The following is a 48,268-nucleotide window of genomic DNA, read 5'->3' as shown; positions in this document are numbered from 1 at the left end:
CACAATCCAGTTTGAAGAGCGGATGACGCCGAACTAAACGAAATTCCGTTTACACAAAATCCAGCACACCCTCGCTGTAATAAGCTGTAAATAGGCATAGAGAATTGGTTTGGCGGGACTATATTGAATTCGTCTCCTCCAACTCTCCCTAAGTTTTGGATTCAGCCCGCCGCCGCAAGGTTCGCGGGCTTTTTATTTCCACTATCTATCGGTCGGTCATTTTTCTACACGAATGAATGACTTAGGATACTAGCGCGGCATAGAAAATAATCTTCCCTCATCTCCAAATATCCAGGTGCATTTAGTCGCTTTCAATATGCCGGTAGCGCGTCCTTTGAAGGAGAACCTGTCAGTCAAGCGTGTCAGGCGGGTGCCGTCAAATGACAGCACATCGCCACCTTGCATGGCAATCAGCCACTGTGTGCCGTCCCATGTTGCGGCTAACGGGGTGCTGCTCAACAGTCCGTTTGGAATGTCTTCGGCCCCCCCGGATGCGATCAGCCTGCCCATGCCAAATGGCGTGATATTGGTCACTGCCGTCACGTTGGCGACCGGGGACGGCATGGTCGTTACGGTTGCGGCTGCCGCTAATGCTGCAAATCCTGAAGTCTGGGCGATGGCGGGAACTGCGATAGTTGTAGCAGACCCTACTACAGCAGTCTCCGTGGTTTGATATAGATTTTTTCCATCGCTTGCCACGGTTCCTGCCGATATTGTGGTGGCGCCGCTCGTCGTAAATTGCAATGTGCCGGTTGTGTACTGCTGTGTGGTATCCCATTCGGCGATGTATAGCGTCGCGCCATAACCGGCCAGCAGCAGTTTGCGCGATGCAGGATCGAATCCTATGCCGAAAATTGCTGGCGAAGCTCCGCTGCCACCTAACTGCGCGGGCGTTCCCGGCAAGTACGCACCTAATCTGATGCCTTGGAAGGTATCGAGATTGAAGGAGTGGAATTTTAATCCGGTGCCTGAGCCACCGACTGCATAAAGATGGCGGTCCGTGTACACGCCGTCATGGACAGTGTCCGCTCCTGCGGAAAAGGATGCATTCGATGTGTAGGACGCGAGTGCCGCAGATGAGCCAGATTCACTGAGAAAGCCAATGAAACCTGCACTCCCCATTACCCAGGCATTAGCCGATCCGCTGGCTTTAACCATCTTGTTAATGTTGGAAGGAGGGGTGCCGGAGATACTGCCAAAATTATTTGAAGTTCTGTCCCATCTGACGATGATTCCGGTCGATGTGCCGAAAAATATAATTTCGTGTCCATTGACGTTCAAACCGACATTGCATATGGCGGTAATATTGTCGGCGAGGGCGAGTCCCGGGCAGGTCAAGGTAGTCGTAAATATTTGCCCGTCCCATTCGGAAATCAATCCGCCATTGCCAGCAATGATGAGATGTCCGTCCAATGTTTCGGCGGCTACGTAGATGCAGTTGCCCAGCCATGACGGCGGTCCTTCTGCGGTACCGCCGCTCCAATCGACAATTTCGGAACCGACGCGTTGCGCTTTTGGGACAGCACCAAGAAGCCGCCAATCCTGGACGCTTAAGATACCTGTCGATATGACTTCAAATGTAGCAAGCTTCACTTCATCAGCTGCGTAGGTATTGTCGCTCGCATATACGATGGTTCCGGAATTGCCGATCTTAAGGTGATTGCGGAACTGTTTTTCAGTCAGGGTGATCGTCACTCCGGGAGCGCTTAAGGTTCCATTGATTGGCGTAATGCTTGTGATCGACGCAAGGTATTTATTGGAAGCGCTAACGGACGAATTGCCGTTGGCGACGGATGCGACAGTCACCACATCCGACAATGCAAAACCCCGCTCGTCCAAGCCATTGACGGTGAGACTGCCGCTGACAGTGCCGCCGCTGGCATTTGACACTGTGACGCTAAATTTGGATAGCATTTGCGCCGCTTGGACGATCGTCACGACACCTGCGTTCATTGTCGCAAGCGTATGCGATGGCGTTGCCGGGGTAAAGGTTTGTTGTGCGATATTGAACACGCTACCCTTTAAAACCGCCACTTGCGCCGGGACTGTTAAGGTGCCGCCAGAATACGTTGTTTGCCCGTTGCTTGAAGCTAAAAAGCCTTGCGGGGAGACGCCGGAAGGATCGTAATTGCCAGCGCTGAGTTCAGCGAAATCGCGAATTGGAGGTGCCTTGGTCATTGCGACACCTGCACAGAAATAGCGAGTGTCGTGGAGCTTGCATGCATCAACGGTTGCATGCGTGTACTGCGGAGATAAGCGAAGGGATGATTTTTTTCGCCATGTCGAAGAATGGTAAACATCGTGCTCTCCAAGAGTAGGTGGATGAATCCAGCATGTTGACTTCGGATACAAACTCTATTGACTTATGTCGGCGTTGTCCAGAAGTCAAAGCATAACTGTGCGGCGAATTTCGCAACGCAAATCTGACCGGCGATGCCGCAATGCCAGAGAAATTCAAGCGAATTCGCCGCTCCTCTCCAAACGATTAACCTGTCAAAGTTAGCAGTGGCGAAGATGGTCCTGTCACAATTGGCAGTAGAGAAATTCCGTGGCAGCGGTAGACTCGCTAGCAGCTGAATTCTCGCCATTCCCACAAAATTCCACGGTTACCGCTGCACAGCAGATTTGAAAACGGTGTCGAAAAAGTCTTTCCTGATTTTGATTTGTTCAACAGCCCTACTGATTCAACGACTCGACTTGTATTCGTGCAGCGACCTATCAGGAGCTATGACATGATTGAGAAGAGAAACACTTCGCTGTTGCTTGCTATCGCTTTGGCATTGGCCGCGTGCGGCGGGGGCGACGGCGGATCGGCCGCGCCAGCACCGAGAGCGGCTACAACCGCGGCAGGGAAGGCGGTGGATGGTTATTTGAGCGCGGCATCGGTTCTGTGCGACGCGAATAACAATGGTGTAGCCGATGGTAGCGAAAGTGTCGCAGTGACGGACGGCCAGGGAAATTTTGCATTTTCGCCCGCATGTTCGAGTTCAATCGTCGTAAGCGGCGGCACCAATATCGACACCAGCTTGCCGTTTGCCGGCCTTCTCAGCGCACCGGCCGGCACTGCTGTCGTGACGCCGCTAACCAGTTTGATGACTGCGGCTGACGCCTCTAGCGCCGCCAAAATCGCTTTTGCCTTGGGGCTGCCTGCTGGCACCGACGTGACTCAAGTGGATCCGGCTGCGAGAAATGCCAACGGTGCATTGATCAATGCGGATCTTTTGAGAAAAACCGTGGCTGTGCATCAAATCGTTCAGCAAGTCGCCGATACACTGGGGAGCTTGGCGCAGGACACCGGTCCTGAGTCCACGCAGGCAATTTACGGCGAGGTAGCCAACGCGGTAACCGCAACTCTGGCAGCTAACTCGACGACTGCACTGGTCGACAGCAGCGGCAGCGTCAATCTTTCGCTAGTTTCCGGCATCGTCCAGAAATCGATGGGAAATATCACCGTAACCGGGAACACTGCGCTGGACACGATCAAGGCCAGCTTGGGCGCATATAGTGCGGCCAGTGTGTCGGCATTGGTTTCCCAAGCCATCGCGGTCCAGGCAGAAACCTTGATCACATCTGCCGACGCGGCGTTAACTCAACAAACCACGTCGCTGCAGTCGAATCCCGTCATCGCGAACGCAGCGTCTCAACTCGCGGCTTTGCTAACGATTGGCAATGCAAGTAAAGTTGATTTGACGGCGACGGGCACGTACCTGGGGCAGTTGGCTGATGCCAGTGAGAATAATGACACCGCGGCAAACACGGCGCTGACGTCCGAAGTGGTGCGGCAATCTGCCAAAGCCGGCATCCCGCCTCCCTCCATCGATGTCGCTGACCTGCGCAAGCCCAACAACTATTTTGCAATCCGGGATGACAGTGTCAACCTGAACGGGCATACCTATACACTGGATCAGTTCATGAACGGCGTCACCCTTGCTCAAAAGCCGTCATCTATCAATACGGTCGGTTTTGGATTGGTTGTGACGGGAAATCCCATCCCCAAAAATAGTCAAGGCGTCAGGACGACTAAGGTGGCCCTGGGTATCGAGGCGAGCGATACCGGCGCTAGTGGACGGGTGGTGCAATTCCTCTTGGATCGGGCCGACTTGACGCTTGGCAGCAATAAACAATTGCTCATATCTGTGCCGCCAGATTCCAATTTGTATGTCTACAGCAAGACCAGCAGCGGCATCGCCGTCAATAAGACGCTGACGAATCTCAATGATCATCAATTTGTTGCTGTCGATAATAATACGCTTACGCTCAATGCCGACAAGGTATTGAATCAAATCGGATTGACCAGTCTGCCAATTATCACGGGTAAATTCAATCTGAAAATGGTCGTGTCGAACGTAAAGATCCGGAGTCAGATAGACCATGCGGTGACAGGTATGTCTATCACGGTCACGGGATCAAGCCCGCACAGGGTTAACGGTCTTGGCGTTGAGGGGGTTGTCGCGGTCCAATAAACGTTTGACCGTTCGCAATGCTGAATGGGGTTCAGCAATTGGTCCACTACTTCATGAGGCGCCAGCCTGGCTTGCGTTCGCCGGCAGACCTCAGCGGCTTTTCCACCAGTCTCCAAACCAGGAGACAAGATAACAAAGCACACCGGCAGCCAGCAGGTAATCCGACGCCGGTCTCATATCCATCGCGGCGGCGCCGATGCCGATGACGATGCTGCAGCTGCCGATTGGCCGGATGCTGCGATCAAGCAGAGTTGGGAAGTCAATTTTCCGCTTGCGGAGTATCGCGCCGAGTTTAAAGACACTATTTTGTAATTTCGTTTTCATTTTCTTCGCACTCTAGCCATATCTTTATCGATCGATAGCGGAGGATGTTTTGTGTTTCAACGACATTATCATTTTTGAAATGAAAAAAATGATAGCACGTCGCGTGTTTTTTTCGAAACATGATTTCGCGTGATCCAGAGCACTCCTGTCAAAGTTATCAGTAGCGAAATTCGACGACGCCGTTAGACTCAATAACAATCGAATATTTCGGGTATCTGGCAATCGATTGGCTTACTTCCGGAATGTCGCGCTGCAAAAGCACCTGAGCTGATTCATCCACCGCTCGCTGATTCGAGTCCAAGCCGGAAGGGGGTAACACCAGAAGGGGATATGAAAGCCTAACCGGCTTTCCTGATTCAGTTGCAGGAAGCGGTCCATAGTGCGGCGCTTGCACCAATTCCTTGGCTTCTCAGCATAGACGTATCTAGGAATTTTCGATGAAAAAACAATTTTTTTTATTCGGTCTCTTCGTATGCTGTGCAAACATGTTTTCCCCCGTGAACGCTGCGCCCCTGGATGCGTTTCTTTCCGCCAATCAGAATAATACACCGGGGAGCGGCCAGATCGAAGCTAGCTACGATCTGCTCAACAGCACGGTTGACCTGTTCAAGGTACGCGATAGAGATCCGAATTTTGCCGGCACCAATATAGGGAATTATCACGGAGCGCATGTGCGTGCAGGCGTGGCAATCACGCCGCTGCTCTGGTTGGATGGCGCTCTGTGGGAAAGACGAATTGATTATCGCAGCGACAGCGCCAAGATTAATACCTGGCAGGTGGCAGCGCAGTACAAAATGCTCGAGGGCTCAGGATACCTGCCAAGCCTGGCGCTGAGGTTGGGAGCGTGGGGCAATTATGCGAATGAGTTGAACAAAACATCTCCTACCACGGTTGGCGGCGTCACCTTGAATTCAGTGAGGGTTGCTGATCCTAAAGATATTCAGTATCAGCTCGATCTGATCGGCAGCTGGAAAATTTTGGAGAACACGGAGTTATCAATGTTTGCCGGTGGCGGCGTTAGCCGGGTCAGGGTCGGTTCATTGAATGGCGCCATTACCCTGAACGGCTGCAACTACAACCTGGCGTTCGGCTCAACCGAGGTCGTCGGAACCCCCGCGCAACCTTGCAATGCGGGCACAGCGATCGATCGTTTTTCGGTACCGAACAGCGTCTTCGGCATCGATGTGAAAAAAGAAACCGAGTATAACGCGAGCTATTTCCAGGCCGGCATGATGGCGAAGTGGAGCAAGGATGATTGGCAGCTGCGAGCCGGATATCAATACCAAGCGTTGAACCGGAGCGGCGTGGACGACATCATTCAAAGAAGGGGTGGCGTCGTCAATAAGCGCAATCACATCCTGATGGGTGAAGTCATGTACAAAATCGTCCATAACGCCGCGATCTTTGTCAGAGGTCAGTATATGAGCAATCAATTTACCGGTGAGATTCCGTTCGCTTACAACAGTTTGACATCGCAGCGATTTAATCAGCGTTACGGCATATTGAGTACGGGATTGATCATCACCTTCTAGCTGCGGTCATCGCCGGCGCACATGCTGGAAGGATGGCGATGGCATCGCGAGTGGCGTGGGGATCAGGTCGCTGGCGTCTTTGAATTTCAAATATTATTTCTAACGGCAAATACGACTATTCCGCTTAATAGGTTTTCCCCCTTCAGGTTGGATGACAATATGCGATGCTTATCGAAGACCCGTCTCAAGAAGTGGCTGGCAGCCGCCTTGCTCCCTTGGCTTTTAGCGTGCACGGCGTTGACCCCAGGCATGCACGTGGACCCGGAAGACGCGGCTGGGTTGACCGCCTCAGGAGCAATGCCGTCGATTAAGTCCATCACGCCGCAACTATTGCAATCTGAGAGGGAACAACGCGAGCAGCAGGCGAGCCAAGACATAAGTCGCCTGCAGGTTGACAGCCTGACGCCATATCGCATCGACTGCGGGGACGTGCTGTCCATCGTGGTCTGGGATCATCCCGAGCTGGCCAACGCAGCGAGGTTGAATATGCAACCATCGCTCGGGGCCGCCGACATCGACGCTACCGGCGTGGCAGCGCCTCCTGCCGGCTTCGTCGTCGATCATGACGGAATGGTGCAATTTCCTTACGCCGGCACCGTGAAGCTTTCCGGTCTGACGGAGATGCAGGCACGCAGTGCGCTCACGCAAAAATTGGCCCGTTACATCAAAAAACCTGACGTCACTTTGCGCGTGCAGGCATACCGAAGCCAACGCATTTATATCGGCGGAGAAGTCAAAGCGCCTGGCACCCAGGTCATCAACGATATCCCGATGACGCTGACAGAGGCGCTGAACCGCGCCGGCGGCGTATTGCCCAGCGGCGACCAAAGCCGGATTAGCGTCAGCAGAGCTGGCGTAAACCACTGGATTAATATTCCGCAACTTGTCCAAAAAGGCGTCGATCCAAGCGGCATTCTGCTTGTACATGGCGATGTGGTTCACGTACTGTCACGTGATGAAAGCAAGGTTTTTGTGATGGGCGACGTAACACGTCCAATGCCGTTGACGATGCACGACGGCCGTCTGACGCTGAATGAGGCGCTAGGCGAAGCGGGAGGGATTAACCAACTCAGCGCGGACGGCCGGCAAGTCTATGTCGTGCGCAATGAGGCCGGCAAGGAGCCGAGCATCTACAACCTCGATGCGCGTTCGCCGGTAGCCCTGGCCATGGCAGAGAGTTTCGAGCTCAAGCCCAAGGACGTGGTCTTTGTGAATGCATCCCAGCTAGCCATGTGGAACCGTGTGATCAGCCTCATCCTGCCGAGCACGCAATCGCTGACCAATACGGCGCAGATCGCAAAATGATTCACACAATTTTGGTGATCTGCATCGGCAATGTCTGCCGTAGCCCGATGGCTGAAGGTTTGCTCAAGCGCGCGTTACCGGAAAAAACGGTGCGCTCCGCTGGCATCAGTGCATTGATCGCTAGCCCGGCCGACCCGTTTGCGGTGCAGATAATGCAAGAACATGGCATCGATATCGGTGAGCATCGCGCGCAGAACCTCGCAGGCTGGATGGTCGCTGAAGCAGATCTGATCCTGACCATGGATCTGGACCAAAAGCGCTATGTTGAACTGAAATATTCCGCATCCAAGGGGAAGGTGTTTCGTCTTGGGGAATTCAGCAGCTATGACATCCCGGACCCATATCAGCGAAGCCTGGACGTATTCCGTCAGTCATTCGAACTGATCGCCCAGGGTGTCAATGACTTGACCGAACGCATCCTTCACATCCACTAAAGAATCCATCGAAATAACTATACGATGAACCATCCCGTTCAGCAGCCGGTCCCCGTTAACGTGCAAGACGATGGGGATGATGCAATTAATTTGACGAGCTATCTTGACCTTTTGTTTGACAATCGCGGGTTGATTGTCAGCATTACGCTGGCGATTGCGTTGCTGGGCCTGGTTTATGCGTTTATCGCCAGGCCGATTTATGAGGCCAATATCCTGATCCAGGTGGAAGACAATCCCAATTCCTCCACTAATATATTGGGGGGACTGTCGTCGATGTTTGACACAAAAACGGCCGCCGCATCCGAAATGGAGCTGTTGCGATCACGCATGATGGTATCGAGTGCCGTCGACAGCCTTCGACTGACCATCAGCGCGCGTCCAAAATACATTCCAGTTATCGGCGCATGGCTAGCTGGGCGCAGTCAACAACTGTCCGAGCCAGGCTTAGCCGGTTACGGCGGTTATGTCTGGGGTGCGGAGAAAATCGATGTTCCCCGTTTCAATGTGTCGGGAGCGTTGCTGAATCTGGATTTCATTCTCACTGCTGAATCCCAGGGCCAGTTCCGCCTTAGCCAAAAAAGCAAAGACATTGAATTGAAGGGCAGGGTTGGGAGCACGCTCAACGCAGCGACCGAGCATGGGACGATAGAACTGCGGGTGAATAGCCTTGCTGCCAGACCCGGTGCGCAATTCCTGCTCAAGGGTACGTCTCGGCTGGCCACGATCGAAAATTTGCAGAATGCATTGGTCATTTCGGAAAGAGGCAAGCAATCCGGTATCATCGGCGTTACGCTGGAAGGCAGCGACCCGGTGCTGACAAGTAATATCCTCAACCAGATTGGCCGCGAATATGTCCGTCAGAATGTCGAGCGAAAATCGGCAGAAGCGGAAAAGTCCCTCGTCTTTCTAGACAAGCAACTGCCCGAACTGAAGCGGCAGCTGGAGCAGTCCGAAGAAAATTACAATCGCTTCCGTAACAGCCACGGCACCATCGATCTGGGCGAAGAAGCGAAAGCGCTTTTGCTGCAATCCGTCAACGCTCAAAGCAAATTGATTGAACTGCAGCAGAAGAGGGAAGAGCTGCTGATTCGTTTCACGAGCGATCATCCGGCTGTAGTCGGGGTCGACAATCAGATGAAGGAACTTAATCGAGCCAGCAGGAGTATTGCAGCGCAAATAAAAATACTACCGGGCCTGGAACAGGACGTGCTGCGCCTGGCCCGCGACGTGAAGGTCAATACCGATTTGTACACAGAATTATTGAACAGCACGCAACAATTGCGGCTGGTTAAAGCTAGCAAGGTGGGCAATGCGCGGCTGATCGATGCTGCGCAGATTCCGGAGCAGCCGATACGACCCAGGCGCCCCTTGGTGATCGCAATTGCGATGTTAATCGGGCTGCTACTTGGAGTGGCGTGCGCTTTTATCAAAAAAACGCTGTACGGGAGAATAGACGATCCCCACGAGATCGAGCAAATGCTGGGGCTGACTGTCTATGCGACCATTCCCCATAGTAAAAAACAGGAAGAGCTGTACGCGCTGGTGCATGCCAAGTCGAAGGGAGTTGTATCGGTGCTGGCACAAAGTGACCCGGCAGATATCACTGTTGAAAGCTTGCGCAGCTTACGCACCGCCTTGCACTTTTCGATGCTTGGCTCCAAAAACAATATTGTGATGATAGCCGGACCTACGCCAGGCTTAGGAAAATCGTTTGTATCGGTCAATTTTGGCGCAGTGCTGGCAGCGACTGGCAAGCGCGTCCTGCTGGTCGATGCGGATTTGCGCAAGGGGTATCTGCATCAATACTTTGGCGTTGGCCGCCAAGACGGCCTGTCGGATCTGATTGCCGGAGCAATGAGCGTGGAACAGGTAATTCATCGCAGCGTAATCCCGAGCGTCGATTTCATCTCGACCGGAAACTTACCGCCGAATCCATCTGAAATGCTGCTGCATGCGAATTTCGGAGAGCTGCTGACATCGATTGCGGCCAGTTATGACTACGTGCTGATTGATACGCCGCCGGTGCTGACGGTTTCCGACACCTTGATCATGGGCTCGCAAGCAGGGGCGATTTTTTTGGTGACGCGTGCCGGCGCCAGTACGATAGGCGAGATCAAAGAGTCGATCAAGCGTTTGAGCCACGCAGGCATATCAACCAAGGGCGTCATCTTCAATGATTTGAGGTTGCGCCCTGGCCGTTACGGATACGCCTATAAGTATGGAAAATATCGACATGCACACTACAAATATTGAATGCAATCCCTGATTGGCGGCATAGTCCGCAGTTCAAATATAGCTGCATTGAAATTCGTGATGGAAAATTCAAGCAGCAAGGAGACTGTGATCTGAAGCGCCAAAATGGATGCGCAATTTCCCGCCACAACGACTTTTCAGCGCACTACTGTCAAAGTTGGCAGTAGTGGAATTTCATGATGCCGGTAGACTCGGTGGTAACTGGATATGCCAGGTAGCTGGCAATCCATTCATTTTTTTGGAGCCCAGCGCCTGCGAAAAAAGCATGCGCTTATTCACCTATAGTCCATCGGAACTCGATGCAGGGAGAACAATCACTTTGGAGTGATTTTGACTCTCTCCGCGGTGTTGAAGTTGAAATTGTCCTTACTGCCCTGACAGCGCGCAGTTTGCGCGGTTTGACGGGATCGTCGATAGCGGAGCGTAATCATGATGGCAGTTGAAATGCTGAAGATGGCGACATTTGCGGCGATTGTCAGTTTCATGGTTTGCGTGTTGATCGTCTGTTCACAGAGATGGCACGGAAAACACACATTTGATCATGATCTGGATGGCGTTCAAAAATATCACACCACGGCGGTACCCCGAGTAGGCGGCCTTGCCGTATTTACAGGAATCGTCCTTGCACTTTCGTTTCTTCTCATTATTCATCCCAGCCAAATCATGACATTGCACGCCAGCAGTGCAATGAAGTTGCTTATCGCCAGCATGCCTGTCTTCATTGCAGGAATTACCGAAGATTTGATGAAAAAAATGTCGATAAAAGTGCGGCTGGCGGCGGCCATTTTCAGTGCGCTGATCGCAAGCGAACTCTTGGGAGCAACGATTGACCACCTCGATATATGGGGAGTCGACGCCTTGCTGGTTTTCGCGCCGATTGCCCTCGTTGTGACCGCAATCGTCGTGGCCGGGGGCACCAATGCTATCAATATCATCGATGGCTTCAATGGCCTGTCGGGCAGTGTCATCGTGATCATTTCCGCAGCGCTGGGATTTCTTGCATGGCAGGCAGGAGATGCTCTTGTTGCGATGCTGGCCGTCCTGAGTCTTGGTGTTTCCACAGGATTTTTGCTAGCGAACTATCCGACAGGAAAACTGTTTCTCGGCGATGGCGGGGCCTATTTTCTGGGCTTCTGGGTTTCCGAAATTGCGGTTTTACTGCTAGTCCGCAATCCGTCCATCAATGCTTGGCAGGTATTGTCGATTTGCGCTTATCCGGTGATCGAAGTCATGTATAGCATTTATCGGAGGAGATTCATCCAGCATGCCAATCCTTACTATCCAGACGGCTTGCATTTGCATACGCTTGTTTTTCGCTGCGTGGCTACAAAGCTGATCCCTTATAACGCCGCCAAGGCTTGGATTCGCAACGCCGCCGTTGCATTCATCATGGTTCCCTGGATCGCGATCATTGCCTTTATCAGCGTGATCGCTGGCAGCACGATCATTGGCGGGCTGATTCTGGTGCTCGCGCAGGTCTTGTTATATGTCGCCATCTACACGCTGCTCGCGCGCGGGCAATTGCAACGCATTCAGAACTCCAGCGTTGTAGCCGATATCGATGCCAACGGAGAACTGTCATGACAGAATCAGCGTCGTCGACCTCTGCCACTTGGCATCTCGTTCAGACAAAGCCAAGGCAGGAATTCCGCGCATTGGCGCAGTTGGAGAATCAGCAGTACACCTGTTTTTTGCCGATTTTAAAAGTTGAGAAAATGCGGCGAGGCCGGCCGGAAATCATTAATGAGCCGCTATTCTCACGTTATCTGTTCATTCGACTTGATGCTATGTCGGCTAACTGGTCACGACTACGCAGCACGCGAGGGGTTAGCAAGTTGGTCGCAATCGGCGGCAGCTTCGCCACGATATCCGACTCGCTCGTTGGCGGATTAAGGCATGCGGGGACGCTCGATCCTGCACCGCTGTTTGAGGCGGGAGAGAAGGTCGCCATCAAATCTGGACCGCTTTCCGGTCTCGAAGGGGTGTTCCAGATAGCGGATGGTGCGGCACGAGCGCTAGTCTTGATTGAATTGGTCAGTCAGCCGCAAAGACTGGTGTTCGAACTGGCCATGTTGCGCAAGACAACGTAGCTGGAAGAGTAAGTTCATGCGCGGCCCTCGCAAGACATGGGGGCAGACGAGATTCGGAATGAAGAGGCGGCGGCTTTTGGAATTTAACCGGTATTCCAAGGGCGGTAGCGTGCCTGAATGAAAAAGCGGCTGCCGAAAACCTTATGCAAGAGCTCATCTTGAATCAAATGATGGCGCCCATTGAATGCTAATTCCTACGCTGCCAGGCGCATGCCATTAAGTTGGCAGTGTTGCTCTCGACGTTTCACATCCTTGGCGCTTACAACGTCACTCTTGAATCATCCGACCATAACTTGTGCATCCGTGGACCGACTATGAAAATATCGACAGACACTCGCATCGCAATCATTGGACTTGGCTACGTTGGTTTGCCCTTGGCAGTGGAATTTGGAAAAAAATATCCCACAATTGGTTATGACATCAACCTGCATCGTGTGGAGCAATTGCGGGATTGCATCGATACCACACTGGAAGTTGATACCCATGAACTGAAAGAGGCCAGATATCTCAGCTATTCGACAAAACTGGAAGACTTGCGCCAGGCAGCCGTCTATATCGTTACCGTGCCGACACCGATTGATAAATACAAGCAGCCCGATTTGACCCCGTTGCGAATGGCATCCGAAACGTTAGGCAAAGTCATCAAGAAAGGCGACATTGTCGTGTACGAATCAACCGTCTACCCAGGCGCTACCGAAGAGTATTGCGTGCCGGTGATCGAAAGTGCTTCTGGCCTGAAGTTCAATGAAGATTTTTTCGTTGGCTACAGTCCGGAGCGAATTAATCCGGGCGACAAGGTACATAGATTAACCACCATTACCAAGATCACATCGGGGTCCACACCGGAGGCCGCAGACTTTATCGACGCACTCTACGGCAGCATCATTCTGGCCGGTACCTACAAGGCGTCGTCGATCAAGGTGGCAGAAGCAGCGAAAGTCATTGAGAATACGCAGCGCGATCTTAACATCGCGCTGATGAATGAACTCGCCATCATCTTCAAGAAATTGGGGATAGACACAGAGGATGTCTTGAAAGCTGCCGGCACAAAATGGAACTTCCTTCCTTTTCGTCCGGGCTTGGTAGGCGGCCATTGCATTGGCGTAGATCCTTTCTACTTGACACACAAGGCGGAGGCAATTGGCTATCACCCCCATGTGATTCTCGCCGGCCGTCGTATCAATGACAATATGGGGAGCTATGCGGTAAGCCTTCTCGTCAAACAGATGCTCAAGCGTTGCATTCAGGTTGAAGACGCTAACGTTCTCGTCATGGGCTTGACGTTTAAGGAAAATTGTCCGGACATACGTAATACCAAGGTCATTGACATCATCGACGAATTAAAGAGCTACAACGTCAACGTCGACGTGCACGATCCTTGGATTAGCGCGGAGAGTGCGCAACATGAGTACCAGATCGCTCTCACCACCAGATTGGAACCCGGGAAATACGACGCGATAATCATCGCGGTGGCGCATCGCGAATTTAAGGGAATCGGCGTAGACGGCTTGCGACGCCTGGGGAAAAAAGAACATGTCCTGTTCGACTTGAAATATGTGTTGCCAAAATCCGATTCGGATATCCGCTTGTAATCATCGTGTCTGCGAGTGAATAAATATGAGAACCAGGGCATGAATCATTTCGGACATATCCAGCAAGAATTGCGTGAACAACCGAAAAAATGGCTCATTTCGGGATGCGCGGGTTTCATTGGTTCCAATTTACTGGAGACTCTATTGAAACTCGACCAGACGGTTGTTGGCCTGGATAATTTTTCTACGGGATACCAACAGAATCTGAACGAAGTGGAAGAATTGGTGGGCTCTAAGCGATGGGGACGTTTTAGTTTGATAAAAGGGGACATTCGCGACCTTGGCGCCTGCCGGGAAGCTGTGCAAGGTACTGAGTATGTACTGCACCAGGCCGCTCTTGGATCAGTCCCACGTTCGCTTAAAGACCCGATCACCACCAACGATGTCAATATCAACGGCTTTTTGAACATGTTGATGGCCGCGAGGGATGCCGCAGTTACGTCATTCGTCTATGCAGCGTCAAGCTCCACTTACGGTGATCATCCTGGCTTGCCCAAGGTGGAAGACCGCATTGGCAAGCCATTGTCACCTTATGCTGTCACTAAATATGTCAATGAAATGTACGCGGAGGTATTTGCGCGTTGCTATGAATTCAGAGCCATTGGGCTGCGATATTTTAATGTGTTCGGAAAACGGCAAGATCCAAACGGCGCCTACGCGGCCGTGATCCCGAAATGGATCGCGGCAATGATCCGAAATGAAGAGATATTCATCAACGGCGATGGAAAAACCAGCCGCGACTTTTGCTTTGTGGAGAATGCCGTGCAGGCGAATTTGCTGGCGGCGACGACTTCTGCTGACAACAGGAATGAGGTTTATAACGTTGCTGTCAGCGACATCACTAGCCTCAATGCACTTGTCGACATCCTCAAATCGACGCTAAGAAAACAAGGAATTTTCTATGAAAAGAACATCGTCTATCGCGACTTCCGAGATGGCGATGTGCGTCATTCTCAAGCCGATATAAGTAAATCTTCCCAAAGACTTGGATATGCGCCTGAATACCGTATCAGCGAGGGTATTGGGAAGGCAATGCAATGGTATATGGAACAAAGTCAAAAATGAGATTTGAGAAAAATAGCGGCTTTCGCCAGCGAGCATATTCTCAATCCAGGAAAATTTCATGGAGCGACGATGGGGAAATTCCTCCCGCATTGCATCTGTCGGTCGAAGGTGATGCGTGAATATTCTTGGGGCCATTGACGCTCGAATTAAAGCCGCTCATCCAGATCATCGCGCCATCTTCAAGGGTATGGCATGGATCAGTTTTTTTGTCGTCATCGGCAAGCTCATGGGAGCCGCCAAAGAGATGGCAGTCGCCTATCGCTATGGCGTCGGCGCAGAGGTGGATGCTTATCTTTTTGTTCTTAACTTCATCAGCTGGCCAGTTGGAGTGTGGTTCAGCGTGTTGACCGTGGTGCTGGTGCCGTTGGTTGCGAAAATACGGCAGGAAGCCATCGATGAGTTGCAGCGCTTTCGCGCGGAGCTGTTCAGTGCAGCTATTTTATTAGGGCTGGTATTGGCGGCTCTGGCGTTTCTGGGACTCCCCATGGTGCTGCGCTCGCAATGGGCCGGGTTGCCATCGGCTACTGCTGCAATTGCCGTACATGCTACTCCTGTGCTCGTTTTGCTTCTGCCTTTAGGCATCGTCATTAGCCTTTTTTCGGCGTGGATGCTGGCTGCGGGACAACATGCCAACACCTTGCTGGAAGGGGTGCCCGCTTTGGTCATCGGAATTGTCGTTCTCATCTCCGCCGGCAGCGGCATTCAATCGCTTGTCTGGGCCACTGTCGCTGGCTTTGGCGCGCATTTGATAAGTCTTGCGATACCGCTGGCGTATCGAAGAGAAATCGAATTGCCGCGCTTTACCTTCCGATCCAGTCAGTGGCCTTTATTTTGGCGTGGCTTCGGGATTATGCTTGCCGGGCAGGCATTGATGAGTTTGGTCGCCATCATTGATCAGTTTTTTGCCGTCTACGTCGGCACCGGCGCGGTCGCTACGCTCAGTTATGCAAACCGGATTGTCAGCTTGCTTCTTACGCTGGGTGGAACCGTTGTCAGCCGCGCCACCTTACCAATATTTTCTGCTGCGCATCGACAGGGTGGCACGCAGGTGCAACGTGTTGCGGCTCAATGGGCGGGTCTCATGTTCATGGTAGGAGTCATCTCTTTCTGTGTTTCCTGGTGGCTGGCGCCTCATGCTGTGAAGTTTATTTTTGAACGCGGTGCTTTTACGGCGCAAGACTCGTCGGCAGTTTCTGAAGTATTGCGTTATGCGTTGGTGCAGCTGCCGTTTTATTTCTCAGGTCTCGTATTGGTTTCTGGTTTGGTAAGTCGGGGGATGCACAAATTGGTTGCGCTGAGTGCGATCGTCAATCTCGTTGTCAAGATAGGCGGCAACTGTCTTTTAGCTCCTGCCATGGGTCTCAAAGGTATCGCTCTCGCGACGGCAATGATGTACGTGGTCTCATTCTTGACGCTATATAAGCTGACAAATGTCATAGAGGACCGAAAGGGAATAACTTAATGCGCCTGCTCATCTTCATTTATTCGCTTGAGTCCGGCGGCGCCGAGCGTGTCACCACGCATCTTGCGAACTATTGGGCCACGAGAGGTTGGGAAATTACAATAGTCACGTTAACCTCAACCACCGCTGATTTTTATAAACTCCACCCTGGGATTAAGCGCGTCGGCTTGGATTTAACCTGTGATAGCGGTAATTTGCTATCTCGACTTTCAAGAAATATACACCGCGTGAAGGAGTTGCGCCGCGCTCTCCGTGAGATTCAGCCGGACGTTGCGCTTGCCATGATGAGTACAGCGAATGTGATTCTGGCGCTGGCTGCAAGAGGGCTATCGAACGTGTGCGCCATTGGTTCGGAGCGCACATTTCCGCCGCAGATGCCCTTGGGGGCCATTTGGGAGGCGTTGCGACGTCACACCTATGGCCAATTGGCCGCCGTAGTGGCGCTAACCCAAGAATGTGCCCATTGGATCGGCGCGCATTCATCGGCCAGAAGAATTTCAGTTATTCCAAATCCTGCGTGTTGGCCGCTGCCTGAACACGAGCCGAAAAGAAGTCGCTCAGAAGTCTGCTCATCCGAACGAAGACTGTTATTGGCGGTAGGGCGGCTGAATAAAGTGAAGAATTTTGAACTGCTGATAGACGTATTTTCGTGTCTGGCGCAGAGGTACCCGGATTGGGATTTGGTTATCCTCGGAGAGGGCGCAGAACGTCGAGGTCTGGAAGCGCAAGTAGCGGCCAGGGGGCTGCATAAGCGCGTCTTTCTTCCGGGACGCATTGGCAACGTTGGGGAGTGGTACGAGCAGGCGGATTTATACGTAATGACTTCACGCTTTGAAGGATTTCCAAATACGCTTGCCGAAGCGCTCTCCCACGGCCTGTCGGCAGTGAGCTTCGACTGTGACACCGGGCCGCGGGATATTATCCGGCATGGCGTTGACGGACTGCTGGTGCCTCCGGGAGATTCACAGGGGCTGATATCCGCGTTAGGGAAAATAATGGGCGATAGCGCCTTAAGAGAGCTTCTGTCCGCTAAGGCGGTGGATGCGCGGGAACGATTTTCAATAGAGAAAATTGCCTATATGTGGGAAGACCTTTTTAGTCAATGTATGCATATCAGATGCGAACAGGCCTCACATGTCCAGAGCTGATAGCAGACAGTCTTGGTGAAGCATGGATTCCCTTTCATGAAATCGTTTACTCCTTCTTTTGAAGACCGAGGCGGATCCGAACTATCCTTGAAGAAGCCTTCGCGCATTTTCTGGGATCGTTATAGCGCCGCGGTGCTGACGGTCGCATTGAGTTTGATTTACCTGAATTTACCCATTTACGCATTCGCTTTAAACAAAGCCTTGTTGCCGAAATATTTTTATTTCGGGCTCATTCCAATTTTAGCTCCTGTGCTGCTGTTGAAGCCGAAAGCCTTTCTGACATATTTAGTCTCGCCTTTCCCTCTCTGGGCGTTTGTCATCATCATTCTCAATATCATCCATATTTTCAATCCCGTTGTTGACAGCAATATGGGAGTGGTTGACTTAATTGGCACCCGTATCCAATTTTTTGTCGTTGCCATTTTTCTTGGTTTTATTTTGTCTGTTACACGAACCGAAACGTATGAACGGCTTTTCCCGCGTTTAGCTGCGTTTATTGCATGTGCGGTTGTAGTGGATTTTTTTTCTCCGGGAACGCTGTATCCGGTTGGCACAGAAGGATCTGTCCTGGGCCGAGGCGCTGCGACATTTCTCAATCCGACTAGCGCCGCCGAAGCGATGCTGATTGTTTTTCTATTGGCTTTTACAGTAGGGAAATTGCAATATCGCATGCCGCTACTGATGCTGACAGGCGTTGGAATCGTGATGACATTTACGCGTTCTGCGATTATTGCCTGGATATTTTTCTGGATATTTTTATTGTTTAAGCGCCTTCTCCCCCGATCAGCCGTCGTCTTTACCATCGTGGCGCTTCTTGCTATTCCGCTTCTGCATGGCACTTTTGAGAACTACTTGAGCAGTCGTGAAAATTCCGGTGAATCAATTACTAATATTCAAACGCGAATAAATTTTTTTTTCAATCCAGATCTTCAGGACGATAGCGCCGAAGAGCGCTTAAAAGTGTTAAAGGCGGGCTGGGAACTGTTCTTGAAAAATCCCATCTCCGGCGCAGGGGCCGGCGTGACCAATTTCTGGGTGTATAAGGCCGGCACGCACAATCAGCTGATCATGCTGGCTGCCGAATACGGCATTCTCGGTATCGCGCTTTGGGTGTGGCTGGCAATAATTTTGTGGAGAGGGAGATATTTTGAAAGAAAAAATCTTCAGTTCGCCATATTTTTCCTGTTTATTTTCATGTCGATGTTTACCCACAATATGTTCGATTCGCCGTATTGGCTGGTCACATTTGCACTAACGTCCGGAACCAGGAAGAGAGCGTAGGCAATCGTCTGTTGCATCCGCGGTGCGATCATTCTCGCATCGACGCGGTCTCGGCTGCGCTCTTTGATCCTGATGGATGTTCGCATTCACCAATTCTCGTTCCTGCAGAATCCTTTATCGACGATGGGCTTTCGCTTTTGCGGTTCATTTTGACTGCTTGGCAATCCAATGGCTTGAACTGAAGACCTATCAACGCTAGTTTTCTCATCACCGAAAATGACCGGACTCCACAACCTATGAAAATATTGTTGGCCCTCAGTTCCTTGCATGCTGGCGGCGCGGAGCGTGTTGCGGCTACGCTTGCAAATGCATGGGCAGATCGCGGTAATGAGGTGACGCTCGTAGCGACTTTCTCTGGTAGGGGCAACTGTTTTTATCCCATATCGGAAAAAGCCAGAATCGTCTTTCTTGCCGATCTTGTTACCAGCACGAAAAAATCCTCTGTCAATCGCCTTCAACGCCTTGCCGCGTTGCGACGATTGCTGGTGAGCGAACGGCCGGATGTCGTGGTCTCGTTTCTGCCGGCTGTCAATGTGGCTTCCATTATTGCCTCGTTGGGATTACGCATCCCCATCATTGCTTGCGAAAGAACCGATCCGATTGCCAGCCCGAGATCAAAAATATTGAAGCTGGCCACGTACTTCGCATACAGGCACGCTCGCATGCTTAGCGTTCAGACACAGGCGGTTGCAATGCGCATGCGCTCGGTTTTCCCACGATTGAAGCAACTGCAAGTTGTTCCCAATCCCATACCCGAGGAACTGCGAAAACAACAACATGCGCAGCAGTCACGCGAACGGCCGCGTCTTGTCGCGGTAGGTCGATTGGCCGAGGAGAAACAGTTCGGTTTGTTAATAGAAGTGTTTTCGACACTGGCTTCGAAATGGCATCAATGGGATCTTGTCATTTACGGCGAAGGAGAATTGCGCCAGCAATTGGAATGTCAGATCCAAACCTTCGGTATGGCAGGAAGAGTGTCGCTCGCTGGCGTCAAGAAAACGCTTTGGGAGGAAATGGCCCAGTCAGATGTTTTTGTCATGACATCGCGGCTGGAAGGGTTTCCAAATGTCCTGGTCGAGGCGATGGCCTTGGGCTTGCCTTGCGTGGTCTTCGATTGCCCGAGCGGTCCCCGTGAAATCACGCGCAACGGTGAGGATGCAATGCTTGTGGCCTTAAATGATCTGCAGGGCTTAGCCGCAGCACTGACGAAAGTGATGGGTGACGGGCCGTTCAGGATTGCATTGGGAAAACGAGCCAGAGAGTCAGTGTTAAGCCGATTCGGCCTGGAGACAGTTCTTGACATGTGGGATGAATTATTTAAAGAGATTGGAGCGTTTTCTTGAACGTCGTCCACATCATTGTCGGCCTCAATGTCGGCGGCGCAGAATGCATGCTAAAACGCCTGATTGAATCGCATCAAGGTAATGCAGCGTATCGGCATACGGTCATTTCGCTTACCGGCATCGGCAAGATCGGGCAACAGCTGCAGACTCTCGGCGTTGATGTGCGGGCCTTGCACATGCATTCTGCGCTGGATATTCCGCGTGTGCTCTGGCAGCTGGTGCGGTTGATTCGCGCGTCAGATCCCGAACTGGTCCAGACCTGGATGTACCACGCCGATCTGCTGGGCGGGTTGGCCGCACGTATTGCAGGCAATAGGAATGTCGTCTGGGGTATACGCACTACGGATGTGCAGGCTGCCGGAAAACGCGCCACGACGATGATAAGGCTGGTCTGCGCATGGTTATCCCGATGGGTCCCGCACACTATCGTGTGTGCGGCCGAGGCTTCGCGCCTTGCGCATATCGCTGTGGGCTACGATGCGGCGCGCATGGTGGTGGTGTCGAACGGCTTTGATCTATCGCGCTTGGTGGCGGCGGCGGACCTGCCCGCAGTGTTACGGGCGCAATGTCGCATCGATGCCACTGAGGTCGTGGTTGGCATCATAGGATGGTTTAATCCAGCCAAGGACCACAAGAATTTTGTGCGTGCGGCTGGCTTGGTGGCACAGAAATATCCGCATGTGCGTTTCTTAATGGTTGGCCGCGATATGGACGCGAGCAACGCGGAACTTGCAAGCGAGATTGCGCAAACAGGTCATGCCGGTCGCTTTGTGCTGTTAGCCGAACGGAGCGACGTGCCGGTATGCCTGGCGGCCATGAATATCTTCTGTCTCTCTTCCCGTACCGAAGGTTTTCCTAATGTGGTGGGCGAGGCCATGGCGATGGGGTTGCCTTGCGTGGTCACCGATGTTGGCGACGCGGCCATGCTCGTGGCTGATACCGGGATAGTCGTGCCCAAGGAAGATCCCATTCGCCTTGCTCATGGACTGGAGTCGCTGGTGGTGATGGCGCCCGATTCACGTCGGCTGCTGGGGCAGAAAGCCAGGGACCGGATTCATGCAGGGTTCACCATGGAGCTTGCTAGAGACCGCTTTGAGGAAATCTATCAACGTGTGGCAGGTAAAGGGAGCTAACCATGTGTGGATTCGCAGGTTTTTTAGGCGGTGCTAGCTTGCTTGACCAGGCGGGCGATGAAGCCATGCTCGCGCGCATGGCAACCACGATTGCAAGCAGGGGGCCGGATGATGCCGGCTATTGGTTCGATGCGAATCACCGGATCGGGTTGGGCCATCGCCGGCTATCGGTTATAGATCCTTCCTCCGCTGGGCGTCAGCCAATGCAGTCGACCAGCAGCCGGTATGCGATCGTCTTTAATGGCGAAATTTATAATCACCTGTTGCTGCGCCAGGCATTGGAGACCGCCGGACAAGCGCCGTCCTGGCGTGGCCATTCGGATACGGAAACACTGCTCGCCGGGTTCGATGCGTGGGGCATTCAAGGTACGGTGGAGCGCGCAATCGGCATGTTTTCCTTTGCGGTATGGGACAGGGAAGCTTGCCGGCTTCTGCTCGGGCGGGATCGCATTGGCGAGAAACCACTCTACTACGGCTGGCAAGGGAAGGGCAATGACGCGGTGTTTCTGTTTGGTTCCGAACTGAAGGCGTTGCGCGCCCATCCTGCTTTCGAAAACACGATCAACAGGGGAGCGCTGAGCCTGCAACTACGGCACAACTATATTCCTGTGCCGTATTCCATTTACGACGGCATTGCCAAATTGCCGTCAGGTAGCCTCCTTGCCGTGTCGCTGCAGCAACGAGAGCCGAAAGTGTGGCCATACTGGTCTGGCGTGAAAACGGCGGAATCCGGCGTGGCCAATCCCTTTGTCGGCAGTGCCGGCCAGGCCGTCGATGAGCTTGAAGAATTGCTTAAGGATGCGGTGCGTCAGCAGATGGTGGCGGATGTGCCGCTCGGAGCGTTCCTGTCCGGCGGAGTGGATTCCTCCACCGTGGTGGCGTTGATGCAGAAGCAGTCCTCACGTTCCGTGAAAACATTCACCATCGGATTTCATGAAGAGGGATATAACGAGGCAAGGCATGCCAAGGCCGTGGCCAAGCATTTGGGTACGGAGCATACCGAGCTGTATGTCACGGCCGGGCAGGCCATGGCCGTGATTCCACGCTTGCCGACACTGTATGACGAGCCATTCTCGGATTCTTCTCAGATACCGACCTTTTTGGTGTCGCAACTCGCCAAGCAGCATGTCACGGTTTCGCTCTCTGGCGATGCGGGCGACGAGCTATTTTGTGGCTACAACCGATATCATCTAGCGGCAAATCATTGGAATAAGGTGATTTCCGCGCCGCTGCCATTGCGCAAGATGGCGGCCAAATTATTCACGAGCGTTTCGCCACAGTCGTGGAACAAGATGGCAAGCGTTGTCAACGGCCTGTTGCCCCGTTCTTTACCGTTCGCCAATATGGGCGACAAGGTGCATAAGGGCGCCTCGGCATTGGCGAGCAAGTCGTTGGATGAACTGTACCTGAATCTGGTTTCGCATTGGCATGATCCGGCATCGGTGGTGATCGATGGATATGAACCGCCTACCTTATTGGCCGGCGAGAAGCCGCTTCTTGCCGGACTAGACAATATCCAGCGCATGATGGCGTTGGATATGCTCACCTATTTGCCCGACGATATCCTGACCAAGGTCGATCGAGCGGCAATGGGGGTTTCCCTGGAAACGCGCGTACCATTTCTGGACCACCGGGTAGTGGAGCTCGCATGGCGCCTGCCGCAATCGATGAAGCTGCGTGATGGGCAGACCAAGTGGGCACTGCGCCAAGTGTTATATCGGCACGTGCCAAAAGCCTTGATTGAGCGCCCCAAGATGGGATTCGGCGTTCCCATTGGCGATTGGTTGCGCGGACCATTGCGGGATTGGTGCGAGTCCTTGCTGGATGAAGCACGATTGCGAAATGAAGGCTTCTTCCATCCGGCGCCGGTAAGGCGAAAATGGAAAGAGCATCTATCAGGCCAATGCAATTGGCAATATCCGCTGTGGGATGTGCTGATGTTTCAAGCGTGGCTGGAGGAACAATAGTGAAGAAGAAAATCGTATACGTCATCAACCATGCGGCCTTTTTTGTATCTCATCGATTACCTTTGGCGATAGCGGCTCGCGAGGCAGGATGGGACGTTCATTTACTGATCGGCCAGTCGGGCAGTGCACTTATGGAGCCGTTGGCAGAGGCGGAACTGAAGCGCCAGAGCGTCCCATATACGCGACTAAGCTTTCGCACGGTTGGATTCAATCCCATATGGGAGTTGATAGGCATGCTTCAGCTGCTGTGGCACATTGCACGGATGCAGCCATCGATTGTTCATGCCGCTTCTCCCAAGGGAGGTCTGTATGGCGGCTTGGTCAGCCGTCTCTTGCGGGTGCCGGGTCTTGTTGTTGCTATTTCTGGCATGGGCTTTCTGTTCACCGGTCAAGCGAACGGACTTAAGGGCATGTTGAAGCGTTTGTACAGCGCGTTGCTGGCGTGGGTGTGCAGGCATCCCAATGTGACGGTTATTGTTCAGAATCAAGACGACAAACGGACGTTGCTGCAATCTGGCACGGTTCGTCCAAGCGACGTAATACTTATCCCAGGGTCGGGAGTCAATCTCTCAAATTACTCGCTTGCTCGTGGCGACGAATCGCAACGCCTCATTGTGCTGCCCGCTCGCTTGTTGCGAGACAAAGGAGTTGAAGAGTTCGTGACAGCTGCGAAGATGATCAAGGAAAAGGGGAGCGATTGGCGATTTGCTTTGATTGGAACCGCAGATTATGCGAATCCGTCGTCGATCCCCGAGACCCAGATCAAGGCTTGGGCCGATTCCGGAGTTGTTGAGTGGTGGGGCCATCGAGAGGACATGCCAATTGTCTATGCTCAAGCGGACATTGTGTGCTTGCCGTCATATCGCGAAGGCATGCCCAAATGCCTGTTGGAGGCAGCGGCAGCAGGATGCGCGGTGGTGACATCCGATGTGATCGGTTGTCGGGAAGCCATCATTCCCGGGGAAACGGGAGATCTGGTTCCTGCCCGTGAGGCCGCGGCATTGGCATCGGCGCTGCATGCATTGATTTCCGACCCAGACCGCTGTCAACGTTATGGTAAAGCCGGACGCGCCTTGGCGATTGCGCGATTCGGCCTGGAAGCCGTGCTGGAAACTACGTTGAATGCCTATGACAAGTTGTTGGCGGGCGCAACGCTCCGGTAGGGAAATTCAAACATAATCGGCGCTGCTGAAAATTACCTTCCTATTCTGAGAAGGACTCTCCGTTCGAGGCGAGTTCCACCGCGATTCATTTCCTTTATTCGATGGAGGATACATTGAAAACCTTAAACAACAAGCGACTGATCCTGGTGGAGTTGAACGAAGTTAACTTTGAGTTTGCGCTAGCTTATGCTGAGCGCAATGCCCTCATTCATCTGCAGCGCGTGATCAGAGGCATGCAACGTACCAGTTCAGAAATGGACTACGAAAAATTGGAGCCGTGGATACAATGGGTATCAGTCCACACTGGAAAAGTCGCCGCGGAACATCGCATCGTTCGGCTGGGAGATATCGTCGGCAGTGGAATTCCGCAGTTTTTTGAAGTGATTGAGGCAGCTGGATACAAGGTCGGCGCCATCTCTGCGATGAACACGGAAAACCGCCTGCAAGCGCCCGCATATTTCATTCCTGACCCTTGGACTGTCACTCCATCCGATGGATCTTTTTGGAGTACAGCCATAGGCCGTGCTGTGTCGCAAGCTGTCAGCGATAATTCAGACGCGCAGCTAAGCGTCAAGAGCATATTGGCTCTACTGGGAGGTTTAATTCGGTTTGCCAGGCCCTGTAACTATTCCCATTATTTTCGTCTCGCCCTGCGCAGTCGCGGAAGCCCTTGGCGTAAAGCGCTATTCCTGGATCTTTTCCTGCACGACCTTCACCTACGGATGTTTTCGCGAAAGCGGCCTGATTTCTCAACGGTTTTCTTGAACGCCGGCGCTTTCATCCAGCACCATTACCTCTTCAATGCACGCGACGCGGTCAAGAGCAATCTCCGTAATCCCGGCTGGTATGTTCGTGCCGATCAGGATCCCTTCGAAGAAATGTTAGCGGTTTATGACCGCATTCTTGGCGACTATTTTGCGATGGCAGACGTCGATCTGATGATCGCCACCGGCCTTACGCAGAAGCCGTACGACCGAGTAAAGTATTACTGGCGCTTGAAAGATCATATGGCCTTCATGGAGCATATTGGCGTGAATTGCAAGGCAGTTCATCCACGCATGACACGGGATTTCACGATCGAGTTCGATTCCATCGAAGCGGCCAGATATGGCGCCAAACAATTGGCAGAAATAATTTGTGAAACTGACGGAAAGCCGATTTTTGGAGAAATTGATAATCGCGGATTAAGCCTGTTTGTGACTCTGACATACGGCGAGAAAATTGAGAACGAATTGATCGTTAAAAGAGGCAACAAGCGGATCGATCTAAAGCAGCATGTCGTTTTCGTCGCCATAAAAAACGGTATGCACGACGGCAAGGGATTCGTCTACTACAAGGGGAGAGTGGCGGATTTCGCTGTGGAGGACGGAGCTCACGTTAGAGGCTTATATACGGTGGTGTCGAAGTATTTCGAACTGGACATACCAGGCCATGCTGCGCTAGTTCGAGATTCTGAAACAGAAGCCGATTTCCATGCTTAACATGGGGGGCGATTACTCGCATTGCTGATGCGAGAAGATGATTTAGAACGCGTTGTAGTGCGACGCCTATTTTGCACTCGACGTAGCTGCAGGTCGAGCCGATTGAATGGATGTGCGATGGACCGTTCCTGGCTGCAGAGTATGAACAGGCATCGCAAATAAAAGGGCATGCATCGTGTTGAAAGAAATGAAGAGCTGGAGATTTGTTTTGTCATCAAAATCACTGCTTTTTTGTGCTCTGGCGGCTCCCTGCTTCCTGCAGTTTTCAATGGCTCAAAATAGTGAAATTACGGGTGATGAGATATTACACAAGGCTGCCGCTGTCGCTCCGCCTGCATCTTCGAAGATCTTCGAGACTCGTCCGTTCGGCGCCGTTGCTGCGGGAAAAGTCGATTATGCACCGACGATTAGACGCGCCATACAGGCCGCGCAGGAGGCTGGCGGCGGAGTAGTGCGCTTGCCGAAAGGCGAAATCTGGGTTGCTGTGGATGCGTCTGGAAACGCAATTACTGTACCGTCTGGAATATTTCTGGATATGAGGGGAACGATCCTTCGCTTGATCGAGAATGACCGCAGCGGGTATAACATCATTCTGTTCAAAGATAGAGGCGCACCGAGTGGCGCGATAGGCGGAGAGCTAATTGGCGATCGTGATTCTCATCTCGGTAAAGAGGGGGAATGGGGAATGTGCATCGCTGTCAGGGGAGGGGCTAATGTATCGATTAAAGGAACAAAGGCAAGCAAGTGTTGGGGGGATGGTATTTATCTCGGAGCGACCCTGTCAGGCGATCCATCGACTTTTGCAGACAATGTCGAGATTGACGGCGTAGAGGCGTCGTACAACCGTCGTAACAATATCAGTGTAGTAAATGCTAGAGGATACCGAATCTGCAATGTATACGTACATCATGCCAATGGCACGTTGCCGGAATCTGGAATTGGCATTGAGCCAGACAAAGGAGGTTTGGCGAGTGAAGGCCTTTTATGCAATATTCTTTCCGAATTCAACGCAAAACGCGGCTTGATGATTGGCGGTGGCAAGGATCGAAAGATACGCGGATTAAAACTTCAGCAAATAACTTCAAGAAATAATAATGCGGCGGGTTTCTGGCTAGAGGGTGGGCAGGATGTTAAAGCAACTATTCTTACTGCTCACAATAACGCGGAGGAAGGCCTGGTGCTCAATCTTACTGCAGATGTCATTGTTAACGAGTATGCGGGGAAGGGGAACGGAAAAAAAGCGATAAGCGGCCAAAGTGAAATAAGAGTTAATGACTCGAACCGGGTCTCGCTGGGCCGACTTTCTTCTCTTGCTGGACAACGCGCTCAGTTCCAATTTCCAGTCATTGTGGTCAAAAAATCGATGGGCGTCACTGTCGACAAATTTGTTTTGGATTCCGGTCATATCCTGAAAAATTCTGTCTTTGTTGATTCAACATCCGACGCAACTCTAGAGTCAATAACTTTCAAAAAGAGAGAGTGAAATGTCGCTCCGCTTCGGAGTTGATGCTATCTAATTGATCCGGGTGCTGCTGACGTGCAAAGGCAGAAATGAGCTTCCCTCGGGTTTAGGGTTCCAATCGGAAGTTTTATGCATGCATCCCGTTTTCCCCGATTTTTCTCACTGTTCAGCCGGTCCGAAAATCCCGGGACAGGTCAGTCTTTTTAAATCTTAAAAGATAAATCCTTTATTTATTATGCTTGCGACGAGTGGTTCAAATCCCCGTCGTTGTTTATAAGGCCTCCCGAACGGGAGGCCTTTTTCATTTGCACTATAGAACCCGGTTGTGCTGTGCTTTGGCTTGCGAAATTGCCTCTATGCGCGATCGCTACCACGTAGCAGGGTAGTGCCATTTTTTCGGTTGCAGAGCCTTAGAAAAAATTGAAAAAGCACACCTTAAAAAAATCAGCCAGATTCTAATTCATACCCGATATTTTCAAAGACGCTTCTTACCTATAGTAATAACCAGCATCAGGAAGTCGTAGATGAGATTTTTTTTGATTCAACGGCATTGTCTGAAAGTGGAAAATTTACAAGAAAGTCTATCCATGTTTGGCCTTAATCACTTTAGGAAATGCCCAATAGAACAACGGATTTCACATTTCATTGTAGTGGGAGCAGCGTTATCTGGATTGTCGTATTCGATGATATTGCCCGCACATGCTTCACTGGATTTGGAGTCGTCCGTAGTGATCGTCAACCAAACAGATGGTGAAGGGAGCATTGGACTGCGTAACACTTCAAGTGAACCATTATTGCTGCATTCCGAAATAATCGATATACCTGAGGATATCAGCGACGTTTTATTTGTGGCGCCATCGATTACGCGCGTGGAACCCGGTGATACCCAAATAGTTCGCTTCATTCTTAAAGATGATGCAAGCCTGAAGGTGGAGCGTCTCAAACGCGTTTCTTTTGAAGGGATTCCGTACGCCGAACCCAATGTAGTGCGGGTTACGATTCGCCAAAATATTCCGCTCATCATACGTCCGGCTCAATTGCCACCTGATAGCGAGCCGTGGAAGCTTCTGAAATGGGAAAACTTGGCCGGGCAGATCGCGGTTGAAAATACCGGTCCATATGTCGTACGCATGGGGGCAGAAATTCAAGTACAGCCGTCTGGGGATGGCATATTCCTTCCAAAAAATTATATTTTGCCTGGTGAGAGAGTGCTTCTTCGCAGCCAGCAGTTTTATCCCGAGATCAGAAAAATATTATTCAGACCGGCATCGGTTAACGGTTATTTACTGGACAACCAGGAAGCGCTTGTCGTGGAAGGGGAGGTCACAGGAAATTGAATTCATTGAGGTAATTAATGAATGCACCACCCGTAGTAGATTTTATAACCCGTATTTATCTTTCGAAAGGAATAGAGATGAAAGCATGCATTTTATTATTGGCCGGTTTGGGATTGACAACGGTAGCGGGCTCAGCTGCCGGACAAACTAGCCAAGTCATGAAGGTCACAGGGACTCTTACTTCTCCAGCCTGCAAAGTTTCGTTGAGTGATGGAGGAGAGGTGAAGTTTGGTTCCTTCTCCCGGGCCATCCTCAGTCCAACGCAAACAACGCCGATCGGCTCACGTACGATTGATGCCAATGTTGAATGTACAGCTGCCACGGTGATTGCTATCAAGCTTACCGATAATCGCGCTACGGATAAACCCGCAGGAAATATGAGTGTTAAATTTGATCAGATTGCGCCCGGCCCGGCTTTGCAGGTGGCCGCCGATAACCTTTTCGGACTGGGAAAAGCTGATAACGGCAAAGCTATTGGAGCTTATGCGATACGTTTTGGAACCCCGCAAGTAGATGGCAAGGGAGTTTCCTTTCTCGCCAATAATGTCACTACAGCGGCTGCTGGCTGGGCCAATCTGGCATTTCCTGCCGCTTTGTTTGCGCATGGCAGGCCTTATATAGCAGCCTCAACTTCAGCGTCGCCATCTGCAACATCTGCTGCAATTGGTTCACAGTTTAAGTTTCCCATGGATGTAGCGGTGTCTCTGGATGTCAGCTCAAACATTCCGGGAGCAGGAGAGGTCCACTTCGACGGCAATGCGACGATAGAAGTGTTTTATCTATAAGGGATATATTCAGTCAGTGGCGACGCCGGCAATCATGTCACCGCGCAGCCTTTTATTTTTTGGCATGCCATGAGAACGAAGTCGTTTACCGGAATGGCTGTCCTGCTGTTTGTTCCATTGGTATTGCTTATTGCCGCAAACAATGCCAATTCTAAGGATAAATTGTTTGATCGTGAAACCTTGAAGGCCAGAGGGCTTTCACCTGAGATTGCCTTCTTTTTTAAGGATGAAAAGCGCTTTAACAAGGGTGGCAATTATGTCACCCTGTTCGTTAACGGCGTCAAGATTGGCCGGGCTCATGGGCAATTTGACGAGCAAGGAAAATTATGTGCTGATGCGGATTTTCTTAGGCGTGCCGATATCATCGTTCCCCCTCAGGATCATCTTGCGTCATGTATCGATCTGCACAAACTGTATCCGCAAACTATCGTACGCTTGCATCCGAGCCGAGAAGAAGTAGAGCTAATTGTGCCGCAAAACGCTTTGCGTGTTTCCAGCGGATTGAATGTCGATCAGTTTATCAGCGGCGGCACGGCCGGCCTGTTGAATTACGAATTGGCGTATATGAAAGACGGTTCAACGAGCGGCAATACAACAATTCTGGCCAATACCGAGACAGGATTGAATGTGTTTGATTGGATGTTGCGCAGCCGGCAAACGTATTCCCGCTCACGAGAAGGAAAATCAATTTCTCATCTGGGTACGCATGTGAAAAAAACGGTGCCCGGCTACAAATCCGTTTTTCAGGCGGGACAAATCAATGTCGCCGACACGCAATTTAATGTGCCATCTTTGCTCGGCATGCAATTTTTCCCTGAAGGGGCCTTGCTGGAGCAAGCTGGCAACAGCACCTCTGTCGATGGTATTGCGCAAACAGTAGCGCGTGTGGAAGTACGGCAAAACGGCGTATTGATTTATTCAACTGTTGTGCCGCCAGGGCCGTTTTCGCTGACTGGTTTGATGCTCAATCATGCGAGCGAACATCTGGAAGTGAGCGTGATTGAAGAAGACGGCCGGAAGCGCAGTTTCATCGTTCCTGTAACGGCATTTACCTTCAACTATGTTCCTCGCGAAAGGAATTTTTCGATTGCGCTCGGCCGACCAATACGCTACGGGGATGAAAGCAATTATGCAGCAGGAAAAAATTGGTTGGTAACCGCCAGAGCGAATCTACCTTTGGACAATCGCTCCAGTATTGCAGCCGGCGTATTGCTGGCGCCACGATACTATTCGCTTGGCGCACAATACATTACTTCGATCAAGCGGGGGACAGTAGCCGACCTTAACCACCTGTTTTCCTATTCTGCCGGCACCAGGGAGCTGGGAATGCAAGCCACGCTCAATGTTAGCGTTCAACTTGACGAGCGGCTATCTGCCAGCGGTTCGTATAGTTATCGCACAAAAAAATTTCGTACTTTTTCAGATGCATGGGTAAGTCCGGATGGTGCGCCGATCATCGACGGCGTCGATCAGGGCGATTCGCGTGAGTTCGGGTATAAACAAATGAATTTTATTGCGAACTATCAGCACTCCGCCATCGGTAGCGTGGCACTCAACTATTCGCGATTTGGCAGCAGTCAGGGCGCAGGGGTACGCCAGTTTGGCTTGCGTTGGGGGCGAAATTTCAAGAAGAAAAATGTGTCTGTCAGCATTGATCGCAGCATCGGCGTGAATCGAGATTTAATGGTATATGCACGGCTTACTATTCCCTTCGGATCGGGTAGTCTGAATAGTGCGGTCAGTCGCAATAACCGGCGCCAGGCAGTCACCTTTGATTACAGCGATCGCATCAATGAATATGCAAGTTATCGCCTGTCAGCAGAAGGTGGCAATACAAGTCGACCTATCTATAGCAGCGCCGGGTTGTCAATTTTTCCGAAGTATGCGCAGGCTGGCGTCAATGTGGGGAGCTATGGAGCGGGTGGCATTTCGTACAGCGGGCAAATTTCGGGAGGATTGGTTGCCCATGGGGGCGGCGTGACTTTGTCGCCGTATCGTGTGCAGGATACCTTTGCATTGCTGACAGTGCCGGGCCTTTCCGGTGTAAAAATTCAGACGCCGCAAGGACCGGTATGGACCGATGTCAACGGCATGGCAGTTGCTCCTTATATGTCTCCCTATCAGGAAGCTCGACTTGAATTGGTAACGAAAAGTCTACCGAAAAATACCGACGTCAAGAATGGTGTGCGGATAGCCGGGCTGGCTCGTGGTGCGGTCAGCAATCTGATCTTCGGTGTTGTCAGCACACGTCGCGTGCTGCTCAAGATCGTTGATCGCCATGGCAAGCCCATCGACAAAGGCGCATCGATCTTCGATGGGAATGGAACATGGATTACTTCAATCGGCACTGGAGGTACCACCCTTTTGACGGCAGAACAGCTGAAGCAGCCGTTGCGCGTGGCCGATATCGCCGGTTCGGCTTGTTTCGTCGATGTTGAATTGCCGGAATACGCAGCTGTTGATTCTTTTTATGAACGTGCAGAGACGGTTTGCCGCCAAGCGCCATAAGTATCGTTTAGCCAGAGGTGATTTGAGGAATATCAATGAAAGCGGAAAATCCATGGCGCAGGCGATGCATTGCAGTGTGGCTGTGTCTAGCTTGCACAGCGACTGCGTCGCAAGCGCAAGAAAACAGTTCGCCCTCTCCATGTAAATTGATGCTGAGTCGTTCGCAGCTGGAGCTTGGCCGTATCAGTCTGGGAAGCCTGAATCTGATGCGCCGTGCGCAAGGTCAAATTTCGTTAGGCAAGCAGACCTTGACGCTGAATGTGTTGTGCACCGTACCGACGCGCTTTTCGATTCAACTGCGGGGGGATTCTGGTGCCGGAGTAGACGATGCTCATCGTTTAAGCGCAGCGAATGATGCGGCCTGGCTAAAACTGAAATTGCGAGAGGCGCAGGCGGATGGCAAAGCGGTCACATGGACATCCCAACGCGATACTTTGCGCAATGGACAAACGATTGTACTGGCGCCAGGCGACAGCGTCAGCCCTCAGATAGCAGGGCAGAGCATCCCGATCATGCAGTTAGGTGTGGTGGCAGAGGTAGAGATACTGCATGACGCCGCCCGCATGAAATTTTCATCGGATCAAGATTTGAGCGGGCAGTTTTTTTTCGAAATTCACTCTTTTTGAAAGCCGACGTTCGGCCTCTTCCACAATCGGGACGCATTTGATGACTGACGCCTTTTTTTCTTGGACGGGGCGGCCGTCGTCTTGAATGATGAGAAATCTCATCGATCAACAGCGCCAGGTGTCCAGAGTTCAGTCGATGTGATTCAGCGCGGAACGGACCAGCCAGTCTTGCGCCGGTGATGTCACCGATGTTCCAATCTGGAAAATATTGAAGTTGAATTTGTAATGCGTAAAACCCATATCCCCTTGATATATTGGAGTGTAAATATGCATAAATTTCGTTATGCCGCGGATTGTATTTTGATCGTCACGATGACGCTATTATTCAATTATTTTGAATTGTCGCCATGGCGTTGGCTGTCGTCCTGGTTCCATGATCTGGCGCGATTATTTTGAATTTTCAGCTAATTCTTAAAATGCTTTTTGACATGCCCAGCCGATGAGCGGCTTCTATTATCGGTAAGCCTTGGCTTAATCCCATTTCCAACGCCTCGACTTCGCATTCGCTACTATAGTTCTGTGGCGCTTTCATGCACACTCCTTTGAGCATGGTTTACCAAATTTGTATGTCCATTTTTTCAGCTGCCTCAAAATGATGAAACTTCGCGAATGCGAAACCTGTGCATTTCTTAAATCCATTTTTCAATTGACTTTCAATTGACACGTAGGGTTGCTGTAATTGTTAAGGAATGGAATACTGAAATTGATATTTTCCTGGAGCAAATCGCCATTAACATTGCTCAATTTTTGTTGACCTGGTTTCGAAGAGTTTTTTATGCGAAAGTCGACTCTGTTCTTTTTTTTCCTCACCATTTTTACGTCGTCTGAAACCGGTTCAACTGAAACCGATCAAGGCCTGCGTTTCAGTGAAAAGGAAAGACAATGGATTGCAGCAAATCCAATACTGCGGGTCGGCATCGACAGGAATAGTGTTCTGAGTGAACGCATGCAGAACGGTCAATACAAGGGCCTGGCTTCCGGCTATCTTGCATTTATCGCGCGTGTCACCGGACTAAACCTCAAAATGGTGCCATACACCGATTCCCTCACGATTCAAAAAGAAATTGAAGCAGGAAACATCGATTTGAATCCGCTCGTTGTCAAGCTTGGCGACGATGCCCCGACGAACGATGCCACTGCCCATACAGTGTCTTACTATCGCACGTTGACAACAGCGATAACCCTGCCAACTGCGCGACACATATACAGATGGCAGGACCTGGCCGGCAAAACCATTGCTCTCAAATCTGATAGTGCGTACACATTCTTTTTCCGTGAAAAAGATCCATCGATTCGGATTGTTCTGGTCGACAACATGCGCGATGCGCTCCAGGCTGTAGCGGATGGCCGTGCCGATGTCACGTTGGGAGAAGGCGCGTTGAGTCTGGACGCGATGTCGTTTCGGACGCTAAGTAGCGAGTTTGCCGAGAAACTGAGTATTGCCGGAAAAATCGACATAGGCCCCCTCAATGTCAGTATGTCGGTAAGGAAGGACGCCCCCATCCTCGCCGCAATCATCGACAAAGCTCTGTATTCCATGACTGCAAGGGAAAACGAGCAATTGGCGCGTGAGTGGGAAGCCGGCATCGGCTTTCGCCATCGTACTCTATCCAATTTGCTTATTGACTATGCGGTTGCAATAACGCTCTGCCTTCTAGGTTTTATGCTGACGATCCTTTTTGCCTGCCGCGAGCGCATCGCAAGGCGTCGTGCGATACGTAGCGAGCAGGAAAAGTCGATGTTCCTGGCAGTCATGAGTCACGAAATACGTTCGCCGATGAATGCCATCGTCGCCTCCATCGAACTATTGCAACAATCCGATACGGGAGAACAGTTTCAGAAAACGTTGAAGGTAGCGGATGCTGCGTCGGAGACGCTGCTTGGCTTGCTCAACAATATTCTTGACTTCTCCAAGCTGGAGGCCAAGAGCCTCACATTGACGGCCGTCCCCTGCGACATCGGCAATCTGGTGCAAGAAACGGTCGATATGATGTCCGCCAAGATACAGGCCAGGAGAGTGCCGATTCATGTCGTGGTGGATGTTCCGCCAGACATCCTGATTGTCATTGACACCGTGCGGCTGCGTCAGGTTTTGCTCAACCTGCTATCGAATGCCCGCAAATTTACCGAGCACGGCAAGATACAGGTGGCGGCTGCCGTCCATACAGCATCAGCCGGACAAGATCACGGTCATAATCAAGGTCATGATCAAGGTCAACTCACCGTGGACGTTATCGATACCGGCATCGGCATATCAAAACAAAATCAAAAGCATCTGTTCCGCCCTTTTTTTCAGGTCGATGCGTCGATTTCCAGCCGGCATGTCGGTTTTGGACTAGGGCTGATGATCTGCCGCGAGCTGATAGCGTTGATGGGAGGGCGGATAAAGCTGCGCAGCGACCAGGGAAAAGGGACTACCGTCAGCTTCACCGTACCTTGTCAATGCATCCCGCGCGCAATGACAGAAGTTGAAGCAAGTCAAAAAAACCTGTCTGAGGCGGTTCCTGTACAACAAGCGCTGACGATGCAAGCGCCATCCCCGCTCATCCTGGTGATCGAAGATCAATGGGTCAATCAATATACGATTGGGCGGCAACTAGAGGTGCTGGGCTGCACCGCCGTGATTGCGGGCAGCGGCGCGGATGCATTGCAGATTCTGAAAGAGGAACAGAAAAATCCATCCGGGAAAAAGCAGATATCCCTGGTGCTCATGGACTGCTACATGCAAGAGATGGACGGCTATGCCACCGCCAAAGCCATCCGCGACAACATCCTCAACAGGGCACAATACCTGCCCATCATCGCCGTCTCCGCCGCCACCGATACGGCGCACAGGAAAAAATGCCTGAGCAGCGGGATGGACGACATTCTCGAAAAGCCCTTGAGGCTCGATGATCTGAGGAAACTACTGCAAGCCTGGCTGCCAGATACCGCCTTCGCCGAGGGAGCTGTGTTCCTTCAGCCTATACAGGGAGCGGAGCTATACGCTCTGTTCGTTCACTCGATATGCAGCGATGTCGGCAGGATGCGGCAAGCCTGCGCTGACCGCGATATCACAATGCTGCGGCATCTCAGCCATCGGATCAAAGGGAGCGCTCCGATGTTCGATGCATGGGAGGCGGGAGAACTGGCCGATTCGCTGGAGTCGGGGTTGCATGTTCCGGGCGATATCGATTGGGATATCGTGCGAGATGCCATTGACGCCCTGGCTGACATAGTCATGCAGCTCGACAACAAGCTGACAGTCGAGGATGGTTAGCCGATGTCTTCAAGTACGTGAAAATCTATTAATATTTCTATTCCGATATTTGTCAGTCAACCGAGGAAGAACATGCCAAAGCCGATTCGTATTTCCCTGCTGGACGATCATCATGTCACTCTACATGGGCTCGCGGGCTTGCTGGCGACCCAGGCAGATTTCCAGGTAGTCGGGCTGTATTCGCGTAGCCAGGAATTATTTGCTGGCTTACGCGAGAATCCGGCCGATGTCCTGGTGATCGACTATGCGCTCGGGCCGAATGAAATTGACGGCGTAGCCATGATCAAGTCCTTGCGATTGCAATTTCCCGCAAGTCAGGTCCTGGTTGTTTCCGCCTGCTGCAACCTCAGCAGGGTATCGCTGGTGCTTCGGGCCGGAGGTCTTGGTTATGTCAGCAAGACGCAAAACCCGGAGGATATAGTGAGCGCGATACGGACGGTCGCTGCAGGGAAGTGCTATGTACCGTCATTGGTCATCAAGGATTTTTCGCAAACAATAAGCCGAAAGAAGAACGACATCGCGGAGCCTGACATATCATCATCCGATAATGAATTTCTGATACTCAGCACATCATTGACTGTGCGGGAAAAGGAAGTCCTGCGCTGTTTTCTGGAAGGCATGAGCATCAAGGAGATTGCCGACAAATTCTCACGCAGTCCAAAAACCATCAGTACGCAAAAGTGTTTTGCATTCAAGAAGCTGGGCATTCGTAACGACAGCGATTTTTTTCTGATGCGCAAGCAAATGGGGCATATAGTCTGAACCCGGTTGATGGTCATCCCTCCATTTTTAACAAAAATGAAAAACAGAGGCCAAGCTGCATTGAGCAAGGCATATCTGAAATGTCAATCGCATTAGAAATATTGTTGTCATGCAACAAAATTGACTTATTCTGACTAGTCCTAGTGTTATTTGGATAAATCTCGGACCCATCCAATATCTAAGAAAATTCTGAATCTTCATACTCGCTCCTATCGAAATTTCATCTTGATAGGAGTTGACAATGAACAAAATCCATCGCGTGCTGTGGAACGAAGCCACCGGCACTTTCACTGCGGTTGCAGAAACCACCAAGAGTAAAGGCAAGCGCTCAAGCAGCGCCCGCAAATTGCTGGCCACGGCAGCGATGGGGCTGACCCTGTCCGGCGCGGCATTGGCAGCCGATGCAACAAGCGGCTCTGACAGCGGCTACCAAGGCGGCAATATCGTCGTCGACGCCGGCAGCCTGACCGACCTGGTGACAGAAGGCAGCGCCGATACCAGCGTGGCCGATGCATTTGCGGCTATTGCAGCGAAACCGGCTGCTGCGGGCGTTGCCGGCATGGCGCGCTCGATCGGCGTGCTGGATACCGACATTACGATTCCGGCTAACTGGAATCAGACCAATAGCAGCGACGGCAGCCAGACCACCGTCGTGAACGACGGCAGCACGGTCAACCTGACCGGCAATACACAATTTGCGACTGCTTCAGCTCCCTATAGTGTGCTCCCCACTTTGGCTGCCGCTATCGCCGGAGGCTATGTCAATACCTACGGCGTAGACATAAGCCACTATCAGCAGTTGGTGATAGGTGCCAAGAGCAATACCATTTCGGTGCCTGATCCGATCACTGGCAACATGACTACAGTGTCGGTGTACACCGATTCGGCGTTTGCACAAGGCACGCTGGGAAGCGGTTTTGCCGGTTCGGGCAATCAGGGGGTCACAGTGTTTACACCCGGTGCATCCATGTACTTCAACGCCCGGATAGGTACGGTCAGTAACGGCACACTCAACGTTGATCTGGGTAGCAGCACCGTTAATCTTGGCGCGGCCAAGCAGACTTCGCTGGTACTGGCGGACGGTACGCGGGGTACAGCCGCTGAAGCGGTCTGGACTTCCGGAAATGTGATGAACTTCGGCACCGGACTGCAGCAGTCGACGGCGGGTCTCGCCCCTTACGACAGAAGTTACAACGCCTTGCTGAACTACACCGGTAATTTTTCGGTGACCGACAGTCATAATGTCACCACCAACCACAGCGTCACGGATCTTGCTTCGCTGCAAACCTATAACAACTGGCTGGTGCAGCAGATGCAGGCCGGCAACATCGCTGCATCTACCTACGACGCCAATCTGAACCGTGCATACAGCAACCAGACCGTCACCGTCAACATCAATCCGCTCGGGTTGGGCAACACGATCGATCCAAGTGATCAGCTGTTGCTCCCAACCGGCAATCAGACCTTATTGCAGGCCGATGGTCCTAATGCCAGGGCGACTATCGCCAATCCGGCGGGTACCACTGTAACTCTGCAAGCTGCCACAGCCTTGCTGGCCACCAATGGCGGTACGGTGATCAACGATGGCCGCATTGGCCAATCCAATGACCAGTCTTTCGCTTTCAACATTCAAAGCGGTTCCACCGGTATCAACAATGGCGTGCTCACAACTGGCTACGCCACTAGGTCCGCCGATGCATCTCCCGACAATCCCAATGGCGTATACATGACTGGCGCCAACACTGTCACCGATGCCGGTTCGCAGCTGATCAATAACGGCATCATCAATGTCGGTGCGACCACCTCACGCACAGATAACGTGAGCCAATATGTGCCCGTCAAAGCACTCAACGACGGTACATTCATCAACCATGGTGCGATGAATATCGGTGTCAATAACTCAAGCACAGTCAGTTCGGTGACCGGTGTCACAGCGCAGGCTCAAGGTACTGCGATCAATGCCGCGGATGGCGTGATGTACATCGGTCGCGGGGCCAGTGCCGATATGTCCGGCGGCAGCCTGGCGGCTGGCGGCGCAGACACGCAGATTGCTGCGGGCGGTCAGGCCATTCTCGTGTACGGCGGCGGTAACGCAGACAATCAAGGTCGGATCGTGATCGGCAGCGGTATGCAGAATGCCAAGGGCATTTTGGTCAATCCGAGTGCTTCAGTCAATAATGTGATCAACCACGGCACCATCGACGTCAATGGCGCTCGCAGCGGCTCGCCATTGACCAATATCGGTATCCAGGTCAACGGCCAGACCAATGCCAGTTCTGTGATTGACAATGCTGGCACCATCAATCTGAATGGCGTCAACGGCATCGGCATTCAGGCGACTGGCGGTGGCAAGGCTACCAGCTCCGGCACGATCAACGTCTCGGCGCCGGTTGGCGCAGACCCGACGCTGCCTAACTACGGCCTGTGGGCCGACGGCGCTGGCAGCTCGGTCGGACTGAGCGGCACGGTCAACCTGACCGGCGACCACGCCATCGGCGTGCATGCCCGTAACGGTGGCAACATCGCCATCAGCGGCGACGGTTCCGTCAACTTTGCATCGGGCAGCAACCAGATCGGCTACTTCGTCTACGGCCCGAGCTCGACCATCACCAATACCGGCATCGGTGCGCAGGACGTCTCGAGCGAAGGCTCGACCCTGTTCCGCATGGCGGCGGGCGCCGGCTTCACCGGCGGCGCCGGCGCGGCTTCGCAGCTCACCGCTTCGGGTAAAGATTCTGTTGCCGTGGTGGTGACCGGCAAGGATGCGGCCAGCGGCAACGCCAGCCATTTCAATTCGGGCGGCATGACCATCAACCTGACTGGCGATGGCGCCACCGGCGTACTGGTCGAAGGCGGTGCGCAAGGCACGATTGCCAATACGGCCACCATCAACCTGAACCAGGCCAACGCTACCGCGGCGATTGTCGACGGCCAGGCGCATGACCTGGCGGGCAACGCCAGCGGCGCGATCGACGCGAGCACCAGCCTGACGGCGGGTGCGACCCTCAATTCGTCCCTGGACGGCGTGACCGGCTATATCGCCAGGAACGGCGCCTCGCTGACCAACTCCGGCAACATCGTCTTCACCGGCGCCAACGCCACCGGCATCGCGGTGGATGAAGGTTCCACCGGCGCCAACACCGGCAACATCACGATGAACAACGGCGGCGTCGGCCTGGTGGCCAGTTCCACCGGCGCAGCGACCACGCTGAACAATTCGGGCAACCTGATCCTGGCCGGCGGCAGCAATGCCAACCGCACGACGGGCATTTCGGCCCACGGTTCGGCGGTGACGGTCAACATGACCGCCGGCGAGATCGACATGCAAGGCCAGGGCGCGATCGGCGTCGAAGCGGCCAATGGCGCAACCGTCAACCTGTCCGGCACGGCGGTGCCCAAGTTCGCCGCCGACGGCAGCGGCGTGACCGACCAGGTTGCCTTCCGCCTCAATGGCGCGGGTTCGACGGTCAACACCAATGTTGCACCGGGCACCGTGCTGGACGCCAGCGGCGCCAACTCGACCCTGTTCCGTCTGGACAATGGCGCGAGCCTGGGCGGCGTGACGAACTTGCGCACCTCCGGCACCGGCGCCAAAGGCATTGCCGCGTCCGGCGCCGGCACCGCGGTAGACGTGGCCAGCGGCAGCCAGTTCGATGTGGCCGGCCAGAATGCCAGCGCGGTCGCGGTCTCCGGCGGTGCGCACGCCACCTTGCAGGCTGGCGTGAACATCAACCTGACAGGCAGCGGCGCCATTGCCGGCGTGGTAGACGGCAACGAATACGACCTGGCCGGCAAGGTGATTGCCACCGGCACCGATGCGCAGCTGATCAACAACGCCACCCTGACCTCGGGCCTGTCCGGCGCCACCGCGCTGGTCAGTCAGAATGGCGGCAGGCTGGTCAACAACGGCGCCATCACGATGACCGCCGGCAGCGACAACACCGGCATCAAGGTGCTGGGCGGCCAGCTGCAAAATCAAGGCAATATCTCGGTGGACGGCGTCGCCGTCTATGTGGAAGGGGCCAATTCGGTCATCAACAATACGGGCGGCGACATCGTCGCCACCGGCGGCGAAGCGGCGATCAAGCTGGGCCAGGATGCGTCCTTGAACCTGGTCGGTTCGGGCGTGGCGACGGTCACCGCCCAAGGCACTGCGCATGGCGTGCTGATCGGCGCCGACGCGGCCGGCCTGACGGCCGACGGCGCCACCATCAACGTCACCGGTTCCGGCAACGGCATCGAGAACCAGGCGGAAATCGCCGGCATGCAGTTGAACAACGTCAACTTCACGGTGGCCAACGGCGCCGGCATCCGTACCGGCAACACGCTGGCGCAGACCAACAGCGGCGCGATCACGGTCAACGGCAGCGGCGCCGGCATCGCCTTCACGAACGCCGACGGCTCGATGACCGACAAGGATCTCGACATGTCCGATTCGGCAGCGCTGGTCATTACCGCCACTGCAGCGGGCGGCCACGGTATCGTCACCAACACCAGCGGCACGGTCCACAGCGGCGCCAGCGTCAACATCGCCAATGCGGCCGGCGGCGAAGCGCTGGTGATCGGCGGCGCCACGGCGGCAGTCACGCAGTCCGGCGTGCTGGCTTCCCAGAGCACGACCGCGGCGGTGGTCAATACCGGCGCGGCGACCAGCTTCACCAACACCGGTACGATCCAGGCCGTCGATGCGGCGCATGACGCGTTCGCCTTCGGCAGCAACGGTATCGCACTGACCAATGCGGCCGGTGCGCAGATTCGCGGCGCGGTCGCCCTGAACGGCGCCAACAACACCGTCGCCAACAGCGGCGTCATCGACGGCGCGATCACTGCCGGCAATGGCAACAACACGCTGACGGTAGCGGACGGCGGCCAGGTGAGCGGCGCGATCGCCCTGGGTAACGGCAACAACACGGTCGAACTCGATGGCGCTGCCAGCGTGACGACGGTGGCGGCCGGTTCGGGTTCCAACACGTTCACCCTGAAGGGCAACGGCCAGACGTTCACCTCGCTGGACGGCGGCCTCGGCGCCGGCACCGACGCCTTGAACTTCGACGGCCACAGCCATACGCTGAGCGACGCCGGCGCGTTCCAGAACTTCGAGCAGTTGAACCTCAAGAACGGCTCCAGCCTGACCTTGGACACCGCACTCAAGCTGGGCGACAACGGCAGCGATGTAGGCACCTTGTCGGTCGACGGCAGCAGCACGCTGAACGTCAACCTGACCTCGCTCAACAACACCCTGGCGGGTAACGGCGTGGTGAACGTTAATGCCGGCGGCAACGCGTTCGATTTCACCGGCAATGCCGGCAATGCGTTTGCCGGCACGGTCAACCTGGCCGACAGCACGTTGAACCTGGCAGCCGACAATACCGCCGCGCTGACCCATGCCACGCTGAACCTGGGCGCCGGCAGCACCGCCACGGTGGGCGCGGGCGCGCAGCAGATCGGCGGGCTGGCCTTCAACGGCGGCACGGCGGTCTTCGACGTGACGATTCCGTCCGACAACGTCGCGGCAGGCACGGTCGCCACTTCCGGCAACCTCAATGTGATGGGCGCCGGCACGGTGCAGATCAAGCTGCCGGACGGCGGCCTGGACAACGATGCGCCTATCGTCGACACCACCCTCAACCTGCTGGCGCAGGATGACCAGGAAGTCATGGTGCAGCTGGCCAAGAGCAACGGCACCGTCACCGGCACCGCCGGCAGCCTGGCGCTGGTCGATCAGCACGGCAACGTGGTCTCGAACGCCCAGCAGGTCGATATCACCCAAGGCGGCAGCAAGGTGGCGGAAGCGACCTACGACTATCGCCTGATGACCGGCACGGCGCAAGACGGCCTGTACGTCGGCTACGGCTTGAAGCAGCTCGATCTGCAAGGCACGGGCAGCGACGCCCTGATCCTGGCGAACCGGGAAGGCGCCAGCGGCGCCGCCGGCGACCTCAGCGCCAAGCTGACCGGCAGCGGCGACCTGGCGATCGACACCGGCGCGGGCAACACCGTGTCGCTGTCGAACGGCAGCAACGACTACACCGGCGCCACCGATGTCCGTTCGGGCACGCTGCTGCTGGCCAACAACAATGCGCTGGGCCAGACCTCGGCATTGAACATCGACAACGCTGCGGCAGTCGACATGGCCGGCCACAGCCAGGCCATCGGCGCCTTGACCGGCGCCGCAGGCTCCACGCTCGACCTCAACGGCGGCGCGCTCACCATCGCCAATGGCGGCGTCAGCGACGGCACCTTGCAGGGTGCCGGCCAGTTGAACCTGGCAGGCGGCACCTTGACGGTGGACGGCGCCAACGCCGGCCTGTCGGCAGCGACCTCCATCGCCGCCGCTGCGACTGCGGTGCTGAACGATGTGCAAGGCCTGGGCAGCGGCGCTATCGCCAACGACGGCAGCTTGCAATTGAACGGGGCAAGCGGCGTCTTCGGCAATGCGCTCTCGGGCAACGGCTCGGTGCATCTGGATACAGCGACCTCGATTGCTGCGCTGGGCAACAACAGTGCTTTCAGCGGCTCGTTCGACATTGACGCCGGCGCCACCCTGACCGTGGCAGACGCCGCCAATCTGGGCAGTGCCAGCGTCAACAACAGCGGCGACCTGGTGGTCAACACCGCCACCGACTGGACCATTGCCAACGCCGTCACCGGCGCCGGCAATGTCACCAAGGCCGGCAACGGCACGCTGACTGCGGGCGACAACCTGGCTTACACCGGCACGACCAGCATCGACGCCGGCACCCTGATCGCCAACGGCACGCTCGGCGCGCCGGGCGCAGGTGAAGTCACGGTGGCCAGCGGCGCCGCGCTGGCCGGTCTCGGCACGGTCAGCGGCCACGTCAGCAATGCCGGCACGATCAGCGCACTGAACGCGCTGGCCGGCCATGCAAGCGACGCCGCCAGCACCTTCACGCTGGCCAACGGTTTGAACAACAGCGGCGTCGTCTACCTGGCCGGCGGCCAGGTGGGCAACCAGCTGGTGGTCAAGGGCGACTATGTCGGCAACAACGGCGCGGTCGTCATCAACACCGAGTTCGGCGGCGATAACTCGGCCACCGACAAGCTGGTGATTGATGGCGGCCACGCTTCCGGCGATACCGGCCTGATCGTCAAGCAAGCCGGCGGCGCCGGCGAGCAAACCAACGTCGGCATCCAGGTGGTGCAGACCGCCAACGGCGGCACCACCGAAGCCGATGCGTTCAAGCTCGATGCGCATTCGACCGGCTACCGTAGCGGCGTCGGCACGTTGTCGGCGGGCGGCTACGACTACAGCCTCAAGCGCGGCGGCAATGGCGGCGTGGCGGACGACTGGTATCTGGTGTCGGCGCTCGAAGAAAAGCCGGTCACGCCGCCAAACCCGGGCGAGGGTGGCGGCGGTGGTGGTGAAAATCCTGGCGAGAAGCCTGTGCCGCCGACACCGGAAACCGATGTCATTTCGCCGGAAGTCGGCGCCTATTTCGGCGCCCGTACCGCAGCCACCTCGATGTTCACGCATACCTTGCATGATCGTCAGGGCCAGGGCGCTGGCGTCACCACGCAGACCGGCGTGCCAGCGATCGACGGCAACGCCTGGGTGCGTGTCGAAGGCAGCCAGAACCGCGGCGACGGCGTCGGCGGCCTGCGCATCGAAAATTCAGGCAGCCTGCTTCACGGCGGCGCCGATGTGTTCCGCTTCTCGGACGGCGGCGAAGGCAGCGTGCGGATTGGCGCGATGGCCGGCTACGGCAGCAACACCACCCGCTCGACCGGCCGCATCCTGGGCCAGGACGTCACCGCCAGCGGCAAGGTGGAAGGCTACGGCGTTGGCCTGTACGGCAGCTGGTACGGCAACCGCGATACCAGCACCGGCCCGTATGCGGATGCCTGGATCAACTACGGCGCCTTCAGCAACACGGTCGGCGGCGCCGGCACCCAGAGCGACAGCTACCGCTCGCATGTCATGAGCGCTTCGCTGGAAGGCGGTTATGCGTACTCGCTGTTCGACAACGGCCAGAGCAAGGTTTCCATCGTGCCGCAAGCACAGGTGATCTACTCGAACTACAGCGCGCCGGATCACACTGCCAACGGCACCATGATCTCGGGCCTGTCGGGCAACAGCGTCATGACCCGTCTTGGCGTACGCCTCAACGGCAGCTTCGGCATCGGCAGCGATCACCAGATCAATCCGTTCATCGAAGAAAACTGGAAGCACGGTCCGGCGACGCAAAACGTGATGATGAACAGCAATACGTTCAACGACAAGCAGCCGTCCGATCGTCTGGAAACCAAGATCGGCGTGCAGGGACAACTGAGCAAGAACGTCTCGGCCTGGGGCTCCTTGAGCGTCGAAGCCGGTGCGGGCAACTACCGTTCGGTAGGCGGGCAGGTGGGGGTGAAGTACACCTGGAAGTAAGCGCCGGTGATGCCTCGGCGTACTGAGGTAGCAAGGTAGTAAGGTAGTAATCCATAGCGGGGCGCTCGATGAGTCGGGCGTCCCGTTTTTTTTGCGGTGACGCACACGGTGGAGCGCGCCCGATCGGCTTGGATGTCTGGCGCGCATAAGTCATTGTGCAGTTTCACAGCGGAATCTGTTTTCCAAGGCTGACGCTATTGTTTTTATAGATTGTTTCATCATTGCCTTATATCAAAGCACGGGCCGGATCAACATAATTTCTCCTTGGTCAATATAAAGGAGCGATGAATGAATACCGTCTTTAGAACTATTTGGAGCCAGACTCTGGCAGCCTGGATTGCAGTATCTGAGTTGGTCAGCGGCTGCAAAAAGAAAGCAAGCGTCAATCGCAGGCGCGCGCAATGTTCGCCTGTGCTGATGGCGGTGGCGTTGCTGGGCGCCGGCTTGAGCGTCGCAAACAGCGCATATGCGGCAGCCGGTCGCATCGCCGATAGTGCCGCTTCCGTGGCGGGCATTCCTATCTATATAGAAGGACTTCCGGTCGTCTGGGAGGACGTCGTCCTCAGCGGCGCGGATATCTTTATTCTCGATGGCGGCATCATGGAACTGTACGGTACTGCGGGCGGCGGTACCGACATAGAAAATACGACCATCGAAACCGGCGGCCAGCAGATGGTGTATTCGGGCAGCCGTGTCGCCAATACCGTCATCGACGGCGGCATCCAGACGATCGACGAAACGGTCACCTGGAAAGGCGGTCCTAGCGGCGGTCCAGCGATGGCGACGGACACGATTGTCAACGCCGGCGGCGTGCAGAATGTATATGCCGGCCAAGCCAACGACACGATTGTCAATAGCGGCGGTACGCAGAATATCTATAAGAGCGGCATTTCGAACGATGCCTCGGTCAATGGCGGCGTGCAGAACGTCTACGATGGCGCAACCTCGATGCGTACTCTGGTCGATGACGGCGGCAGCGTCAATTTGCATGGCGGCGCCAGGGCCAGCCAGCTGATTGCCGGCAACGGCGGCATCGTCAACGTCATGGAGAACGGTGTCCAGATCATCGACAAACTGGAATTGCGCAATGGCGGCAGCTTGAACTTTGTCTCCGACGGCGTTTTCAAGACCTTGACCGTCAACAATCTTGTCGGCAGCAACGGAAAAATGATCATTAACACGATGTGGGGCGACGATAACGCCGCCACTGACAAGCTGATCATCGACGGCGCCTGCCCTGGCGGCGGTTCCGGCGTTGTCACGCTGCCTGGCGCCTGCCAGCCGGGCGACAACGGCCATGTATCGGGTGAGACCGGCGTGGTGGTCAAACATGCCGGCGGCAGCGGTGCGCAGACCAATGTCGGCATCCGGATTGTGGAGACCATCAATGGCGCCACGACCAATCCCGATGCGTTTACCTTGGACCCGGCTTCGGACGGCTATCGCAGCGGCAAGAACACGATTGCCGCCGGCGGTTACGACTATCGCCTCAAGCGCGGCGGCGACGGCGGCGTGGCGGATGACTGGTATCTGGTGTCGGCGGTGGATCCTGTGGAACCGCCGCCGGAGCCGCCGCCTCCCGTTCCACCGCTACCGGTTGATCCTGTGATCAGCCCGGAAGTGGGCGCCTATTTCGGCAACCGCCAGGCGGCTTCGACGATGTCCGTGCATACGCTGCACCAGCGCCAAGGCCAGGCACCGGGCATGGCGGCGGAAGACGCCGCAGGCGGCATCGACGGTGCGGCCTGGGCGCGGGTGGAAGGCCAGGACATTTCGCGCAAGAGCGCCGGCGGCAGTCTCGACGTCGAAGCGAAGCAACGCCTGATCCATGTCGGTGCGGACGTTTTGCGCTTCAAGGATGGCGGCGACGGCAGTTTCCGCGTCGGCGTGATGGGCATGTACGGCACCGCCACGACTTGGTCAACCAACCGCACCCAGCTGTGGTCGGGCGATATGCTGGGCACGGCGCGCGGTACGGTGGACGGCTACAACGTTGGCCTGTACGGGACTTGGTACGGCAACCGCGACATCCTGTCCGGTCCGTATGTGGATAGCTGGCTGATGGCAGGCCGTTACAACAACACGGTGGGCGGCGCCGGCCTGGCGACCGAGCAATACCGTTCGCGCACGCTGACGGCATCGATCGAAGGCGGCTACTCGTTCCCGATCTACGATCAGGACAAGACCAAGCTGTACCTTGAACCGCAAGCGCAGATCGTCTACGGACGCTATCGCGCCGGTGATTTCACGGAGGTCGGCGGGACAGCGGTCGGCGGCCAGAACAGCAGCAACCTGCTGACGCGCCTGGGCGTGCGCTTGCACGGTTCATCGGCGGATGGTCCCGGTCCGGACATGCGTCCCTACGGCGAGCTGAACTGGTGGCATGGCAGCCAGTCGGCGCCGTCGATGACGATGGATGGCAACGTCTTCCGCGACGACCTGCCGCGCGACCGGGCGGAAGTCAAGGTCGGCCTGCAGGGGCAGGTCACGAAGGCGATCTCGGTATCAGCGCTGCTGGGGGTGGAGACCGACCTGGGCGACTACTACGCTGTCAAGGGCCAGGTGGGCATGAAATACAGCTGGAAGTAATTGTCCTATTCATGGACAGAGTCATCTGGGTCGGAATGAAGTTTCTGCAAAAAGCGCAGAACTACACCCCGACCCCAGTTAGCTGCTGCGTAGGTTAAACGCGACGAAAACCGGACTGTGGTTTTGTCGTGTTTCATGCAATTCTCAATAAGGAGTCATCTGGGGTCAGAGTGAACTTTCGCGGCGCTTTATCGCGAAACTTCACTCTGACCCCACATGACGGATTCGGAGAAAGGCAGTGCGCATTCGCCGTTTTTTTAACGATGAGACGTCGCACTCCGTGGCCCGCTAAGTGGGGTCGGAGTGAAGTTTCTGCAAAAAGCGCGCAGAACTACACTCCGCCCCCAGTTAGCTGCTGCCTAGGTTAAACGCGACGAAATCGGACTGCGGTTTTGTCGCGTTTCATGAAATTCTCAATAAGGAGTCATGTGGGGTCAGAGTGAACTTTCGCGGCGCTTTATCGCGAAACTTCACTCTGACCCCACATGACGGATTCGGAGAAAGGCAGTGCG

29 protein-coding genes are annotated in these 48,268 nt (G+C 54.2%); 26 read left to right on the top strand and 3 right to left on the bottom strand.

Annotated features, from left to right (window positions below; all coding sequences use genetic code 11):
• Nucleotides 1–249 precede the first annotated feature (249 nt).
• Nucleotides 250–2,178 (bottom strand): baseplate J/gp47 family protein, encoded by a 1,929-nt coding sequence (locus tag AC07V8_RS24170; protein ID WP_494680852.1) that lies wholly within the window; start codon nt 2,176–2,178, stop codon nt 250–252.
• A gap of 554 nt (nt 2,179–2,732) precedes the next feature.
• On the opposite strand from AC07V8_RS24170, the gene AC07V8_RS24165 reads away from it, so the two are divergent.
• Nucleotides 2,733–4,463, top strand: coding sequence for a hypothetical protein (locus AC07V8_RS24165; protein WP_494680851.1), 1,731 nt, complete (start codon nt 2,733–2,735; stop codon nt 4,461–4,463).
• Nucleotides 4,464–4,553: 90 nt separating this feature from the next.
• Here AC07V8_RS24165 and AC07V8_RS24160 read toward each other — a convergent pair whose 3' ends face one another.
• Nucleotides 4,554–4,787: a hypothetical protein gene (locus AC07V8_RS24160; protein WP_494680850.1), complete on the bottom strand. Its 234-nt coding sequence runs from the start codon at nt 4,785–4,787 to the stop codon at nt 4,554–4,556.
• A 437-nt stretch (nt 4,788–5,224) separates the two neighbouring features.
• Between AC07V8_RS24160 and AC07V8_RS24155 the strand changes: the two genes are divergently transcribed.
• The 21 genes from AC07V8_RS24155 to AC07V8_RS24055 all read left to right on the top strand — a co-directional run bounded on the left by AC07V8_RS24155 (nt 5,225) and on the right by AC07V8_RS24055 (nt 32,754).
• Nucleotides 5,225–6,319 carry a hypothetical protein gene (locus AC07V8_RS24155; RefSeq protein ID WP_494680849.1) on the top strand — a complete coding sequence of 365 codons (1,095 nt, stop codon included), beginning with the start codon at nt 5,225–5,227 and terminating at the stop codon, nt 6,317–6,319.
• A 249-nt stretch (nt 6,320–6,568) separates the two neighbouring features.
• A complete protein-coding gene (locus AC07V8_RS24150; protein ID WP_494680848.1) occupies nt 6,569–7,624 on the top strand; it encodes a polysaccharide biosynthesis/export family protein in 1,056 nt (351 codons plus the stop codon).
• The gene (locus AC07V8_RS24145; RefSeq protein ID WP_494680847.1) at nt 7,621–8,058 is read left to right on the top strand and encodes a low molecular weight protein-tyrosine-phosphatase; all 438 of its coding nucleotides are present in this window, start codon (nt 7,621–7,623) and stop codon (nt 8,056–8,058) included. Before AC07V8_RS24150 ends, AC07V8_RS24145 begins: the two co-directional genes overlap by 4 nt.
• Before the next feature lie 24 nt (nt 8,059–8,082).
• A complete protein-coding gene (locus AC07V8_RS24140; protein ID WP_494680846.1) occupies nt 8,083–10,311 on the top strand; it encodes a polysaccharide biosynthesis tyrosine autokinase in 2,229 nt (742 codons plus the stop codon).
• Nucleotides 10,312–10,740: 429 nt separating this feature from the next.
• Complete coding sequence (locus AC07V8_RS24135) at nt 10,741–11,895, top strand: MraY family glycosyltransferase (protein ID WP_494680845.1); 1,155 nt, start codon at nt 10,741–10,743, stop codon at nt 11,893–11,895.
• Nucleotides 11,892–12,401 (top strand): transcription/translation regulatory transformer protein RfaH, encoded by a 510-nt coding sequence (gene rfaH / locus AC07V8_RS24130; protein WP_494680844.1) that lies wholly within the window; start codon nt 11,892–11,894, stop codon nt 12,399–12,401. Before AC07V8_RS24135 ends, rfaH begins: the two co-directional genes overlap by 4 nt.
• Before the next feature lie 314 nt (nt 12,402–12,715).
• The gene (tviB, locus tag AC07V8_RS24125) at nt 12,716–13,993 is read left to right on the top strand and encodes a Vi polysaccharide biosynthesis UDP-N-acetylglucosamine C-6 dehydrogenase TviB (RefSeq protein ID WP_494680843.1); all 1,278 of its coding nucleotides are present in this window, start codon (nt 12,716–12,718) and stop codon (nt 13,991–13,993) included.
• A gap of 39 nt (nt 13,994–14,032) precedes the next feature.
• Nucleotides 14,033–15,058, top strand: a complete 1,026-nt coding sequence (locus AC07V8_RS24120) for an NAD-dependent epimerase/dehydratase family protein (RefSeq protein WP_494680842.1) — start codon at nt 14,033–14,035, stop codon at nt 15,056–15,058.
• A 115-nt stretch (nt 15,059–15,173) separates the two neighbouring features.
• Complete coding sequence (locus AC07V8_RS24115; RefSeq protein WP_494680841.1) at nt 15,174–16,520, top strand: lipid II flippase MurJ; 1,347 nt, start codon at nt 15,174–15,176, stop codon at nt 16,518–16,520.
• Nucleotides 16,520–17,668 (top strand): glycosyltransferase family 4 protein, encoded by a 1,149-nt coding sequence (locus tag AC07V8_RS24110; RefSeq protein ID WP_494680840.1) that lies wholly within the window; start codon nt 16,520–16,522, stop codon nt 17,666–17,668. Before AC07V8_RS24115 ends, AC07V8_RS24110 begins: the two co-directional genes overlap by 1 nt.
• Before the next feature lie 36 nt (nt 17,669–17,704).
• Nucleotides 17,705–18,949, top strand: a complete 1,245-nt coding sequence (locus AC07V8_RS24105) for an O-antigen ligase family protein (RefSeq protein ID WP_494680839.1) — start codon at nt 17,705–17,707, stop codon at nt 18,947–18,949.
• A gap of 236 nt (nt 18,950–19,185) precedes the next feature.
• Nucleotides 19,186–20,292: a glycosyltransferase family 4 protein gene (locus AC07V8_RS24100; protein WP_494680838.1), complete on the top strand. Its 1,107-nt coding sequence runs from the start codon at nt 19,186–19,188 to the stop codon at nt 20,290–20,292.
• A complete protein-coding gene (locus tag AC07V8_RS24095) occupies nt 20,289–21,425 on the top strand; it encodes a glycosyltransferase family 4 protein (protein WP_494680837.1) in 1,137 nt (378 codons plus the stop codon). Before AC07V8_RS24100 ends, AC07V8_RS24095 begins: the two co-directional genes overlap by 4 nt.
• A gap of 2 nt (nt 21,426–21,427) precedes the next feature.
• Complete coding sequence (gene asnB, locus AC07V8_RS24090; RefSeq protein ID WP_494680836.1) at nt 21,428–23,392, top strand: asparagine synthase (glutamine-hydrolyzing); 1,965 nt, start codon at nt 21,428–21,430, stop codon at nt 23,390–23,392.
• A complete protein-coding gene (locus AC07V8_RS24085) occupies nt 23,392–24,555 on the top strand; it encodes a glycosyltransferase family 4 protein (protein WP_494680835.1) in 1,164 nt (387 codons plus the stop codon). Before asnB ends, AC07V8_RS24085 begins: the two co-directional genes overlap by 1 nt.
• Before the next feature lie 113 nt (nt 24,556–24,668).
• Nucleotides 24,669–26,036, top strand: a complete 1,368-nt coding sequence (locus tag AC07V8_RS24080) for a hypothetical protein (RefSeq protein WP_494680834.1) — start codon at nt 24,669–24,671, stop codon at nt 26,034–26,036.
• Nucleotides 26,037–26,211: 175 nt separating this feature from the next.
• Nucleotides 26,212–27,519, top strand: coding sequence for a right-handed parallel beta-helix repeat-containing protein (locus AC07V8_RS24075; RefSeq protein WP_494680833.1), 1,308 nt, complete (start codon nt 26,212–26,214; stop codon nt 27,517–27,519).
• Between the two features lie 503 nt (nt 27,520–28,022).
• A complete protein-coding gene (locus AC07V8_RS24070) occupies nt 28,023–28,835 on the top strand; it encodes a fimbria/pilus chaperone family protein (protein ID WP_494680832.1) in 813 nt (270 codons plus the stop codon).
• A 17-nt stretch (nt 28,836–28,852) separates the two neighbouring features.
• Nucleotides 28,853–29,620: a DUF1120 domain-containing protein gene (locus AC07V8_RS24065; protein ID WP_494680831.1), complete on the top strand. Its 768-nt coding sequence runs from the start codon at nt 28,853–28,855 to the stop codon at nt 29,618–29,620.
• 69 nt (nt 29,621–29,689) lie between these two features.
• The gene (locus AC07V8_RS24060; protein ID WP_494680830.1) at nt 29,690–32,128 is read left to right on the top strand and encodes a fimbria/pilus outer membrane usher protein; all 2,439 of its coding nucleotides are present in this window, start codon (nt 29,690–29,692) and stop codon (nt 32,126–32,128) included.
• A gap of 35 nt (nt 32,129–32,163) precedes the next feature.
• The gene (locus AC07V8_RS24055) at nt 32,164–32,754 is read left to right on the top strand and encodes a hypothetical protein (RefSeq protein WP_494680829.1); all 591 of its coding nucleotides are present in this window, start codon (nt 32,164–32,166) and stop codon (nt 32,752–32,754) included.
• A 400-nt stretch (nt 32,755–33,154) separates the two neighbouring features.
• Here AC07V8_RS24055 and AC07V8_RS24050 read toward each other — a convergent pair whose 3' ends face one another.
• The gene (locus tag AC07V8_RS24050) at nt 33,155–33,286 is read right to left on the bottom strand and encodes a hypothetical protein (RefSeq protein WP_494680828.1); all 132 of its coding nucleotides are present in this window, start codon (nt 33,284–33,286) and stop codon (nt 33,155–33,157) included.
• Between the two features lie 243 nt (nt 33,287–33,529).
• Here AC07V8_RS24050 and AC07V8_RS24045 point away from each other — a divergent pair, with 243 nt between their 5' ends.
• From AC07V8_RS24045 to AC07V8_RS24030, 4 genes are all read left to right on the top strand, one after another.
• A complete protein-coding gene (locus AC07V8_RS24045) occupies nt 33,530–36,013 on the top strand; it encodes an ATP-binding protein (protein WP_494680827.1) in 2,484 nt (827 codons plus the stop codon).
• A gap of 72 nt (nt 36,014–36,085) precedes the next feature.
• The gene (locus AC07V8_RS24040; protein WP_494680826.1) at nt 36,086–36,775 is read left to right on the top strand and encodes a response regulator; all 690 of its coding nucleotides are present in this window, start codon (nt 36,086–36,088) and stop codon (nt 36,773–36,775) included.
• Nucleotides 36,776–37,016: 241 nt separating this feature from the next.
• Nucleotides 37,017–45,167, top strand: a complete 8,151-nt coding sequence (locus AC07V8_RS24035) for an autotransporter outer membrane beta-barrel domain-containing protein (RefSeq protein WP_494680825.1) — start codon at nt 37,017–37,019, stop codon at nt 45,165–45,167.
• A 288-nt stretch (nt 45,168–45,455) separates the two neighbouring features.
• The gene (locus tag AC07V8_RS24030; protein ID WP_494721503.1) at nt 45,456–47,756 is read left to right on the top strand and encodes an autotransporter outer membrane beta-barrel domain-containing protein; all 2,301 of its coding nucleotides are present in this window, start codon (nt 45,456–45,458) and stop codon (nt 47,754–47,756) included.
• Nucleotides 47,757–48,268: the final 512 nt, after the last annotated feature.

Source organism: Collimonas sp. GW821-FHT02H07 (assembly GCF_059421505.1).
The sequence above is the reverse complement of the archived record's forward strand: the minus strand, read 5'-3'. Positions and strand labels throughout refer to the sequence as shown.

Bases quoted from the DNA above. Each gene is read 5' to 3' on its own strand.
- AC07V8_RS24055 (WP_494680829.1), top strand. From the start codon at position 32,164: ATGAAAGCGGAAAATCCATGGCGCAGGCGATGCATTGCAGTGTGGCTG.
- AC07V8_RS24050 (WP_494680828.1), bottom strand. From the start codon at position 33,286: ATGAAAGCGCCACAGAACTATAGTAGCGAATGCGAAGTCGAGGCGTTG.
- AC07V8_RS24100 (WP_494680838.1), top strand. From the start codon at position 19,186: ATGAAAATATTGTTGGCCCTCAGTTCCTTGCATGCTGGCGGCGCGGAG.
- AC07V8_RS24170 (WP_494680852.1), bottom strand. From the start codon at position 2,178: ATGACCAAGGCACCTCCAATTCGCGATTTCGCTGAACTCAGCGCTGGC.
- AC07V8_RS24045 (WP_494680827.1), top strand. From the start codon at position 33,530: ATGCGAAAGTCGACTCTGTTCTTTTTTTTCCTCACCATTTTTACGTCG.
- AC07V8_RS24150 (WP_494680848.1), top strand. From the start codon at position 6,569: ATGCACGTGGACCCGGAAGACGCGGCTGGGTTGACCGCCTCAGGAGCA.
- AC07V8_RS24120 (WP_494680842.1), top strand. From the start codon at position 14,033: ATGAATCATTTCGGACATATCCAGCAAGAATTGCGTGAACAACCGAAA.
- AC07V8_RS24030 (WP_494721503.1), top strand. From the start codon at position 45,456: ATGAATACCGTCTTTAGAACTATTTGGAGCCAGACTCTGGCAGCCTGG.
- AC07V8_RS24160 (WP_494680850.1), bottom strand. From the start codon at position 4,787: ATGAAAACGAAATTACAAAATAGTGTCTTTAAACTCGGCGCGATACTC.
- tviB (WP_494680843.1), top strand. From the start codon at position 12,716: ATGAAAATATCGACAGACACTCGCATCGCAATCATTGGACTTGGCTAC.
- AC07V8_RS24040 (WP_494680826.1), top strand. From the start codon at position 36,086: ATGCCAAAGCCGATTCGTATTTCCCTGCTGGACGATCATCATGTCACT.
- AC07V8_RS24140 (WP_494680846.1), top strand. From the start codon at position 8,083: ATGAACCATCCCGTTCAGCAGCCGGTCCCCGTTAACGTGCAAGACGAT.
- asnB (WP_494680836.1), top strand. From the start codon at position 21,428: ATGTGTGGATTCGCAGGTTTTTTAGGCGGTGCTAGCTTGCTTGACCAG.
- AC07V8_RS24035 (WP_494680825.1), top strand. From the start codon at position 37,017: ATGAACAAAATCCATCGCGTGCTGTGGAACGAAGCCACCGGCACTTTC.
- AC07V8_RS24145 (WP_494680847.1), top strand. From the start codon at position 7,621: ATGATTCACACAATTTTGGTGATCTGCATCGGCAATGTCTGCCGTAGC.
- AC07V8_RS24165 (WP_494680851.1), top strand. From the start codon at position 2,733: ATGATTGAGAAGAGAAACACTTCGCTGTTGCTTGCTATCGCTTTGGCA.
- AC07V8_RS24065 (WP_494680831.1), top strand. From the start codon at position 28,853: ATGAATGCACCACCCGTAGTAGATTTTATAACCCGTATTTATCTTTCG.
- AC07V8_RS24135 (WP_494680845.1), top strand. From the start codon at position 10,741: ATGATGGCAGTTGAAATGCTGAAGATGGCGACATTTGCGGCGATTGTC.
- AC07V8_RS24110 (WP_494680840.1), top strand. From the start codon at position 16,520: ATGCGCCTGCTCATCTTCATTTATTCGCTTGAGTCCGGCGGCGCCGAG.
- AC07V8_RS24060 (WP_494680830.1), top strand. From the start codon at position 29,690: ATGAGAACGAAGTCGTTTACCGGAATGGCTGTCCTGCTGTTTGTTCCA.
- AC07V8_RS24155 (WP_494680849.1), top strand. From the start codon at position 5,225: ATGAAAAAACAATTTTTTTTATTCGGTCTCTTCGTATGCTGTGCAAAC.
- rfaH (WP_494680844.1), top strand. From the start codon at position 11,892: ATGACAGAATCAGCGTCGTCGACCTCTGCCACTTGGCATCTCGTTCAG.
- AC07V8_RS24105 (WP_494680839.1), top strand. From the start codon at position 17,705: ATGAAATCGTTTACTCCTTCTTTTGAAGACCGAGGCGGATCCGAACTA.
- AC07V8_RS24070 (WP_494680832.1), top strand. From the start codon at position 28,023: ATGAGATTTTTTTTGATTCAACGGCATTGTCTGAAAGTGGAAAATTTA.